39 protein-coding genes, 1 tRNA gene and 4 pseudogenes (1 of these 44 running past the window's edge) are annotated in these 57,671 nt (G+C 46.1%); 33 read left to right on the top strand and 11 right to left on the bottom strand.

Annotation, left to right across the window (positions count from 1 at the left end; translation table 11 throughout):
* The 7 genes and pseudogenes from DW083_RS08945 to DW083_RS08910 all read left to right on the top strand — a co-directional run.
* A protein-coding gene (locus DW083_RS08945; RefSeq protein ID WP_122332133.1) for a 4-hydroxy-3-methylbut-2-en-1-yl diphosphate synthase crosses the window boundary here: on the top strand, positions 1 to 586 show its end. 1,253 nt of this gene lie to the left of the window's left edge; the window shows 586 of its 1,839 coding nt (coding positions 1,254-1,839); its start codon lies off the left edge, out of view; it ends in the stop codon at positions 584 to 586.
* Positions 587 to 944: 358 nt separating this feature from the next.
* The gene (gene dut, locus DW083_RS08940) at positions 945 to 1,376 is read left to right on the top strand and encodes a dUTP diphosphatase (RefSeq protein ID WP_115498904.1); all 432 of its coding nucleotides are present in this window, start codon (positions 945 to 947) and stop codon (positions 1,374 to 1,376) included.
* 95 nt (positions 1,377 to 1,471) lie between these two features.
* On the top strand, positions 1,472 to 3,169 hold the full coding sequence (locus DW083_RS08935; RefSeq protein WP_370038917.1) for a tetratricopeptide repeat protein: 1,698 nt from the start codon (positions 1,472 to 1,474) through the stop codon (positions 3,167 to 3,169).
* Entirely contained in the window at positions 3,162 to 4,001 is an 840-nt protein-coding gene (locus DW083_RS08930; protein WP_115498906.1) for a DUF4292 domain-containing protein, read from the top strand. Before DW083_RS08935 ends, DW083_RS08930 begins: the two co-directional genes overlap by 8 nt.
* A pseudogene (locus DW083_RS08925) lies at positions 4,002 to 5,332 on the top strand (murein hydrolase activator EnvC). It begins immediately after the preceding gene.
* 12 nt (positions 5,333 to 5,344) lie between these two features.
* Complete coding sequence (locus DW083_RS08920; protein WP_122332131.1) at positions 5,345 to 6,184, top strand: lipopolysaccharide biosynthesis protein; 840 nt, start codon at positions 5,345 to 5,347, stop codon at positions 6,182 to 6,184.
* A gap of 439 nt (positions 6,185 to 6,623) precedes the next feature.
* Complete coding sequence (locus DW083_RS08910) at positions 6,624 to 7,202, top strand: acyltransferase (protein WP_122332129.1); 579 nt, start codon at positions 6,624 to 6,626, stop codon at positions 7,200 to 7,202.
* Here the strand turns inward: DW083_RS08910 and DW083_RS08905 are convergent, their stop codons facing one another.
* Positions 7,203 to 8,252, bottom strand: a complete 1,050-nt coding sequence (locus DW083_RS08905) for a M20 family metallo-hydrolase (protein ID WP_122332128.1) — start codon at positions 8,250 to 8,252, stop codon at positions 7,203 to 7,205.
* A gap of 263 nt (positions 8,253 to 8,515) precedes the next feature.
* On the opposite strand from DW083_RS08905, the gene DW083_RS08900 reads away from it, so the two are divergent.
* Positions 8,516 to 10,378 carry a TlpA disulfide reductase family protein gene (locus DW083_RS08900; protein ID WP_122332127.1) on the top strand — a complete coding sequence of 621 codons (1,863 nt, stop codon included), beginning with the start codon at positions 8,516 to 8,518 and terminating at the stop codon, positions 10,376 to 10,378.
* Positions 10,379 to 10,435: 57 nt separating this feature from the next.
* Here the strand turns inward: DW083_RS08900 and ribF are convergent, their stop codons facing one another.
* On the bottom strand, positions 10,436 to 11,362 hold the full coding sequence (ribF, locus tag DW083_RS08895; RefSeq protein ID WP_122332126.1) for a riboflavin biosynthesis protein RibF: 927 nt from the start codon (positions 11,360 to 11,362) through the stop codon (positions 10,436 to 10,438).
* Positions 11,363 to 11,489: 127 nt separating this feature from the next.
* Between ribF and DW083_RS08890 the strand changes: the two genes are divergently transcribed.
* The 5 genes from DW083_RS08890 (at position 11,490) to DW083_RS08870 (ending at position 19,321) form a co-directional block, all read left to right on the top strand.
* Positions 11,490 to 14,639 carry a hypothetical protein gene (locus DW083_RS08890; protein WP_122332125.1) on the top strand — a complete coding sequence of 1,050 codons (3,150 nt, stop codon included), beginning with the start codon at positions 11,490 to 11,492 and terminating at the stop codon, positions 14,637 to 14,639.
* 28 nt (positions 14,640 to 14,667) lie between these two features.
* A complete protein-coding gene (locus DW083_RS08885; protein ID WP_122332124.1) occupies positions 14,668 to 15,210 on the top strand; it encodes an RNA polymerase sigma-70 factor in 543 nt (180 codons plus the stop codon).
* 226 nt (positions 15,211 to 15,436) lie between these two features.
* Positions 15,437 to 16,657 carry a DcaP family trimeric outer membrane transporter gene (locus DW083_RS08880; protein ID WP_122332123.1) on the top strand — a complete coding sequence of 407 codons (1,221 nt, stop codon included), beginning with the start codon at positions 15,437 to 15,439 and terminating at the stop codon, positions 16,655 to 16,657.
* Complete coding sequence (rfbD, locus tag DW083_RS08875) at positions 16,657 to 17,544, top strand: dTDP-4-dehydrorhamnose reductase (protein WP_122332122.1); 888 nt, start codon at positions 16,657 to 16,659, stop codon at positions 17,542 to 17,544. Before DW083_RS08880 ends, rfbD begins: the two co-directional genes overlap by 1 nt.
* 25 nt (positions 17,545 to 17,569) lie before the next feature.
* The gene (locus DW083_RS08870) at positions 17,570 to 19,321 is read left to right on the top strand and encodes a helix-turn-helix domain-containing protein (protein WP_122332121.1); all 1,752 of its coding nucleotides are present in this window, start codon (positions 17,570 to 17,572) and stop codon (positions 19,319 to 19,321) included.
* A gap of 204 nt (positions 19,322 to 19,525) precedes the next feature.
* Here DW083_RS08870 and DW083_RS08865 read toward each other — a convergent pair whose 3' ends face one another.
* Positions 19,526 to 20,536: an aspartate-semialdehyde dehydrogenase gene (locus DW083_RS08865; RefSeq protein WP_122332120.1), complete on the bottom strand. Its 1,011-nt coding sequence runs from the start codon at positions 20,534 to 20,536 to the stop codon at positions 19,526 to 19,528.
* Positions 20,537 to 20,667: 131 nt separating this feature from the next.
* Between DW083_RS08865 and DW083_RS08860 the strand changes: the two genes are divergently transcribed.
* Positions 20,668 to 23,058, top strand: coding sequence for a lamin tail domain-containing protein (locus DW083_RS08860; RefSeq protein WP_122332119.1), 2,391 nt, complete (start codon positions 20,668 to 20,670; stop codon positions 23,056 to 23,058).
* 12 nt (positions 23,059 to 23,070) lie between these two features.
* Here the strand turns inward: DW083_RS08860 and DW083_RS08855 are convergent, their stop codons facing one another.
* Complete coding sequence (locus DW083_RS08855) at positions 23,071 to 24,210, bottom strand: clostripain-related cysteine peptidase (RefSeq protein ID WP_122332118.1); 1,140 nt, start codon at positions 24,208 to 24,210, stop codon at positions 23,071 to 23,073.
* Positions 24,211 to 24,360: 150 nt separating this feature from the next.
* On the opposite strand from DW083_RS08855, the gene DW083_RS08850 reads away from it, so the two are divergent.
* From DW083_RS08850 to DW083_RS08840, 3 genes are all read left to right on the top strand, one after another.
* Positions 24,361 to 24,918 (top strand): DUF3575 domain-containing protein, encoded by a 558-nt coding sequence (locus DW083_RS08850; RefSeq protein WP_115498937.1) that lies wholly within the window; start codon positions 24,361 to 24,363, stop codon positions 24,916 to 24,918.
* Positions 24,919 to 24,925: 7 nt separating this feature from the next.
* On the top strand, positions 24,926 to 25,426 hold the full coding sequence (locus DW083_RS08845; RefSeq protein ID WP_122332117.1) for a DUF3868 domain-containing protein: 501 nt from the start codon (positions 24,926 to 24,928) through the stop codon (positions 25,424 to 25,426).
* A gap of 174 nt (positions 25,427 to 25,600) precedes the next feature.
* Positions 25,601 to 27,241 (top strand): fumarate hydratase, encoded by a 1,641-nt coding sequence (locus DW083_RS08840; RefSeq protein ID WP_122332116.1) that lies wholly within the window; start codon positions 25,601 to 25,603, stop codon positions 27,239 to 27,241.
* A gap of 73 nt (positions 27,242 to 27,314) precedes the next feature.
* Here DW083_RS08840 and pnp read toward each other — a convergent pair whose 3' ends face one another.
* Positions 27,315 to 29,567 (bottom strand): polyribonucleotide nucleotidyltransferase, encoded by a 2,253-nt coding sequence (pnp, locus tag DW083_RS08835; protein WP_122332115.1) that lies wholly within the window; start codon positions 29,565 to 29,567, stop codon positions 27,315 to 27,317.
* 196 nt (positions 29,568 to 29,763) lie between these two features.
* On the opposite strand from pnp, the pseudogene DW083_RS08830 reads away from it, so the two are divergent.
* The 3 genes and pseudogenes from DW083_RS08830 (at position 29,764) to DW083_RS08820 (ending at position 31,994) form a co-directional block, all read left to right on the top strand.
* Positions 29,764 to 30,923: pseudogene (locus DW083_RS08830) on the top strand (DUF4369 domain-containing protein).
* Between the two features lie 193 nt (positions 30,924 to 31,116).
* Positions 31,117 to 31,586, top strand: a pseudogene (greA, locus tag DW083_RS08825) (transcription elongation factor GreA).
* 12 nt (positions 31,587 to 31,598) lie between these two features.
* A complete protein-coding gene (locus DW083_RS08820; RefSeq protein ID WP_115498925.1) occupies positions 31,599 to 31,994 on the top strand; it encodes an HIT family protein in 396 nt (131 codons plus the stop codon).
* Positions 31,995 to 32,193: 199 nt separating this feature from the next.
* Here DW083_RS08820 and DW083_RS08810 read toward each other — a convergent pair whose 3' ends face one another.
* From DW083_RS08810 to DW083_RS08800, 3 genes are all read right to left on the bottom strand, one after another.
* Positions 32,194 to 32,859, bottom strand: a complete 666-nt coding sequence (locus DW083_RS08810; protein WP_233551999.1) for a head GIN domain-containing protein — start codon at positions 32,857 to 32,859, stop codon at positions 32,194 to 32,196.
* A gap of 88 nt (positions 32,860 to 32,947) precedes the next feature.
* Positions 32,948 to 34,042, bottom strand: coding sequence for a PspC domain-containing protein (locus DW083_RS08805; RefSeq protein ID WP_122332113.1), 1,095 nt, complete (start codon positions 34,040 to 34,042; stop codon positions 32,948 to 32,950).
* A 12-nt stretch (positions 34,043 to 34,054) separates the two neighbouring features.
* Positions 34,055 to 34,381 carry a PadR family transcriptional regulator gene (locus DW083_RS08800; RefSeq protein ID WP_122332112.1) on the bottom strand — a complete coding sequence of 109 codons (327 nt, stop codon included), beginning with the start codon at positions 34,379 to 34,381 and terminating at the stop codon, positions 34,055 to 34,057.
* A gap of 186 nt (positions 34,382 to 34,567) precedes the next feature.
* Here DW083_RS08800 and DW083_RS08795 point away from each other — a divergent pair, with 186 nt between their 5' ends.
* From DW083_RS08795 to DW083_RS08785, 3 genes are all read left to right on the top strand, one after another.
* Positions 34,568 to 36,373: a long-chain fatty acid--CoA ligase gene (locus DW083_RS08795; protein WP_115498929.1), complete on the top strand. Its 1,806-nt coding sequence runs from the start codon at positions 34,568 to 34,570 to the stop codon at positions 36,371 to 36,373.
* A gap of 44 nt (positions 36,374 to 36,417) precedes the next feature.
* Positions 36,418 to 37,543, top strand: a protein-coding gene (gene prfB / locus DW083_RS08790; RefSeq protein WP_115498930.1) for a peptide chain release factor 2 whose coding sequence is annotated in 2 segments (ribosomal slippage) — positions 36,418 to 36,480 and positions 36,482 to 37,543 — 1,125 coding nt in all. Because the reading frame shifts where the segments join, the coding sequence is not laid out codon by codon here.
* Positions 37,544 to 37,620: 77 nt separating this feature from the next.
* Positions 37,621 to 37,694 (top strand) — tRNA-Ile (locus DW083_RS08785).
* Positions 37,695 to 38,017: 323 nt separating this feature from the next.
* On the opposite strand, the gene DW083_RS08780 is transcribed toward DW083_RS08785, so the two are convergent.
* Positions 38,018 to 38,845 (bottom strand): hypothetical protein, encoded by an 828-nt coding sequence (locus tag DW083_RS08780; protein WP_122332111.1) that lies wholly within the window; start codon positions 38,843 to 38,845, stop codon positions 38,018 to 38,020.
* Between the two features lie 161 nt (positions 38,846 to 39,006).
* Between DW083_RS08780 and DW083_RS08775 the strand changes: the two genes are divergently transcribed.
* The 8 genes from DW083_RS08775 to DW083_RS08745 all read left to right on the top strand — a co-directional run bounded on the left by DW083_RS08775 (position 39,007) and on the right by DW083_RS08745 (position 49,797).
* On the top strand, positions 39,007 to 39,576 hold the full coding sequence (locus tag DW083_RS08775) for an RNA polymerase sigma-70 factor (protein WP_122332110.1): 570 nt from the start codon (positions 39,007 to 39,009) through the stop codon (positions 39,574 to 39,576).
* 69 nt (positions 39,577 to 39,645) lie between these two features.
* Positions 39,646 to 40,626 carry a FecR family protein gene (locus DW083_RS08770; RefSeq protein ID WP_122332109.1) on the top strand — a complete coding sequence of 327 codons (981 nt, stop codon included), beginning with the start codon at positions 39,646 to 39,648 and terminating at the stop codon, positions 40,624 to 40,626.
* Positions 40,627 to 40,850: 224 nt separating this feature from the next.
* Complete coding sequence (locus DW083_RS08765) at positions 40,851 to 44,261, top strand: TonB-dependent receptor (RefSeq protein ID WP_233551996.1); 3,411 nt, start codon at positions 40,851 to 40,853, stop codon at positions 44,259 to 44,261.
* A 21-nt stretch (positions 44,262 to 44,282) separates the two neighbouring features.
* Positions 44,283 to 46,151, top strand: a complete 1,869-nt coding sequence (locus tag DW083_RS08760; protein WP_122332108.1) for a RagB/SusD family nutrient uptake outer membrane protein — start codon at positions 44,283 to 44,285, stop codon at positions 46,149 to 46,151.
* Between the two features lie 33 nt (positions 46,152 to 46,184).
* Positions 46,185 to 46,679, top strand: a complete 495-nt coding sequence (locus DW083_RS22660) for a hypothetical protein (protein ID WP_233551993.1) — start codon at positions 46,185 to 46,187, stop codon at positions 46,677 to 46,679.
* 29 nt (positions 46,680 to 46,708) lie between these two features.
* Complete coding sequence (locus DW083_RS22655; protein ID WP_233551992.1) at positions 46,709 to 47,146, top strand: hypothetical protein; 438 nt, start codon at positions 46,709 to 46,711, stop codon at positions 47,144 to 47,146.
* A 2-nt stretch (positions 47,147 to 47,148) separates the two neighbouring features.
* Positions 47,149 to 48,741 carry a glycosyl hydrolase family 65 protein gene (locus DW083_RS08750; protein WP_122332107.1) on the top strand — a complete coding sequence of 531 codons (1,593 nt, stop codon included), beginning with the start codon at positions 47,149 to 47,151 and terminating at the stop codon, positions 48,739 to 48,741.
* A gap of 81 nt (positions 48,742 to 48,822) precedes the next feature.
* Positions 48,823 to 49,797 (top strand): nucleoside hydrolase, encoded by a 975-nt coding sequence (locus tag DW083_RS08745; protein WP_122332106.1) that lies wholly within the window; start codon positions 48,823 to 48,825, stop codon positions 49,795 to 49,797.
* Here the strand turns inward: DW083_RS08745 and DW083_RS08740 are convergent.
* Positions 49,791 to 51,692: an alpha/beta fold hydrolase gene (locus DW083_RS08740; RefSeq protein WP_233551979.1), complete on the bottom strand. Its 1,902-nt coding sequence runs from the start codon at positions 51,690 to 51,692 to the stop codon at positions 49,791 to 49,793. The genes DW083_RS08745 and DW083_RS08740 overlap by 7 nt on opposite strands.
* Positions 51,693 to 51,895: 203 nt before the next feature.
* Here DW083_RS08740 and DW083_RS08735 point away from each other — a divergent pair.
* Positions 51,896 to 53,337: pseudogene (locus tag DW083_RS08735) on the top strand (MFS transporter).
* A 101-nt stretch (positions 53,338 to 53,438) separates the two neighbouring features.
* Here DW083_RS08735 and DW083_RS08730 read toward each other — a convergent pair.
* Positions 53,439 to 55,493: an alpha-L-fucosidase gene (locus DW083_RS08730; RefSeq protein WP_122332104.1), complete on the bottom strand. Its 2,055-nt coding sequence runs from the start codon at positions 55,491 to 55,493 to the stop codon at positions 53,439 to 53,441.
* A 283-nt stretch (positions 55,494 to 55,776) separates the two neighbouring features.
* Here DW083_RS08730 and DW083_RS08725 point away from each other — a divergent pair, with 283 nt between their 5' ends.
* Positions 55,777 to 57,147: a Gfo/Idh/MocA family protein gene (locus DW083_RS08725; RefSeq protein ID WP_233551971.1), complete on the top strand. Its 1,371-nt coding sequence runs from the start codon at positions 55,777 to 55,779 to the stop codon at positions 57,145 to 57,147.
* Positions 57,148 to 57,671 lie beyond the last annotated feature (524 nt).

The following is a 57,671-nucleotide window of genomic DNA, read 5'->3' as shown; positions in this document are numbered from 1 at the left end:
TAAATCCGTAATTGTAGTTTTGAGTACCTATCACCGGAACGGTGTCGGTGCGCAGCGTGCCGCCATGCACCGTTTGCTGGCAGCCGGCTGTGATGTGCCCGTCATCCTTCATCGCGATTACAGGGAGACGGATGTCGAAGCGTTGCAACTGAAGTCGGCGGCCGATTTCGGAACGCTGCTTCTGGATGGTTTCGGCGACGGTATCATGTTGCACAACGAAGGCTGCGAAGCCATGACGACGGACAGCTGTATGTTCGGCATCCTGCAAGCAACACGTACCCGTATCAGCAAGACTGAGTATATCTCCTGTCCGAGTTGCGGCCGTACGCTGTACGACTTGCAAACGACAATCGCCCGCATCAAAGAGGCTACTTCCCACCTGAAAGGCCTGAAGATCGGTATTATGGGCTGCATCGTGAACGGTCCCGGCGAGATGGCGGATGCCGATTACGGCTATGTCGGTGCCGGCAAGAACCGCATCAGCCTCTACAAAGGCAAAGAATGTGTCCTGAAAAATATCCCGGAAGAGGAAGCGGTGGAACGCCTGATCCAGTTGATTAAGGAGAATGGGGATTGGGTAAATTAATTTGCCTCCCGAATCTTTCAATCTTTTCTCCGGTCTTCTATTGCATGTCACAACCGTATTCTTTTCATGTCACAACTGTCCTCCTTCTGTGTTACAGCTGGATTTCTTTTGTTTCACAGTTGTGACATGAATAGCGTGCAGGTGTTGAGGAACCACGCATTCCGCATGATTCATTCTATCTGCCGGGTTGTTCCTTCTTGTACGGCACTACACCCCCATGAAGTGCTGCAAAGCCATTTTACAGGCGATCTTGACTAACCCGGTAACGAACGATAAGCATTATTTAAAGAATAATGAAAGCCGTTAGGAATGGTAATCAGGGATATTTGTGTAAATTTGCCCGGAAATAAAAGAGTTTATGGAAGTAAAAATTATAAATAAGTCACACCATCCGTTGCCACAGTATGCAACTCCGCTCTCGGCCGGAATGGATATCCGTGCAAACCTGACAGAACCGGTTGTGTTGAAACCGCTTGAACGTAAATTGATCCCGACCGGATTGTATATCGCACTGCCGGAAGGATACGAAGCCCAGATGCGCCCCCGCAGCGGCCTGGCATTGAAACATGGTATTACACTGCTGAACACGCCGGGCACAATCGATGCCGACTATCGCGGCGAGATCGGTATTATCCTGATTAATCTCTCCTCCGACCCATTCACCATCAATGACGGCGAACGTATCTGCCAGATGGTTATCACAACCCATAGCCAGGTGGCTTGGCAACCCGTCGAAGCGCTGGATGACACCGAACGGGGAGCGGGTGGATTCGGACATACGGGGAAATAATTGAGAATTGAGAATTAAAAATTAAAGATGCGATGCTAAGACGGCTGATTACGATATCTCTTTTTATCTTGCTGGCAGTAGGCATCCGGCCGCTGATGGCGCAGGACTCCGCGACGGAGGCACCGCAGAAGGCAGCCCGGATCAGTGCGGCTGACCAGCGGAAATTCGACTACTTCTTTTATGAAGGACTAAACTTGAAGACGGCAGGAAAGTTCGATGCCGCCTACGATGCTTTTAACCATTGTCTGGCAATCGATTCGACCGCTTCGGCCGTGTTATACGAACTATCTTCCTTTTATGCCCAGTTGAACCGTCCGGAGAAGTCGTTGGATATGCTGCGGAAGGCGGTCGCCTACAGTTCCGATAACTTCACTTACCGCCTGGCGCTGGCAACAATGAGCCGTAACCTCGGCATGTTCGGTGAAGCAGCCGAAGAGTATAAGAAGCTGGTAAAGGATTATCCCGGGAAGCCGGAACTGAACTACTACTTAGCGGATGCACTCACGCAGGAAGGCGAGTTGGGCGAGGCGATCGAGGCCTATGATGCGCTCGAGTCGTCGATCGGTATGAGTGAAGCGCTTTCGATGCAGAAATACAAGCTCTATAATGCTTTGGAGCAAACCGGCAACGCCTTCAAAGAAGTGGAAAAGCTGGCCGCCAAGTTCCCGATGGAATCCCGCTACCAGATCATTTTGGGGGATTTGCACCTGGAAAAGAACGACACCATTAAGGCGTTGGAATATTACAGAAAGGCGCATGCTATCGATCCGGAAAGTCCCTATTACATCGTCTCGATGGCAAACTACTACGAGGTGGTGGGCGATAAGGACGCTGCCGAGACACAGATACGCAATGCGCTGGTAAACGATAAGTTGGACGTCGAAACGAAAGTCGGCATCCTTTCCCGCTATATCCTCAAACTGCAACAGACCAAGAAAGGGACGGAAAGTGCGAACGCCCTCTTCCAGACCTTGTTAGAACAGCATCCCGAAGATATCGACCTGAAACAGATGTACGGCAGCTTGCTTATCGCACAGGGGAAGAACGACGAAGCCCGTTTCCAGTTCCAGCTGATTACCGAGATGGAGCCGTCGGATGCCACAGCTTGGCAGCAGCTCCTGAATCTGGCGTTGAAATCGGAGGATATTCCCGAAGTGATCCGTATCTGCACCCGCTGCCAGGAACTCTTCCCGGATGCTCCGGAATATTACTTTTACCTCGGAATCGCTTATTTCCAACAGGAGAAATACCAGGATGCGCTCGACACTTACAGGGCGGGACTGGATATTATCCCGGAAACAAACGTGGGTTTGAAGTCTGATTTCTACGGACAGATCGGCGATATCTACTATCAGATCAAGAATATGCCGGAAGCTTATAAAGCCTATGATGACGCTCTGAAATACAATGATAAGAATGTAGTCGTCCTCAACAACTACGCCTATTTCCTCTCTTTGGAAAAGAAAGACTTGAAAAAGGCGGAACGGATGAGTGCGCTGGCGGTGAAACTGGAACCGAACAACTCGACTTATCTCGATACTTATGCCTGGATATTCTTTGTTCAGGGCAATTATACGCTGGCGAAAATCTATATCGAGAATGCGCTGGCTAACGATACGACTAAAAGTACGGAACTGATAGACCACTACGGCGACATCCTCTTTATGAGCGGCGATAAGGAAAAGGCCCTCGAGCAGTGGAAGAAAGCCAAAGAGATGGGAAAAGTAAGCGACGTGCTGGACCGCAAGATTGCGGAAGAAACTTATATAGAAGAGGAGGTTCCGAATGAATAAGACTCACCTTGCCCTTGCATTCGTCCTTTTTACAGCTCTGCTTCTGACGGGTTGTAAGACGACTAAAAAAGTAGGGACCGTCGAAGCCGGCGGGGCGAAAGCGCACAACGAATTTTTCGAGCTGGTGCAGGAACAGGCGTTCCGCTATGAGACGTTGACTGCCCGCTTGAATGTGGACTTAAACTTGCCGGGAAACAGCATGAGCTCGCGTGTCGACCTGAAGATGGTGAAAGACAGTGCTTTCCAACTCTCCGTACAGCCGTTTTTAGGGATCGAAGTCTTTCGTGCCGAGATCAGTGTGGACAGTGTGAAGGTGATCGACCGGATGAACAAGCGTTATGTAGCCGACAACTATGCCAACCTGAAAGGACAGATGCCGATCGATTTCAACTTCTATAATCTCCAGGCTCTTTTCACCAACCAGTTATTCCTGCCCGGACAACAGACGATCAGTCCGAAACAGTATAGCCGCTTCAAATTGAAGCAGGACGGTCCGGCAGCCGAGATACAGGTCAAGGATGTCATGGGATTGCTGTACACCTTTATGGCGGACGGGGAAGAAAAGATACTTTCCACCGGTATTTCCGATCCTTCCGACCGTTACGCCCTGCAATGGAATTATACCGATTTCCGGATGGCGGACGGCCAACCGTTCCCGATGAAGATGGATGTGCAGGTGCTGAAGGAAGGCGCTTCACAAGGCGGCATTACCATGCATTTCTCGCGTGTGCAGACAAATGTCCCGGTAAAGATGGACTTCTCCATACCGGCCAAATATAACCGGATTACGTTGGCGCAGATTATCAAGTCATTGAGTAATACTAAAATGTAAATGAGATTTCTCTGGTTCGTCATATTCGTCTTGTCGGTAAGCGCTGCTTGTGCACAGAACTCCGCAAGGGTTCGTGAACTTGAAAAGCAACGTAAGCTGCGCTTGCCGAGATCGAGATGACCAACCAGCTTTTAGACGAGGCGCGGCAGACGGCGCGCAACTCGTTGAACCGCCTGAACCTGCTCTCCAAACAAATCCTTTCCCGCAAACAGGTGATCAGCCTGCTGAACCAGGAGATCGGCGAGATAGACAAACAGATTGCCGCTTCACGCCGCGAGATCTCGCAGTTGGAAAAGGAGTTGGGCGGTAAACGGCAAAATTACGGGAAATCGGTGCAAAGCATGTATAAACGGCGCAGTTCGCAAGATAAGCTGCTGTTTATCCTTTCGGCCGACAATTTTGCGCAATCCCTCCGCCGTATGCGTTACCTGCGTGAGTATGCCGACTGGCAGAAGAGGCAGGCTTCCGAGATAATCGACAAACAGAAGGAAATCGCTTATAAGCAGAAGGAACTGGAAAAGACCCGTTCCGAAAAGAATGCTTTGTTGAGCGCACGTGAAGACGAAAGCCGCAAGTTGCAGACGGAAGAGTCCAGCCAGAAGGCCGAAGTGCAGCAACTCAACAAGAAACAAAAGCAATTGCAAGCCGACCTGAAGAAGAAGAAACAACAGGCCGATGCCCTGAACCGCCAGATCGAAAAGCAGATTGCCGCCGAAATAGCCCGTGCCGAGGCCGAAGCCAAAGCTGCCCGCGAACGTGCCGCCCGTGCCGAACGGGATCGGCTGGCGCGTGAAAAAGCAGCCGCTTCAGGTAAGAAAGTCCCGGATACAAAACCCGAAACAGAGCCGGTGCGCGAAGAGCGTGTTGCCGATACGAAGGGCGGATATGCCATGACGAAAGCCGAGAAACAACTGTCCGACAACTTTGCCGGCAACAAAGGGCGCCTGCCTTATCCCGTCTCCGGTCGCCATACGATTGTGGCTACCTTTGGTGAACAGCAGCACCAGGAATTGAAATATGTCCGTACGAATAACAGCGGTATCGACATCCAGACCTCTCCGGGCGCAGATGCCCGTGCGGTGTTTAATGGTGAAGTGACGCGTGTATTCGTGGTGCCGGGCTACAATAATTCGGTCATTATCCGGCATGGTAACTACCTGACTGTTTATAGCAACCTGAGCCAGGTGTATGTAAAGGCAGGCGATAAGGTCAGCACCCGGCAGGCCATCGGCAAGATCTTTACCGATACCGAAGACGGCAACGCAACGATCCTCCATTTCCAGCTTTGGAAGGAAAAAACGAAACTCAATCCTGCTCCTTGGCTGGATTAACAGACGATTCCTATGAATCCGCTCATAAAATATATGGAACGATGGACCGATAATCCGGTTTTCCGGAATATCCTGCTCTTATTTTCAGGTACAGGTATCGCTCAGCTTATACCTGTCGTTATCCAACTTTTTTTGGCACGTATTTATACAAAAGCTGAGTTTGGAGAATTATCTGTCTTTATGTCTGTGATAGGTATTGGAGGTGTGGTAGCTACTCTTAATTATGATTATGTAGTTGTCATGTCCCGCAGGCAAGGCGAGGCGCGTACCATGTTATTCCTCTCTCTCTTATCCTCTGTTGTGATAGGGATAATAAGTTTTGTTGTCTTGTTTTTATTCAGGCCATTCTTTTCCGGAATATTGAGTGTGCCGGATTATAATATATTTTGGCTGGTCCCTCCGGTGATTTTGATAATGGGATGGATAAACGGATTAACCAGTTGGTATAACCGTATGAGGGCATATAAAAAGATGGTAGCAGGACAGCTTACGCAAGGGTTGTCTATTCCCGTATGGAAACTTATGTTCGGTTATATAGGTATTTCTTCGGGATTGATCTGGGGAACTTTTATAGGTTATGTTATTGCCGTTGCTTATTTTGTCTACCTTTATTTGTCGGAAAACCTAAAATGTGGTTTATTCCGTAGTCTCTCATGGTCAAAAATGAAGGCGTTTGCTTGGGAATATCGCGATTTTGCCATATATGCAAGCATTGGAAATCTGTTTAATGCTTTTGCATTGTTGGGATTGCCTTTGCTTATTACCTTCTTTTATCCGTTGGAAGTTGCAGGACTTTATTTTTTCGCGAATTCGGTCATACGGTTACCCATCAACTTATTATCCTTGCAATAGGGAAAGTGTATAAAAAAGAAGCGAGTGAGATGTATCAGCGCCGGCCTTATGAATTATATCCGTTTACATTGCGTATCCAGAAGATGATATTGACATTTGTTTTTCCTTTGTTGATTATCTTTTTTGTATTCGGCCCACAATTGTTTTCCTTTTTGTTCGGGGTAAAATGGGCGGAATCGGGAGATATGGTTCGGTATTTTGCTATCTTTGTATTGTTTAACGCATTATATTCACCGATAAGTTCTATTGCGGATATACTGCGTCGGCAAAAACTAATGCTCTTCTTTAATGTTTCGCTTGTTGTAAGCCAGGTATTGGTTTTTCTGTTAGGAGCCGGTTTTGAGTTTAAGTATGTATTATTAGCAACATCGGTTATAGGAGCTTTGCATTATGTTTTGTTAGACTTGTACATGAAGAACAGGATTAAAAAATATCAAGCATGAAGAAATTACTCAAAATAATCTTGGAACCTTTTTTCCGGATGTTGATACATTGGGCATACCCTCGCTTTCAACGTCAGGATGGATATGTTACATATACATATATTTTTGTTCACTATTTCTTGATGCAGAAAATTGTCGGTATAAACAGAAGTGTGCCGTGGCCTGTACATTTCACCAGCCAGATTATTGAATGGCAAAAAATAGAAAAAGGAATCTGTTGTGATCCCGGAGACTGCAAAGGAGTTTATATCAATGCACATGGCGGATTAAAGATCGGAAATAATGTAGAAATTGCTCCTAATACGGTAATTTCTACGGTTAATCATTATAAGCGGGACTTCAGAAAGGTAGGATATAAGCGGGGAATTGTTATTGGTAATAATGTGTGGATAGGTGCTAACTGTGCTATATTGGCAGGCGTTCACATCGGAGATAATGTTGTAATCGGCGCAGGTTGTACTATACGGGAAGATGTCCCATCCAATATGGTAGTCAGCCAAGCCTCGGAGGGGCTGGTTTATAAGCCCCAATCCGGTCCTCACGAATGGGACTGTACAACCGCAAAATTCATGTGATTATAATTGCAAACCATCCAATAGCCGGATATAGGTATCAATAGCCTCTCTTATTTCCATTAATTCGATATATTCATCAGCAGTGTGAGAACGAGCGGAATTTCCCGGACCGATTTTTACCGACGGGAATGGCATCAATGCCTGATCGCTTAAAGTAGGCGAACCGAACGGTTCTTTCCCCATTAATATCGCTCTCTGTACAAAAGGATGATCCAGTGGCGTACGTGTAGAGTTGAGACGGAAACTGCGTGCATTTACCGTACATGATACCTGTTCCTTGATAAGCTCGAACAGTTTCTCGTTCGGGTAGAACTCATTCGTGCGGATGTCGACGGTAAATTCGCAGCGGTCGGGAACGACGTTGTGCTGCGTGCCGGCATGGATAATTGTCACACTCATCTTTACCGGGCCGAGGAAGTCGCTTTTTTCCGGGAATTGGTATGTGTTGAACCATTCGATGTCTTTCATGGCGAGTGTGATGGCGTTGATACCTTCGTTGCGGGCGGCATGTCCGGACTTGCCGGTACTGACACAGTCCAGCACCATCAGCCCTTTTTCCGCCACAGCCGGCTGCATCCCTGTCGGTTCGCCGACAATGGCAAAAGAGATAGGAGGCAGGTTCGCAAGTGCACTCTCCAGCCCGTTCTTTCCCGAAACTTCTTCCTCGCAGGAAGCTAAGAAGATCAGGTTGTAAGGCTGTTCCTTTTCCGACAATGCCCCGAACGCTTCATACAGTGATACGACGCTTGCCCCGGCATCGTTACTGCCAAGTCCGTACAGGCGGTCGTCCTCCGTTTCTTCTGGCGTGAACGGGTCTTTTGTCCATCCGGAAGCCGGTTTGACGGTATCGATATGGGAATTAAGCAGCAAAGTCGGTTTGTCCAGATCGAATCCGGGAGCAGTCAGCCACAGGTTATTCCCTTTGCGGTTCACCTTATGCCCTGCCTTTTCCCAGGTCTGTTGCAAGAAATCGGCAACATCCGTCTCTTCCCTGCTGAAAGAAGGCCGGGCAATCATCCCTTTCAATATGTCAATTGCATCGTAGTACATAATTTTCAGCACAACATAAATTTAGCTACGCAAAGATGGTATAATATCATAGACTATCCAAAAAAACATTCGCTTTTTATCATCCGTCCAATGACTTTTTGTTTTATATTTGTAAAAAACGAAAGAAGAAGAACTCATGGGCTTTTCTGGGAAAAAGGGCTATTGTGAGCGAAGAAGATATCTCGTTGGATGAGTTGAAGCAGTTGATAGAAAAGATGGAAAAGGGAAAAAACTGAAAGTAGAATATTTGATAACTTGTGCTTATGAAAAACATCGGATTAACCTGTTTGCTACTGATTAGCATCTGTTGCGGATTACAGGCAAAGAAAACGGTGAAGACGCCTTACTTCACGGCAACCAGCACACGTTTCCTTGAGATAGAAAAGGTGACGCTCGGAAAAGACACTACCTGGCTGGAGGTAAAGATTTATGGTATGGTGGGCGATAAGGTTATGGTAGCACCGTCCACCGTATTGCGCGCATCGGGCAAGGACTATGCTTATTGGGGATGCACCGGTCTTGCCGGAGGAGACTCCTGGACTGTGATTCCTACTTCGGGCGAACTGTCTGCAACCTTGAAGTTCATGCCTGTGCCGGAAGATACCGAAAGTTTCGATTATATAGAAACACCTGCCGAAGGGGAGGGCTGGAACATTTATGGTGTCCGCTTGGATGGTAAGAACCCCCAGCCGGATATACCGGAAAGACTGCTGAACCTGCACTTGGATTATTCATTGCCGTTGCCAGCCCCGGAGCTGAATTGTGGAAAGGCTATCGTGAAAGGGCAGTTGCTGGGTTATAAGCCTGAATATGGCGTGAAGCTGAATTTCAGTAATTCTCATTGGTTCTTCTACAGTTTTCTTGGTGAACCGATTCCCATAGCCGACGATGGTACATTTCGCTACGAAGCGGATGTGCTGATGCCTTGTGGCGGCAGGCTGCGGGTGGGGAGTTGGGAGTTGAGCCTGTTTCTGGTGCCGGGGGGTGAGTTGAATATCACTTTGAATATGCCGGAGATATTTATGTCACAAAGCCATTTGTTCAGAAATAAACTGAAAGGCGCTGCAGAAAGGCGCGTGTGGTTTGAAGGAGATTATGCCGCGCTGAATACGGAACTGCTGGATGCAGGAGGCTGGATGAACCTTTCGGGAGGCGAGGATTTCTTTTCGGATATTTGCGGCATGACGCCCTCTGCCTACAAGAAATATATCTTTAAAATCTATGGCAGCTATCGGAAACGGCTGGATGAAAAGAAAGGGCTGAGCCAGGCGTGCCGCACGTATGTAAAGGCCAATATGGATATGTCTCTGTTCAGTTGCATAAACAGTTTTAAGCACAACCTCAGCTATGCACCGCTGTTCTCTGGTAAGAAAGGTGTGAAGCGGGCGGATATGACGGTGGACAGTACTACCTATTTCAAAGAAATTCTCGATCTGGATATTCTGCATTCTCCTTATCTGAAGTATTATGGTTTCTATACCGACTTTGTCAGGTTGGCAACCAGTGGCTGGCTACATGGGCGGTTTGAGGTGGAGCCAATCTGGAACGATATCCTGTTGGGCAAGCGTGCTTCGCGAAGCCTGAACAACCAGATGCCGCTGACGGCTGAAGAGCGGCTCACGGTGGACAGTATTGCCGCGCCGCAGCTCAGGCAGGTATTCTATGACAAGAGCCGGCAGGTTGAAGACCGGCTGGAAGCAGTGAAGAACAAGGCAGGCTATACCGTTGTCGAAGTAGACAAGGAGATTGGAGCGGATAGCTTGTTGCAGGTCGTCACCCGCCCTTACCGTGGCAAGGTGGTACTGATTGATATGTGGAATACCTGGTGCGGCCCCTGCATACGGGCAATGAAGAGTTTGCAACCTTTGAAGGAGGAATTGAAAGATATCGTGTATTTGTATATCGCCGATGAAACCTCTCCCGAAGGAAAATGGAAACTGATGATACCTGACATACATGGCATTCATCATCGGATTACCAATCAGCAAAGTGCGGCATTGAGCACATTATACGAATATCCCGGTATCCCGACTTACTTCATAGTGAACCGTGAAGGAGAAATCTCTTATAAAGTGACAGGCTTCCCCGGAGTGGAAAAGCTAAGGGAAGAGCTGACACAGGAGTAACTGCTGCTGATCTTTATTCGTTGGGGCGGAGAGAGTAGATAGACAGCTCTCCTTTGTTTAATGAGTTAATATTTTATCCACCGTCTCCCGGTCCTTTCCTAACTGAGCGATCAGTTCGTCGAGGGAGTTGAATTTGATGTCGCCTCGTACGTGGTTGATGAACTGGACGGTTATTTCGTTATTGTAGATGTCGCCGGAGAAGTTCAGGATGTTTACTTCTAACGTGATATTGTCTCCGTTGTCCAATGTCGGGCGGTTGCCGATGTAGAGCATGCCTTTGTAACGCAGTCCGTTCAGGTAGACCCAGACAGCATAGACACCGATCCCCGGAATGATCTTGAACGGCTCGTCCACTTGTATATTGGCAGTCGGAAAGCCTAATTTGCGGCCTACTTTGTAACCGCTGACGATACGCCCCTTCAACTGGTACGGATAACCAAGCAGGCGGGCGGCCTCTTCCACCTTGCATTCCGTAAGAAGCCGGCGTATTTCGGAAGAGCTGACAGCCGCTTCCCCTTCGCTGTATTGTGAGGCTTTTATGACCCGGATGCCGCAAGATTCCCCGTAAGCGACATATTGCTCGAAGCCATCTTCCCGGTTATGTCCGAAGCGGTGGTCGTAGCCGATCAGCAACGTGCCGACCTGCAGTTGGTTTGCCAGCACGGACATTATAAACTCTTTGGCACTCAGGCGCGACAGCTCGGGGGTGAAATCCAGTACGATGCAGTAGTCGATCCCCGTGGAATCAAGGTGTTTCAGCTTCTCTTCGAATGAATTGAGCAGCTTCGGCTGATAGTCCGAATGCAAGACTGCACGCGGATGTTCGGGGAACGTGATGACGGCGGAAGGCAATCCGGCGGCTTCAGCCACCTGCTTCAGTTCATGAATCAGAAAACAGTGTCCCAAATGAACCCCATCGAAAAAACCGATAGTCGCTACCAGTCTTTTACCTTTCAATATCTCCGTGTCTCTAACAACTATCATCTCTGCTGCCTTAATACTTCTAATTAGGATGCACAAAAGTACATAAAAACTATGAGTTATAATAATACGGAAATAAATCGTACTTTTGGGAAGTAGTTTAAACGAAAAACATCACCATTAAGTCAGTATGAAAAAAACATGTATCCTTTTATGCCTGATGGCCCTTTCCGCGCTTCAGGTGTATGCTGTTTCTTCCTGGAAAGAGACAAGAACGATCATTTTCACCCCTTCCGGAGGAGAAAAAGCATACCTTCTTCAACCCGGGCAAAGCCTCTCCGAGCCTGTATCTTTCGGTCAATCCGGAATCCCTGTGCGGAAGTTCCTGCGCGTGATTGGCGGTGTTCGGATGCCTGCACCCTTTCAAAGCAGAGGGGAAGAGATGTTCCGCAGGTCCGAGTTCTATATCGATGATAATCTCGATTCCATTATCCGGAAGAAAGACCGCTATTCACTCTACTTCAAAGGTGAAAACGATCCTTTCGAGCGTCATGCCTATTACCGTATTTCCGGTGAGCTGTTGCAACCGGGCGAGCTGACAGTTACGCTTCCGGTTGTAAAGAAACAAGACCTGGCCCTTTCTCCGGACGGTGATTTCGGCGTCGCGATCGAATTGTTCTACCGGAAGCCGGGACGGGCTGCCGACGATATTTATGACAAGCCGGACTCTTTGCTTTATATGCCGGTTCCGGTCGGTACGGGAAAATATCAGGCGGTGTCGCAGACCTTCTCCTTGCCGGAGAATGTAGCCTGTGCTTTCCTCCGTGTTGGCGGCACCCGTTTCAGCGGTGAATGCTGGGTGGAAGCTCCCCGTCTGACGCAAAACAAGAAGGCGGTTTGCTCGATTCCTTTTACCAAGTTCGCCCGGAAGACGGACAATTATAATTACTGGATCGGTTGCAACCTGGCAACCCGAAGCTGGCCGATGTGGAAGCTTGAATTTAATGGCAAGACTGTTTTTCAAGGAAATATCTTCGACCGCGCCTCCGATGTCGCAGACTTCTATATTCCGCTGCCCGCCTCTGTGCAAGGGAATGGCGAGATCAGGCTGACGCTCCTGAAAGAACCTCACCGTGCCGCCTATGCGTATGAACTGCGCGGGTTGGAGCTTATCGAAGAGACTGCCCGCGACTACGAAGTGATTTCCGTGCCCGAATATGTGACGAAGAATGCCTCTTTCGGTGTTTTGGTGGAAACCAACAAACCGAATGTCTGCCTGAAAGTAAAAGCCGCCGGTGCGGTTACGCCGGCCGAACAGGAATGTATGTTTGAAGAGCCCGGCTTGCATGTCGTCGAATTGCGTGCCGGTGAAGCCGGCCATGCCGTCCCGTTAGTGTTTGACGACGGTAGCCGTACGGAGCAGGCGGAAGTGCGCCAGGTGATCGATAAGGAGGCGGAGCAGATTTATCTCTCGTCCGGCGATGAAATCTATATCGACAAGCAATATACGCCGTACGATTATTTCTTTAAATGGTATATCTCCAACCGGATCGGCAACTGGTACCAGTTCCGCCCGTCCTACCAATGGAGTGGTTTCCGGATTGCGGACCCTGTTGTGATCGGGCATTATACCAAGCTGCTGGATCAACTGAAAATACCATATGCCTGGCAAGTGGAAGGCCGTACACTCGCAGGCAGCCGGATCAACCCGTCGTTGGAAACCCTCGCCTCTCCGATGTTTCGCGGCAAACAGGCGCATGAGAATGACGGCGGATATTATTACTGGCAACATTTCCTCTATCAGGGAGTGTTCTCCGACATGGCAGCCCGCAACCGCCCTTACGGCGGGATCTTTGCCAAGCATCGCCCGATTTATACCGATCACGGAATCTTTATCCATTATGATCCGGAAGGCGTGACGGATATGGCCGACGGCGCCCGCAAACTCGTTTCCAATTTCCGCTATTCGAAAGGAGAAAGCACCCGCCATACAGGGCCGTCCACCTTGTTCCGCTATCTGTATCAGGCCGGCTATAACTGGTTGGGAGCCGAGCAGATGTACGGGCCGGAAGAAATCATCCTCTCTTCGTTGCGCGGAGCGTCGCGTGCATACAGCCGTCCGCTTTACGGCACGCTTCACGCCATGCAATGGGGTTCGGGGCCGTTTACCGATCCGAAGCATTCCCTGCGTTTGTACATGTCGCTGGCTGTTGCCTATATGCATGGCTCTTCCCACATGAATACGGAAGAGGCGCTGTGGACGGATGAATACATGAACGACCGCTATTCGGTTTCCGGCAAGGAGCATCTGTTCGCCCAGCATCAGATGCTGAACTTCGTGGAAACGCATTCCCGTCGCGGCGATCTGAAAAGTAACATAGCCGTGATCCAGGGGCGCAATGACGCCTGGAAATCTTTCGGGCGCGGTAGTTTGTGGTCGCAGAAAGGCGACAAATGGAAGTTCGATAAGGCCTGTGAAAGCTTCGACCTGCTCCGTGTCTTTTATCCGGATAATATCGTGGACGGATGCGGCCCGGAAGGTTGGTTCACTTCTACGCCTTACGGAACGGTCGACCTGTTGCCCGTCGAGGCTCCGCAGGATGTGATGAACCGGTATAAGGCGCTGGTATTCTTAGGATGGAACAGTTATGACGCGGGCGATTTCCTGCGTATCCGGGACTTTGTCTTCAATGGCGGGACACTTCTGCTGTCGGCTGCCCATCTGAATGCCGAACTGCAACCGGACCAGCCTGTCCGCTTCCCGGCCGATGATGCCGTTATCCGCGAGATGTTGGGTGACAACTATCAGCAGTTGACCGCAAAAACAGAAATCGCTTACGGTCTGGGCAAGATTGTCTATTTTCCGCAGAAAGCCTATCCGGCCGAAACGAACCTGCAAGCCGGTTATGTCGCAGCCATGAAAGAGATTGCAGGAAAAACCGCCGGCGAAGAGACGGACAAAGGCTGGATGGAAGCATCTCCTTCCGTCGGTTTTACCGCTTGGGACAGTCCCGGCCGCCGTACTATTTATTTGCTGAATGCCGATTGGTCGAGCGACCGGGAGCAGCGTCCGGCTACCTTTGTCTATAATGGCAGGAAATTCCCTGTTTCCGTCCGCCGTTATCATATTGAGACAATCCACTGTTCTGAAGGATTGGCAGTCATGCCGGCATCCAACACGACCGATGTCTTGTCTGTCGAAAGAAATGGCAACGGCTGGACTGTAAAAGTGCAGAATACAGAAGGGGATGTGATTCAATGCATGAATGCGATTACCGGAAAGGTGGAATCTGTAAAATTCGATCAGCCAGGCATACACGAGGTGTCTGTTAACGAATAATTAAAGATTTTTGTCTATATTTGCAAGTATGGGTGACGCGTCTCAGAACATGGATCAGTATCAGCACATCTATATGGAGTATGCTCCGATGTTGATGCGTTTTGCAGAAAAGTTTGTTTCCGGCTTTTTTGCAGAGGATGTTGTTCATGACGTGTTCCTGAAGTTGTGGGACAAGCAGGTATTCCGTCTGCCGGAGAACGATTTGAAGCGCGTGCTTTATGTCTCCGTCCGGAATGCCTGCCTGGATCATCTCCGCCGTGTGAGTCTGGAGCAGGATATCATCGACCATCGCGCCCTCCAGCTCAAACTGGAAGAACTCGATTTCTTTGAGGCTTCCGACGAACTTTTCATGCGGCAGGACCTCTTGGACTTGTTGATGAAAAAGGTTGCCGAGTTGCCCGAAAGAAGCCGGGAAGTTTTCCGGATGTCTTATCTCGAGGGGCTGAAAGCGGCTGAGATAGCGGAACGCCTGGACCTGTCTGTCCGCACAGTCGAGAATCTGCTGTACCGTTCCCTGCTCTATCTGCGTAAAAACTGTTCAAATCTGTTCTTGCTCATTTTCCTGTTATAAAAGTTTCAGATGCTATGATGTGCTGAAACTTTAGTTTCAAACAGCTCTTCCCTTTGAAACTAAAGTTTCATGCCTATGGAACAAAAGTTTCACGGGACGAAAATTTAGTTTCCTGCCTTGAAACTTTAGTTTCGACCGCAGACACTTTAGTTTCGAATAGAGTGATTTTATTTTTGTGAAAAGACCGAATCTTCCTTACCTTTGTAGGCGATTCGAACAAAAAGAAATGAAAAGATATTTACTACTTTTTGCGGCCTTGTGCGTGACGGTGGCCGGATATGCTCAGAAGAAGGATTTCTCTTATAAGTTTTACGGGCAAGTGCGCGGAGATTTGTTTTATAATTCGCGTGCTAACAGTGAAATCGTGGATGGATTGTTCCATCTGTATCCGAAGGACAAGAATCCGGATGCGGATGGGAAGGACTTGAATGCTACGGCAAACGGCAGTTTCTATTTGCTGTATTCCCGTTTGGGTGTGGACTTGAAAGGGCCGAATATAGGAAAGGCTGTGGCTACGGCCAAGTTAGAGGCGGATTTTCGCGGTTCGGGTAGTAACTGGGCGGTTCTGCGTATCCGGCATGCTTACGTCAACCTGGATTGGGGGAAGTCGGCAGTTTTGATCGGGCAGACCTGGCATCCGCTGTTCGGAGATGTCTTTCCGCAGATGCTGAATCTGTCGACCGGGGCGCCTTTCCAACCGTTTAACCGTAGCCCGATGATTCGTTACCGGTACACGTCCGGTAAAGGGTTACAGCTGACCGGGGCAGCGATATGGCAGTTGCAATATCTCTCTGCCGGTCCGAACGGGAAGAGTGAGGAATATATAAAGAACAGCTGCATTCCGGAAGTCTATGTTTCGGCCGATTATAAAGCGGACGGACTGATCGCCGGTGTCGGTATGGAAGTGCTGTCTCTGAAACCGCGTCAGCAGACAACGGTAGACGACCATATATATAAGGTAAGCGAGCGGGTGACCGCCTTGTCTTTTGAAGCCCATGCCAAATATACGACGCAGGACTGGCTGGTTTCCGGTAAGACTTTGTTGGCGTCGAACCTGACACAGGCCTGTATGTTAGGTGGCTATGCCGTGACATCGATAGACCCGCGGACGGGTGAACAGGAATATACGCCTTACCGCCATTCCATGACCTGGCTGAATGTGGTGTACGGCAAGAAGTGGAAGCCGGGACTTTTTGTCGGCTATCTGAAGAACTTGGGAACGGGGAAGACGATCGCCGGGCCGACTTACGGTGTGGGACTGGATGTAGACCAGGTGTTTACAACCAATCTGCAACTCTCATACAATCTGCCTCACTGGAAGTTAGGGCTGGAATACAGCCCGTCGCTTGCCTGGTATGGCGATATGAATGCGAAGAACGGTAAAATAGAGAATACCCATTCGGTGACGAACCACCGTGTCTTGGGTGTTATGATTTATACATTCTGATGAAAAAGATATTGGTTGTCGGAGCAAACGGCTTTACCGGGCGGAGAATCCTGGATTGCTTTTCCGGGAATGAAGCCTATGAGGTGGTTGGCTGTTCCTTTCATCCGGATATCCGGCCCGAAGGAAAGCATACGTTTGTCCGGGTGGATATAAACGACTATCCCGCCGTCGAGGCTTTGCTCGACCATGTCTGTCCGGATGTGGTGGTCAACTGTTCAGCCCTTTCCGTCCCCGATTACTGCGAGCAACATCGCGAAGAGGCTTATGCGACCAATGTTTCGGCGGTCGGGAACCTGGCGCATTGTTGCGAGCATCTGGGAAGCCGCTTGATCCACCTGTCGACCGATTTCGTGTTCGACGGGAAAAGCGACCGGCTTTATACGGAGGAAGATATTCCTGCTCCGGTCAACTATTATGGCTTGACCAAGTATCAGGGAGAACAGGCGGTTGCCGGGATAAGCAGTAATTATGCAGTCGTCCGTGTGGTTGTCGTCTATGGAAAGGCGTTGCCCGGACAGCATGGGAATATCCTGCAACTGGTCAAGAACCGCTTGGAGGCAGGGCAGGAGATACGGGTCGTTTCCGACCAATACCGTACGCCGACTTGGGTGGCGGACATCGCAGACGGCGTGGAACGGCTGATGCATACCGGCAATAACGGCATTTATCATATCTGTGGCGGAGAACGGCTCTCGATTGCTGAAATGGCTTATCGTGTAGCCGATTACTTCGGATTGGACCGCACTCTGATCCGTCCGGTTACGACGGAAGAGATGAACGAGGCGACACCGCGTCCGCGCAATAGCGGATTAAGTATCGAAAAAGCCATACGCGAACTGGCATATGCTCCGCATACGCTGGAGGAAGGATTGGGAGAACTTAAATAAATCCTATACATAACACTAACCTAAGATGAAGATGAAACAATGTATTTTATTCGTATTCTTTTCTCTTATTCAAATGAGCAGCCTTGGCGCTTCGAACAGCCCGGACAGTCTGTTTTCAGATGAATATATCGAGAGTATCTGTCTCAATGAACCCAAACGGGCACTCGCTTTGCTGGATGAGGCCGAGCAGCTGAAAAAGATGCCGCTTTACCGGATTGACTATCTGCGTTGCCTGGTCTATCACAACGGTATGGAGCAATACCGGATTGCGCTCGATTATGCCAATAAAGCATACCACAGCGATTTCATCCAGAATGACCCTATGTGGAAATATAGCCTGCTCGATATGATGTCTAATGCCTGCTTGCAGCTTAGTGATTATGAGGCTTGCATCCGGTATGTTGTAGAGGGGACAAAGTCGGCACGGGAGATCGGCGACAAAAGCGGAGAGGCCAATATGATGCTTATGCATGGAGAGGCTAAAAGGAAAATGGGATTGAAGGCGGAGGCCGAAACCTATTTTCTGCAGGCGATCGAGATACAGAAGAAAGTCGTTGCTTCCACCCGCGACTGGCACGATGTAGACGATCTTCTTTATTCATACGGGACGTTGATTTCGGCTTACCAGGAAGATGGGAAGTATGAGGCCGCGATCGGTCTGCTTCCGGAATATGAACGGCTGATGGATAAGCTGAAGAAAATGCCGGACTTACCGGATGGGCTTTGCGATCTGCGCTATGCCAGTGAGTATGCCGCGTTTGCCTGTATTTATGCACAGAATGGGGAACAGGAAACAGCCCGGAAGTATTATTTGAAATATCTCGAAACAAATTATGCTTCTTCAATCGAAGGAGAACCCATCCGGATTGAATATTTGCTTAATAGCGGACAGTATAAGGAAGCGCTTCAGTATATCGGAAAGGAGAAGCAACGCTATGCCGATAATGGTGAAACGATCAGCTTCGAATATTTGCGTTATGCCCTTGAATATGAGGAAAGGGCACTGGCCGGACTGGGAGACTATAAGGCGCTGGCCGAAACCCGTAAGCAGATGCTTGCCGTGACCGATAGCCTGAACAGCAGGGACAAAGCCAATGCGGCTCTGGAGCTGTCAACCCTCTATGAAACAAATGAAAAGAATGAGCAGATACGGATACAGGCTGATAAGCTGTACCGGGAACGCATCTTCCTGATTGCTTCCTTGGTTGTACTTTTCCTGTCGCTGGCCGTCATCTCTTTTATTGTCCATAGTCTGCGTGCTACGCGAAGGAAGAACCGGATATTGGTGCAGCAGATTGACGAAATGCTGGATTACCAGGAAGAATTGCACCGGGCAAAGAAGGCTATGCTGGATTCGGCAGCCACGCTAACATCCGAAGAGTTGCCCGCCGGCGCATCTGATTCTGAGGAGCTGCCCGCCGGCACGTCTGAATCCGAGCGGAAACTTTTCGAGTTGATGGATATGACGATCGATAGTGAGAAAATGTTCTTGGATCCGGATATTAACCGGGATGCGCTGATTAAGCGTTTCGGCATTCTCAAGAACTCGTTTGCGCAATTTATACAAACGTATGCTGGCACAAACTTCAACGGGTATATCAATAATAAGCGGATCGATTATTCCGTTCTCTTGTTGCGGGATGAGGCGAATTATACAATCCAGGCTGTTTCCGATGATTCCGGTTTTAGTAATGTCCGGACTTTCCATCGTGTTTTCCGTGATCGATACGGGATTACGCCTGCTGAATATAGGAAGAACATGACCCGGAAGGCATAAGGGCCGCATCAGCTGGCGTGCAATAAAGGGATGTGTCAAAAGTTCTATTTATAGCGTCTGTGTCCTGGCGGGCTTGACCCGCCATCTCATCCTAATTGCTGTAAATCAGTTTAGTATGAGGTTGCGGGTCAAGCCCGCAATGACACGCTAAAGCGTTAGAACTTGCTTTTGACACATCCCCTTTTTATTATAAAGCGGATTATCTTATCCGATATTCTTCACCTTCAACAGGTATTCAGCGATCTGTACGGCGTTCAAAGCGGCGCCTTTCTTGATCTGGTCGCTTACCGTCCAGAATGTCAGACCGTTCGGATTCGTAATGTCTTTGCGGATGCGGCCAACGTAAACAGGGTCTTTTCCGGCGATGAACAACGGCATCGGATAGTCTTTCTTTGCCGGTTCGTCCTGCAGGATGACACCTTCGGCTTCGGCAAAAGCTTTGCGGGCTTCTTCCACGTTTACGGGACGTTCTGTTTCTACCCAGGTTGCTTCGCTGTGGGCACGCATAACCGGGACGCGGACACAAGTAGCGCTCACTTCGATGTCGGAGTGCATGATCTTGCGTGTTTCGTTGTACATCTTCATTTCTTCCTTGGTGTAGCCGTTATCCGTAAATACGTCTACGTGAGGAATCACGTTGTAAGCCAGTTGGTAAGCGAACTTTTCCACTGTCGGTTCTTCGCCTTTCAACAGCTGTTCATATTGTTTTACCAGTTCAGCCATAGCTGTCGCGCCGGCACCGCTGGCTGCCTGATAGGTCGATACGTGTACACGCTTAATGTGCGACAGGCCCTCGATTGCCTTCAATGCAACGACCATCTGGATGGTAGTACAGTTCGGATTGGCAATGATACCGCGCGGACGATTCAGTGCATCTTCCGGGTTTACTTCGGGAACTACCAAAGGTACGTCGTTTTCCATGCGGAATGCGCTGGAATTATCGATCATCACAGTTCCATGTTTTGTAATGGTTTCTGCGAACTCGACAGAAGTACCGCCACCGGCCGAAACAAAAGCAACATCGATTCCCTTAAAGTCGTCGTTATGCTTAAGCTCCTTGACGGTAATCTGTTTACCACGGAAGGTATAAACACGTCCGGCACTGCGAGATGAGCCAAAAAGCACCAGCTCATCCATCGGGAAGTTTCTCTCGTCGAGTACACGCAGGAATTCTTGTCCTACGGCTCCACTTACTCCTACAATTGCTACTTTCATTTTGAGCACTAATTAATTTGTTTATCGAAAAAATAGTATAACTTTACAGCGTGTATGAAAGCACAGTGCTTCCAATGCTACAACGCTTTGGGGTGCAAAGATATACAAATTATAAACAAAACTGTAAGACTATGAAACAATTTATTCTTTTTCTCTTCGTATTACTTCCTTTTTGTGTAAGTTCACAGGTAAATGAGATGTTTGACGGGCCGGAGATTGATTCGGCTAATCCTTGGTATGTAGACTCTGCCGGATTCTTTGTAAAAGACGGACGTTTAGTGTTCGACGCAAGCCGGAGGGCTAAGGGTGTTCATACGGCCATGCTGGATATTCCGTATGCGGATAATATGGAATGGATGTTTGATGTCTATTTTTCTTATAAACCGACGAGTAATAATAATGTAAGGGTCTTTGCATATGCGACGGGAGCGCCTACGGATATTGCCTATTTCGTACAAGTGGGTCATAATGATGGGAATGTTTCTTTGTACTCATGGCCTCTTTCTGCCAAAACTCCACAAAGGAAAATAAAAGGCAGGATGTATCTGTTAAAGAAAGGAACTAACTCGGTCCGGGTAAAATTGACTTTGGAGAACAACTCTAAATTAACGTTATATACGCGTTTGGAGGATGAAGATTGCTTTTATAAAGAGGGGGAATACAAAATCATTTCATCGGGGATTCGGAAGGCTGGGACTTTAAACCTGCAATGCCGATATCAGGCTGCTTCAGCCGACAATATGATCACTTCTTTTGATAATATCATCGTTTCCGACCAAATAACTCCGACTCCTCTCGAGCCGGAAGAACCTGATGATCCTGCCCCTTCTCCGGCTGAACTGCCGAAGCTACTTGAAGTACAGCCTGTCACCGCCTCTTCTCTGCAGTTTATATTTGACAAATCTGTTGAAATAAAGAATGCTGTTTTCTCTATTTCCGATATTGGGGATGCTTCTCCGGTAGCATATGCAGATAGGGAAACGCGGACAATTGTAAACGCCCAGTTCGATAAAGAGATGGAAGTGGGTAAGCAATATACGATCTCTTATTGGGGAGTAACCGATTTGTCGGGAAATCGTCTTCCCGATTATTCGAAGGAGCTGATACTCGAAGTAGAAGAGGAACCGGAGCCTGAACCCGAACCTGAACCCGGTGGCGATGTGTCCGATGAGGTTCCGGCCGGTTCGATTCTGATAAATGAGGTGATGGCAAAACCGGGTGATGCGGCAGGAATGGTTGAATATATAGAATTGTATAATGCAACTACTGTTTCTATCCCTTTAAATAAGTGGGAGTATAAGAATGTAACCGGAAAGAAGACGAAAGTATTGCCGGATGCTATATTGGAGGCTGGAGGTTATGCGGTTTTGTTTGATAGCAGAAAAGAATTGGAAATAGACAAAGATGCTTTACGTATTCCGATTGAGACATTTCCGGCGTTAAATGATCAGGGTGCTTTGTTACATTTATATAATGCTTCTGGTTCTTTGATGGATTCGGTAACTTATGCCAAAGCCACTGCCGGTAAATCCTGGGAACGTTCTGCCTCCGGTTGGCATCTGTCTACTGATCCTCGCGGCGGAACGCCCGGTTCTGTCAATTCCTCCCCGTCTTCGGACGAAGAGGAACCGCCTGTGGACCCGGATAAACCGGAAGAACCTGAGAATCCGGATACTCCGGCAGTCACAGATCCTATCCTGCCCGGTGAGATTGTCTTTAATGAACTGCTGCCGGATCCTTATGCCGGAGGCAGCGAATACCTGGAATTGTATAACCGTTCCGGCAAGCCCCTGTCTGTGTCAACTCTTTCCCTTGCCGTCCGTAAATCGGACGGAACGCTTAGTACCCGTTATCCTTTGGCCGCTATTGTCCGGAAGCTGGAAGCTAAAAGTTATATTTTGCTGACAAAAGATGTGGAAAGTGTTTCCTCTTTTTACGAGATCGCCGAACCGTCTGCACTTCATCAGCTATCCAAATTGCCGATTCTTGCCAATACGGCTTCTACTTTAGTGCTGTTTCGTACCGCAGATGGAGAAGTGATAGACGAAGTTTCTTATTCCTCCAAATGGCATGCTTCTTCTGTTAAGAACCGGAAGGGTGTTGCTTTGGAACGCATCGATCCGGATGCCGCCACACAAAATCCGTCCAACTGGACCTCTGCTTCCGAAACGGCCGGCTTCGGCACTCCCGGCTATCAGAACTCCCAATATGGGAATCCTTCTTCCGAAGGTTCAACCGGGATAGAACCGCCTGTCTGGATAGAGGAATCCGGCAGCTACCGCATATCCTACCTGCTCGATCGGCCGGGTTATAACTGTCGTGCATTTGTCTTCAACACATCTGGCATACGTGTTGCCGAGATTGCCAACCATCAACTGTTAGGCACGTCCGGCGAACTGACTTGGAGCGGCATTGCCAACAGTGGCAGCGCACTACCACCAGGCATCTATATCTTTTATGCCGAAATCTATCACCCGGAAGGAGTCGTGAAACGCTATAAGAAAGCGTTCCTTATACGGTGATAATGGGGCGGTTTATTCATAAACCGCCTTATACCAACTTACCCGTTCCTTGTACCAGTCGAATATCTTAGAGAAGGACTGTTTGGGTTGCGGGACGAAAACGGTCAGGCCGCAATAGCTGTTTACCGGTAAGGCATTAGAGGGATAGCCGTAGGCATAATATGCCTTTGGAGTATGGGCTTTATATAAAACGGCTTTTTCCAGACAATCGGTGAAATTGCTGTATTGCTCGGCTGTTGCCAATTGTTTTATATAATCAGCCATATCATATAACATTCCCGGACTGCGGTACAAATATTCCAACTGTTGCATCTCGGAAAGGTTAATGCCATAGATGTCGCTTTCCGTCTTGTCGGCTAATATGTCGTGCACGGCGTTTTTCAGATTCTCCAGTTCGCTTGTCTTTGTCAGAGACACGGTTGCGTATGGATAAGAGTCATTGAGATAGTAGTTGTAGAATGTCTCGCCGACCTTTTCCAGTTGCAGATCCGTGGCAAACAATTGCGGCATCATCTGGGTATAAGGCCATCCGTCTGCCATCGTTTCGGTAGGCGAAGCCAAAATATAATCCGCTTTATTTCTAAGCTCATAGGTGCACTCTACGCTTGCCATATAGCAGGCATCGAACAGAATGAAGTCGAATACATGATCCGGCAAACCTTTTGCCAGATCGTCTATCTCCAACCAGTTGCTGCCGTCCTGGCCAAATGCTTTCAGCATATTCTGATAGTCGGAAGGAAGCCAGGCTGTCCCGTGGCTCCATAAATCCAAGCCATAGCTGTCTGCCGGATATAGGGATATCACTTCTTTGATCACGCTTAGCATCACGGACGGATCCGCCGAGTTTTGCTTTTCGTAGTCTTTGATGTGGAATTTATTTACAATGCCGTTCTCTTCCTTGATTTGAAGAAGTTCCGGATTCGATCCCTTCGGGGCATAGTAAACGATCAGATTACCTCCGTTGAGGTTTTTAGCAGTTGCTCCCTCTACCATGCTTGCAATGTTTTTAGCGGCATAACTGTCGAGGCTGTTGTTTGCCATCATATAAACTAAAATGGTACGTGTTGGACGGGGTTCCGGAGTTTCGTCATCCGAACAACCGGTAAATCCCAGACAAAGGGTGATAAATAGTGCGATAAGTTTAAATTTCATATGCCCCCAATACTGAATAAATTATTTTCGACAAAGATATACAATTAATCCGTTTGGTATGTGTATTTAATATCAAATGTGTTTATATACAAATAGATTTTACATATCTTTGTTTCTTAATACGATTGGTAAATCAACGAGAATATGTCTATGAAGAGGCTATACTTTGTTTTTCTTTGTTTGTGTTGCGCTCTCTGTGCCCGGTCGCAGGTGGTCGCTGTTAAGACAAATTTGCTGTATGATGCGACCACCACTTTCAATTTGGGGGCAGAGGTTGCATTCAATAAACATTTTTCACTGGATATATCGGGCAATTATAATCCTTGGACTTTTTCGGAGGATAAATCCATTAAGCACTGGCTGGTGCAGCCGGAGGTGCGTTATTGGTTGCACGAACGGTTTAACGGGCATTTCTTTGGTGTTCATGGGCTGTATGCCGATTATGATGTGGCCGGCAAAACACTCTTGAATGTGATGAAATCCGGCTATGCTTATGATGGTAATGCCTACGGAGGCGGCCTTTCGTATGGTTACCAGTTGTATCTTTCTCCTCATTGGAATATCGAATTTACAGCCGGCGTCGGATATGTCCGGTTCAAATATGACAAAACACCTTTCCCTTCAAACCAGGAGTCGGAAGGAAGTTATCGTAACAACTATTTCGGACCGACCAAGTTGGGGGTAAGTATTATCTATATTATTAAATAAGAGCCTTATGAAAACTACTCTATATATATTGATTTCCCTTTTTGCTGTCTTGTTCTGCCGGGCGCAGGAGTTGTCTTCCGATTATCGGGGAATGATCTATGTAAAAGAAAATTGCGTCGAGCAGCAGGGGGATAACCTTTTGTTGGATTTGCAAATCGACTTGTCGGGACTGCCCGTTGGACGTTATCAGAGCTTGGCCTTGGTGCCGATGTTTCGGGATGGACGCGATTCGTTGATGCTCCAACCGATAGTGGTGAACGGTGCCAACAAGCAGAAAATGTATGAGAGGACGCTTGCCTTTAAAGGAAAAACAGTTGCCGATGACGGCGCTTATCTGGTCATTAAAAACAAACCGACCCAGCTTCGTGAGATTGCCTACCGGAAAGAGATCCCTTTCCAGCCCTGGATGAAAGGCGCAGAACTGGTCTTGGTCGGACAGCTTAAAGACTATGACGGCATAACGCAGCAGGTTTACATGAATGTCCTGACGGATAACCTGATTTTTTAGATTCGTTTCTTGGCATATTGTGCTCTTCGATATGCAAAGTATATTAAAATAAACCGGATATGCTGATTTTATAAAGGTAAACGACTGCCGAATCTCGTGATTTTTAATTAAGTTTGCCAGTCCGTTCAAGGATATGATTCTAAAACCAATATTATAAATTAAAATACAAACGCTATGGCAACAACTCCTTTCAAGTATCAGGCTCCATTCCCATTGGGCCCGGATACAACAGAGTATTATCTGCTTACAAAAGATTATGTTTCGGTTTCCGAATTTGAAGGAACGCCGGTTCTGAAAGTAGCTAAAGAAGGTCTTACGGCAATGGCTAACGCTGCTTTCCGTGATGTCTCTTTCATGCTTCGCCGTTCACACAACGAACAGGTTGCAAAGATTCTGAGCGATCCGGAAGCAAGTGATAACGATAAGTATGTAGCGTTGACTTTCCTGCGTAACGCTGAAGTTTCTGCTAAAGGTGTACTTCCTTTCTGCCAGGATACCGGTACGGCTATTATTCATGGTGAAAAAGGACAACAGGTATGGACCGGTTATTGCGATGAAGAGGCGCTGTCATTGGGCGTTTATAAAACATATACGGAAGAGAATCTGCGCTACTCGCAGAATGCTCCGCTGAATATGTACGACGAAGTGAACACGAAGTGTAACCTGCCGGCCCAGATCGATATCGAGGCTACCGAAGGCATGGAATATAATTTCCTGTGCGTAACGAAAGGCGGTGGTTCCGCTAACAAGACGTATCTGTATCAGGAAACAAAAGCGATCCTGAATCCGGGTACTTTGGTCCCGTTCATCATCGAAAAGATTAAGACGTTGGGTACGGCTGCCTGTCCTCCTTATCATATTGCAGTGGTTATCGGCGGTACTTCTGCCGAAAAGAACCTGTTGACCGTGAAATTGGCTTCTACTCATTATTATGACAGCCTGCCGACTACGGGTAACGAATATGGACGCGCTTTCCGCGATATCGAACTGGAAAAAGAGGTTTTGGCGGAAGTTCACAAGATTGGTTTGGGTGCACAGTTCGGTGGTAAATATCTGGCACACGATATCCGTATCGTCCGCCTGCCCCGTCACGGCGCTTCCTGTCCGGTTGGTCTGGGTGTAAGCTGTTCGGCAGACCGTAATGTGAAATGTAAGATCAACAAAGACGGTATCTGGATTGAAAAGTTAGACAGTCATCCCGGTGAACTGATTCCTGAAGAATTGCGCCAGGCAGGTGAAGGCGATGCTGTTAAGATCAATCTGAACCAGCCGATGGCAGATATCCTGAAAGAATTGGATAAATATCCGGTTGCAACCCGCCTGTCGTTGAACGGTACGATCATTGTAGGCCGCGATATTGCCCATGCCAAGCTGAAAGAACGTTTGGATCGTGGTGAAGACCTGCCACAGTATATCAAGGATCATCCTATCTATTACGCTGGTCCGGCTAAGACTCCGGCTGGTATGGCTTGCGGCTCGATGGGCCCGACGACTGCCGGTCGTATGGACTCGTATGTCGGTCTGTTCCAGAGTCACGGTGGTAGCATGGTTATGTTGGCAAAGGGTAACCGTAGCCAGCAGGTGACGGATGCTTGCCAGAAATATGGCGGTTTCTATTTAGGAAGTATCGGTGGTCCTGCTGCTATCCTGGCACAGAACAATATCAAGAGCATCGAATGTGTGGAATATCCTGAATTGGGTATGGAAGCCATCTGGAAGATCGAAGTGGAAGACTTCCCTGCATTTATCCTGGTCGATAACAAGGGCAATGATTTCTTCAAACAGATCAAGCCGCGTTGCACTTGCGGAAAGTAAGAATCTATTATAGATGCATAAAAAAGCCTGTCGCTCATAAGAGGACAGGCTTTTATTTTATCGGAAAACTATCTTAGTCTCTGTATTCCCGGCGCGGTCCGCGATCTCCGCGATCCTGGCGGGGGCCACGGTCACCACCACGGTCACCACGATCCTGGCGCGGTCCGCGATCGCCTCTTTCCGGTCTCGGCGGACGTTCTTCGTAACCTTCCGGCTTCGGCAGCAATACCTTGCGGGAAAGTTTGAATTTTCCGGTCTTCTGGTCGATATCTACCAACTTAACGGAAATTGTATCGCCTTCTTTCAAGCCAGCCTGTTCAACTGTTTCCAGACGTTTCCAGTCGATTTCGGAAATATGCAGCAAACCGTCTTTGCCCGGCATGAATTCAACGAATGCACCGTAAGGCATAACTGATGAGATCTTGCCTTCGTAGACTTCGCCTACTTCCGGTACTGCTACGATACCTTTGATTGCGCGGATTGCAGCATCGATCGTATCTTTATTTGTTCCGGAGATTTCAATTTTGCCAACTCCGTCTTCTTCTTCAATCGTGATTGTAGCACCAGTCTTTTCCTGGATACCCTGGATGATCTTTCCGCCCGGGCCGATAACAGCACCGATAAATTCTTTACCGATAACCATTGTTTCGATTCTCGGAGCATGCGGTTTCAATTCTTCGCGAGCTTCAGGCTGTGCTTCCATAATCTTGCCCAAGATGTGCATACGGCCTTCTTTTGCCTGGGCCAATGCGTTTTCAAGGATTTCGTATGACAGGCCGTCTACCTTGATATCCATCTGGGTAGCCGTGATACCGTCTTTTGTTCCCGTTACCTTGAAGTCCATGTCACCCAAGTGGTCTTCGTCGCCCAGGATGTCGGACAGGATCGCGTAGTTCTGACCTTTGTTTTCGGAAATCAGACCCATTGCGATACCGGATACCGGTTTCTTCATCGGAACACCTGCATCTCTCAATGCGAGAGTACCGGCGCATACGGTTGCCATTGAAGAAGAACCGTTAGACTCCAGGATATCGGAGATTACACGTACTACGTAAGGATAGTCTGTCGGGATCATGCGTTTCAGAGCGCGGTGAGCCAGGTTTCCGTGACCGATTTCACGACGGCCAACACCACGGGATGCTTTTGCTTCGCCAGTGGAGAACGGAGGGAAGTTGTAGTGCAACAGGAAACGTTCTTTGCCGTGATTCAGAACATCGTCGATCATCTTTTCGTCAGACTTCGTTCCTAATGTAACGGTAGACAATGATTGTGTTTCACCACGTGTAAAGATGGCAGAACCATGAGGGCCGGGCAGGCAGTCTGTCTCGATCCAGATCGGACGGATTTCAGTTGTCTTACGACCATCCAGGCGCTTTCCTTCGTCGAGGATGGCACGGCGCATGGCTTCTTTTTCTACATCGTGATAGTAACGGCCGATCATTTCAGCCTTTTCGTCAGTCAGCTCTTCTTCAGAGAACTGGGCTTTATATTCTTCAACAACTGCTTCGAATGCTTCGGCACGCTGATGTTTGTCTGTTCCGGAAGTGGCAACAGCATAAGCTTTTGCATAGCATTTTTCGTGTACATCCTTGCGCAGTTCGTCATCGTTTACTTCGTGGCAGTATTCGCGTTTTACCATCTTGCCGCAAGCTTCAGACAGTTCAAGCTGTGCCTGGCACTGTACTTTGATAGCTTCGTGTGCGACTTTGATAGCTTCCAGCATTTCGGATTCCTGAACTTCGTCCATTTCGCCTTCCACCATCATGATGTTGTCAATAGTAGCGCCCACCATGATATCGATATCTGCTTTTTCCAATTCAGAGAACGTGGGGTTAACTACATATTTACCATCGATACGGGCAACGCGACATTCGGAAATCGGTCCGTTGAAAGGAATATCCGATACGGCTAATGCAGCAGATGCTGCCAAACCGGCCAGTGCATCCGGCATATCTTCACCGTCTGTAGAGAATAATATAACGTTTACGTATACTTCTGCGTGGTAATTGTCAGGGAAAAGAGGGCGGAGGGCACGGTCAACCAAACGAGAGGTCAGGATTTCGTAGTCAGAAGCTTTACCTTCTCTTTTTGTAAAGCCTCCCGGAAAACGGCCAAATGCCGAGAATTTTTCTTTGTACTCTACTTGTAACGGCATGAAGTCAACACCCGGGTTTGCATCTTTAGCGGCGCAAACAGTAGCCAGCAACACTGTGTTGCCCATACGCACGGTAACAGAACCGTCCGCCTGTTTTGCCAATTTCCCGGTTTCGATGGTGATGGTTCTTCCATCAGCCAATTCGATCGTCTTGTTAATTGGATTAAGCATAATCTTTTTCTTATTTTTCTATCTGTAAAAATTGGTGCAAATGTAATGAAAGTTTATCTGTAAACGTGTGAAAATGAAAATAAAAAACATGAGAAAAGTTCTTTTTTTGAAAAATAGCGGGAAGATTTAGCGAATAATAGTGTCACAATTGTAAATTAATGTATATTTGCAGCGGATTAAAACAAGAAGTAAAGAAATGAAGAAACAAATATCCACACGATTGTTGGCTACATTAGGACTGTGTATGTTCTTATTCTCGGCTTGTAACAACTCTTCCGAATTTACGGTGAAGGGCGTTGTTTCAGGAGCGGACGGTCAGCTTATGTATTTAGAAAACGTAGGAATTTCGAATGTCGTGACACTCGACTCCATCAAGTTGGCTTCCGGAGGGAAGTTCAAGTTTACGGAGAAACGTCCTGAATATCCGGATTTTTATCGTCTACGCTTGAATAACCAGAAGATAAATTTCTCTATAGATTCGACGGAGACGGTTTCTATTCTTGCAGATGCCGGTGCTTTTGCAACCTCTTATTCCGTGGAAGGTTCTGAAAATTCAAAAGCCATTAAGCGATTACGCTGGCGCAATTGGATGCGAACCAGGCTATCAGCCGTTTGCGTAAGGACTATGAAGATAAGATGATTTCGGATACGACTTACCGTTCCAAAGTGTTGGCTGCTGCCGATGCTTATAAGGAGATTGCCCGTAAGTATATCTATTCGGCGCCGATGTCTACGGCCGCTTATTTTGCCTTGTTCCAGCAGATCGATGGCCTGTTGTTCTTTGACTTGTATGATCGAAACGATGTGAAAGCATATGGCGCTGTTGCCACCAGCTACGATCATTATTATCCGGAAAGTCCGCGTTCCAAACATTTGTATAACCTGACTTTGCAGTCGATGAAGGTGCTTCGCGCCCAGCGTCCGGTCGATTATAGTAATGTGGAAACCAAAGAAATATCATTCTTGGATATCGAATTGCCCGATGTTCGGGGTGAAGTGGTGAAACTCTCCGACGTTGCTCCCGGCAAGGTTGTCCTGATAAACTTTACGGCTTATCAGACGGAATGGTCACCGGCTTTGAATATGGCATTGGGTGAATTATATACAAAATATCATGGTCAGGGACTTGAGATTTACCAGGTATCCCTGGATAGCGATTCTCATTTCTGGAGGAACGGAGCGTCTAATTTGCCCTGGATTTCTGTTCGTGATCCGCAGTCTGTTTATTCTCAGGTGGCAGGTTTGTACAATGTGAAGCAGTTGCCTGCTCTCTTCATCCTTGACCGTAAAGGAAACCTGGTTAAGCGTGTTGAAGACGTGAAAAAACTGGAAGCGGATGTGAAAGCTGTACTTTAATGTATGACAGCTAACATTCAGATTTATATGTTATAAAGCATTTTGCAAAGATTGCCGATCTTAAAAAGATCTTTTATCTTTGCAAAGTCTGAAAATAAGAGAAAGAGGAGTTCCGGCCAAGCAGTTGGTCGGGATTCTTTTTTTATTGTGCGGTAATCAATAATAACATTTTAAAGTAATAGGAGGATTTAGTATGGCAGTAAGCTATATGACGAAAGATGGTTATGATAAGATTTTAGCTGAAATCAATTATCTGGAAACCGTGAAGCGTCCGGAAATATCTGCCCAGATTGCAGAAGCCCGTGACAAAGGCGATTTGTCTGAAAATGCAGAATATGACGCTGCAAAAGAAGCGCAAGGTATCATGGAGGCGAAACTTGCTCAGTTGAAAGGACTGATCTCTAATGCCCGCCTGATAGACGAAACCCGTGTGCAGACAGACGAAGTCAGATTCTGAACAAGGTCAAGATTAAGAATATCAAGAATAACGCAGTTATGACATATACATTGGTCTCTGATTCGGAAGCGAACCTGAAAGAGGGAAAGATCGCAGTCAGTACTCCGATTGCACAGGGACTGATGGGTAAGAAGGTTGGTGACATTGTGGAGATCAAGGTGCCGTCCGGTGTGATGAGTTTTGAGATTATGGATATATCTATTTAATATCATAATAGTATGGCATCAATATTCAGTAGAATTGTGGCAGGCGAGATTCCCTGCCATAAGGTAGCGGAAGACGAAGAGTTTTTCGCTTTCCTGGACATCAATCCGGTGGCTACAGGCCATACGCTGGTGATCCCGAAGAAAGAGGTCGATTATATTTTCGACATAGATGATCCTATGCTCGGGCGTATGATGGCATTTGCTAAACGTGTGGCTCGTGCACAAGAAGCGGCTATCCCCTGCAAGCGGGTCGGTTTGGCTGTGATGGGATTGGAAGTGCCTCATGCGCATATTCACTTAATTCCAATTCAAAAAGAGTCTGATATGTATTTTGGCGGAAAGAAAATGGAGGTTACGCAGGACGTGCTCGCAGACACCGCCACACGGATAAGAAATGCCTTTAAATAAATAGGACGAAGTCTTTTACAATAGAAAACTTTATGTATATTTGTGACCGCTTCTCCCTCATAATGACAATATTGTGAAGGAGGAAGCGGTCTTTTTATAAAGATTCATTAGTGGTTTTTACTCATAAATTTGTTAACCTTAGAAGAAAGGCCATCCTTGTGAAAGGACGGCCTTCTTTTTTAAACACACAATCATTCTTCTATTCAACTTGGGTTATGGAACCACTTCCGACAATACTTTTCCCTCTTATGTTCGGGCTACCTTTGTATCGGATCTCTCCACTTCCGGCTATTTTAGCGGAAATTTCCTTATTGGCTGTTATCTCTATCTCGCAACTTCCGGCTGTTTTACAAGTCAAGTTGTCTGTATGTAAGTCGAACGCCTTGATTCTGCAACTTCCGGCACTTTTTATGTCCATATTTTCAGCTTCTCCACTCAGGCTGATTTTCCCGCTCCCGGCGATTTCACATTTCAAACGGTTGACGGTGATAGAATCTGCTTTAATAGTTCCCCCTCCGGCTAAACTAATTCCTAACCGGTCGTTAGTGAGACCTTTACCCAGATCACATTTGCCTCCGCCTGCCATCTTGATATCCCTTAGGGCGGTTGAGTTAGTTGTTACGACAAACCGGGTTGGGTTGATCCATGTATGTTTTTTTCTGGGGCGTATAACTAATACATTGTCGTCCACCTCTGCTTTCAGAATGTCCATGATGTTCCGGTCCGTTTCTATTTTTAGATAGGGAGCGTCATTGGATTGTATATAAGTGAGATCGATATTCTCTCCTCCGATGTGAAGTCCTATATAGTCCTTGATCGAAATCTCCTGGCTTACGATGTTGCCGTCCCCATGAACTTTGTTCATATGGCAAGAGCATAAAAGTCCCGCCATTGCGATATAGGTTACTATGTATATGATAAATAAATATGCTTTTTTCATATCAGTTGTTTTATTAGATGTTGAAGAAATTGTACCAAGGTAATGTGCTCCATCCGTTTATTCCGGTCTGATAGAAATAAATGACACTAAGTGCGACAGATATTATCCACAGGATCAGAAGCGTCCATTTAGCCGTGTTAGGCAATGGCTTGGCTTTGAACAATTGCATACAGATTGCATATACCAAAGCAAAGATCGGAATGCCAATGAGTAAGATGAATCCGATGCACCCCATAATTGCCAATGGAATAGGCGTCCCTGCCAGCAGATCTGCCCCGAACGGAGAGAGGTGGTAAAGAACACCGGTTCCTCCCGCAATAAGAGCAAATGTAACGACTACCAGTATAAAGGCAACAAGTAACAAAGGCGGTAAGAGGATAATTCCGATCAATATGGCGAAGAATTTAAGGGTAAAGCCTACTACATTGACAAACAGGTCTGCCAATTGTTGCAAAAAGCTTCTTGGCTTGTCCGAACTCATATAATCGTTCACATTACTGGATACTTTCTCAAATCCGTCGGTCACTGTTTTGCCTATATTTTCGAGAGTCACGCTTTTCCCGCGCATCATCAGTTTATCGGCTGCGGTCCGTGCAAGCGGCATCACCAACCATAATATAAGGTAGAGGATGACAATCGGTGCATATGGGATAAAGAGCAAGACGATCATAATCAGACGTATGGCTGTTATATCCCAACCCATATAAGCTGCAATACCGCTGGCGACCCCGCCCAATACACGGTTGTCCGGGTCACGCATCAGCTTTTTCCTTCCTCCGGTTGTTTCTTCTTCCTGGAAGGTATGTGCTTTGGACTCTTCCCGGACGTATTCCTTTTCGTCCTCGCCGCCAAACAGCTCTTCCGGTTTCCCCATGCGCTTGATTACTTCCTCGACGTGTTCGATTGTGATGACTTCATGCCCCAAACGTACCCGTTCGTTGAATAATTCGGATATGCGCATTTCAAAATCGTTCATAATCTCTTCCGATCCTTCTTCTTTGCTGAAATGGATGCGGAGGTTTGCCAGATATTTATCGAGCAGTTGATATGCATCTTCGTCAATGTGGAATACTGTTCCTCCCAAATTAACTGTAAGTGTCTTCTTCATTGTTGTCTGATTTTAATTATTTCTGATGTGGTTTATTGTGTCGTTCAATTCCTGCCACGAAATTTCCAGTTCTCCGAGGAATTCTTCCCCTTTCGATGTGAGCTGGTAATATTTGCGAGGCGGCCCTTGAGTAGATTCTATCCACTGGTAACTTAACAATTCGCTGTTTTTTAATCTCGTCAACAGGGGATATAGAGTACCTTCCACTACAATCAATTTAGCTTCCTGTAACTTCTGGATAATGTCAGAGGTGTACGCCGGCTCTTTTTTGAGGAGCAATAGAATACAGTATTCCAGTGTTCCCTTTCTCATTTGTGATTTTACGTTCTCTGCATTCATGTTATATTGTTTTATGTTGCAAATATATGTATTGCCTATGTACTATGCAATACATACTACTATGTTTATCCTAATTTAACATTGCTATTGCACAAATCAGGCGATTTTGTGTAAAAAACAGCCCTCTCCCATAGTAAATAGAACAGAAAAGAGTACTTTTGCAGGATCAAATCAAAACAAAGAATCATGATTTACTACCACTATGCCGAGTTGATCCATCGTCAAGCGGAGAAATATGGTTCCCGTACAGCATTAAAACATCGTGATAATGCGACCGGGAAATGGTTGAAAATATCTTGGAGGGAGTTTTCAGACAAAGTAATGCTTACGGCCAAGGCCATGGCTGAGTTTGGAATAGAAGTACAGGAAAACATCGGGGTTTATTCGCAGAATATGCCGCAATGCTTATACACTGATTTTGGCGCCTATGCGAACCGGGTGGTTTCGATTCCAATGTATGCGACAAATTCTCCGGGACAAATCGAATACATAATTAATGATGCCGGCATACACACTCTGTTTGTCGGTGAACAATTGCAGTATAACAATGCATTTAAGGTGCAAAAGGATTCGCAATTCCTGAAGCGTCTGATCATATTTGACCCCGCTGTCAAATTGAATCCGGAGGACAAGACTTCCATTTATTTTGATGATTTCCTGCGGTTGGGTGACAATGCACATGTCGAAACAACTGTGAAAATCCGTATGAACGAGGCTGTTCCGGAGGACTTGGCTACCATTATATATACTTCCGGTACGACCGGAGAGTCGAAAGGCGTCATGCTCCATCATTCCAATTACCTGGAAGCGATGCGTATTCACGATATCCGTCTGCCGATGGTTACGGACAAGGATCTTTCGATGTGCTTCCTTCCGTTGACTCATATTTTCGAGAAAGCGTGGTCTTACTATTGCCTGCATAAAGGGGTGGCGATTGCCATTAACCAGGACCCGAAGATGATTCAAAAGACATTGCCGGAGGTGCATCCTACATTGATGTGTAACGTCCCCCGCTTTTGGGAGAAAGTATATGCCGGTGTGCATGACAAGATCAATTCGTCTTCTCCGGCCATGAAAAAGATTTTCCTGGATGCTATCGAGACAGGACGCCGGTATAATCTGGAATATAAGAATAAAGGCATTCCGGCTCCTTGCGGATTAAAATTGAAGTTTGAGTTTTATAACCGGACAGTCTTTATGCTTCTGAAAAAGGTCTTGGGTATCGAACGTGGGCGCCTTTTCCCGGTGGCGGGTGCACCTCTTTCTGATACGATCAATGAATTTCTGCAATCGGTCAATATCCCGATTGCTTACGGTTATGGATTGAGCGAGACAACGGCGACCGTTTGCTTCTATCCGGAGATCGGATTCCAGTTCGGCTCTATCGGCGAGGTAATGCCGGATGTACAGGTGAGGATCGATCCGGAGAACAGTGAGATTTTAGTAAAAGGCAAGACGGTTATGTCCGGCTACTATAATAAACCGGCTGAAAATAAAAAAGCATTTACCGAAGATGGTTTCTTCCGTACCGGAGATGCCGGACGGTTAGAAGGAAATACGCTGTTCTTTACGGAACGTATCAAGGACTTATATAAGACCTCAAACGGTAAATATATTGCTCCGCAGGCAATCGAGATGGCGATGAGCGGAGATAACTTTATCGAGCAGATTGCTGTTATCGGCGACCAGCGTAAGTTTGTCAGCGCTTTGATCGTGCCGGCCTATTCATTGCTGGAAGAGTATGCCGGAGAGAAGGGGCTAACCTTCAATAGCCGTGAAGAGCTGGTAAACCATAAAGAAATTCTCCGTCTGATAGAGACGCATGTGGAGGAACATCAGAAGAACTTAGCCTCCTACGAGAAGATCAAGCGGTTCACCTTGTTGCCTGAACCGTTTATGATGGGCTGCGAACTGACGGACACGCTTAAATTGCGCCGTCCGGTTGTCCTGCAGAAATATGCGGAACAGATCGAAGCGATGTATGCGGAATAATTTAGTATCTTTGTCGCCAATTACAAAATAAAGGATAAAAGATTATGATCACATCAGACCAACTACACAACGTGTTGGAGCGCGAGCAAGCGCTGAGGGGGTATCTTTGACATAGATGGTAAGACCATCCAGTTAGAAGAAGAAGAGTTACGCACCCATGACCCCGGTTTCTGGGAAGACGCCAAACGCGCAGAAGTCCAGATGAAGAAAGTAAAAGAGCTGAAAAAGTGGATTGAGCTTTACAACGAGGTTAATGCTGCAGCGGAAGAGTTGCAGTTGGCTTATGATTATGTAAAAGAAGGGATTGTCAGCGAAGAAGAGGTCGATGAGGCCTACAGCAAAGCAATCCAGTTGGTGGAAAGCCTGGAATTCCGCAATATGTTGCGCCAGGAAGCCGACCAGATGAGCTGCGTTTTGAAGATCAACTCCGGTGCCGGCGGTACGGAAAGCCAGGACTGGGCTTCGATGTTGCTTCGTATGTACACGCGCTGGGCGGAGTCTAACGGCTATAAGATTTCTGTTGCCAACTATCAGGAAGGGGATGAAGCCGGAATCAAAACGGCAACTCTCAATATCGAAGGCGATTATGCTTACGGGTACTTGAAAGGGGAGAACGGCGTGCACCGTCTGGTTCGTGTTTCTCCTTATAACGCGCAGGGTAAACGAATGACCTCGTTTGCATCTGTATTCGTAACTCCGTTGGTCGACGACACGATTGAAGTGAAGATCGATCAGGCTGCTATCTCTTGGGATACATTCCGTTCGGGTGGTGCCGGTGGTCAGAACGTCAACAAGGTGGAGTCCGGTGTACGTCTGCGTTATCAGTTCAAAGACCCCTATACGGGCGAAGAAGAAGAGATTCTGATCGAGAACACAGAGACGCGCGACCAGCCTAAGAACCGCGAGAATGCCATGCGACAGTTGCGTTCAATCTTGTATGACAAAGAATTGCAGCACCGCATGGAAGAGCAGGCGAAGGTGGAAGCCGGCAAGAAGAAGATCGAATGGGGATCGCAGATCCGCAGTTATGTCTTCGACGACCGCCGCGTGAAAGACCATCGTACCAACTACCAGACATCCGATGTCAACGGTGTGATGGATGGTAAAATCGACGATTTCATCAAGGCTTACCTGATGGAATTCGGCGCTGAAGAAGCTGCTGAAAAGTAAGTTTTCCCCGTTAACACTTGCATATCTCGATTATAAGTCGTAATATTGCACCCGATTTCAGAGCACCGCTCTGAACAGGTCCTATAGCTCAGTTGGTTAGAGCACCTGACTCATAATCAGGGAGTCCTTGGTTCAAGCCCAAGTGGGACCACGTTGAAAACTAAGCAATTACATAATTTGTAATTGCTTTTTTTGTTTACAGAGCCGGTCCTTTATTGCATGTCACTTCCGTGTTCCTTTCATGTCACAATTGAGTTCCTTCTATGTTACAACTGTATTCTTTCTGTTTTACAGCTGTGACATGAATAGCGGATGGGTATGGAGAGGGCACACATCCCTCATAAATCATTCTATCTGCCCGGTTGTCCGCTCCTTAACGGCACCTCCGGATGGTTCGCGACCATCTTGCGGAAAATCGGGTAAACCTTCTTCGCACTTATACCAATGGTTTGCCTTGGAACTTACCGATTGTTTTTAGTATCGGATTCCGACCTCCGTTCCTTCCCATTTGTCGCAGAATGCGGTAACGGGGAAATTGTTTTCGTTATATTTATATGTATAAGTGACGGAAGAGATGTCGCCTTCACTGTTTTCAGACGTTATCTTGGTTATGTTGTTCCGGCGGTTCAGGAACTGGATATACTTGAAGTCGTTTTGGTTGGAGTATTGGTAATACCACCAGCCCAGAAACCACATCGGTAATTCCGTATGGCTGATGCTTCCGGAAGCGTTGTCATATTCGTATGTATATTTTACCAGCAGGTTGGATTCTTTGTCGAACACTTCCTGCTTCAGCAGTTGCCGTGTGGCAGGGTCGAAACTTAGAAGAGCATACCGGTCGCCTTCCTCAAGTTGCTCCTTTCCGTTTGCTCCCCACCGGTAAATGCCGGTAAAGGTTATTTTGGCAGGCAAGCCGTTCGTGTCGAGTTCTACTTCTTCCACATAACTTATGTCAAGAGCCGGTTCACCGCCCCTGCTTACTTCGAAGGTATTATCACCGGTCTTTGTGAAGCCTACCCAGCCATGTCCGTCGGCAACATCTTTAGGCGGTGTATAGGAAATACCGGAAAATTCGCCGTTCTCATAATTGAAATGAGTTGCATGCCCGTCCGGGTCCTGGATTCTGGAAAGCTTGTTGCCGTCATAAGTAAAGGAAGCCGTAAGCTGTCCGTTTGAAAGCAGAGCGCTGGGGCATCCGTCTATGCCTGTCAGCTTGATGTCGTCGTTATCACTGCAAGAGAATAAAGCCAGTCCTGCCACTGTGAGTATGCCGGACATGATAGTTGAAAATAACTTGTTCATAATAATATCTGGTATTTGTTTCTAATTAGATGATGAATCAAGGATTGGAATAGTTGCATCATTGGCCGAAGCAATATCTGGTTTGACAGAGGTAACAGTCGGAATGTGGAATAAATTCCTATATTTGTATCTCAATTGATTATTGTAAATGCAAAATAAGGATGTCGAGAGCCTCTGCGGATAAAACGGACCTGAAAGGTTTCGAGCAACTGTTCAATCAGTTGCAGCCTCGACTCTATGCTTATTGTTGTAAATATATAGAGGATAGCGAGCTTGCACGGGATATTGTTCAGGAATGTTTCATTAGTCTGTGGGAGAATTACGAAAGTGTGCAGATTTCTTATGAGTTCTATTTGTTCAAGGCTGTACACAATCGTTGCCTGTCTCATTTCCGTTCCGAACGAGTGCATGCCGAATACGCCAACTCAGTCAAGATGAAGATCAAGGAAATCGAGATTCATCCCGAATTGCCTTATCCTTTGACAGAACTTTATGTGAAAGAAGTCAATGCCTTGCTTCAGGAAAGTATTTCCAAACTTCCGGAAAAATGCCGCCTGATCTTCATGATGAGCCGCTACCAGAATATGAAAAGTCAGGAAATCGCTGATGTCTTGGGTATTAGTGTCCGTACGGTAGATGCCCAGATATATAATGCATTGAAAATATTAAAGATAAAGCTGAAAGATTACCTGCCGGTATTGCTGTTGCTCTTCCCTCATTTCTTCCGTTAATAAAAAAAGTGCATTTTTGTCTAAGTAGTAACTCAGGCTCGTGCGTCATTCTAATAAAGAGCACGAGTTATGAAAGAATCTGTCGATATACTAATTATATCTTACCTGAAAGGAGAAGCTACACCGGAACAGCAGAATGAATTGTTGGCCTGGCTTGAAGCGGATGTGGAAAACAAACTCTATTTTCGGTCTATCAAGGATGTCTATGACCTGGGGCGGATAGAATCTGATCTATTAAATAGCCAGGTAGACCGTCAATGGAAAAAGTTTTTGGATCATGTTCTTCCTTCCCGCCGGAATCATCGTTGGTTGCAATTGGGGAAAAATATGCTTCGCTATGCCGCAGTCTTTATGTTCGGATTGGTTTGTATGCAGCTCATATCCTATTTTGCTGATAAGAGAGAGGTGTCTTCCCGCTTGACTAAAATAGAGACTGGAGTAGGAGAGCGCTCGAAAGTGAGCTTGCCGGACGGTTCGACTGTTTGGGTGAATGCTTGCAGTTCGATTAGTTATGATGGGTCTTTCGGGGAAAAGGACCGTACGGTTCATATGAAGGGAGAAGCCTATTTTGAGGTAAAGAAAGATTCTACCAGGCCCTTTCTTGTTCATGCAGACCAATTTACTTTCCGGGTAACAGGGACTTCTTTTAATGTGTATGCTTTCGATGACGATCATGAAATGAGTCTTGCCTTAATTGAAGGATCAGTGACGGCAGAGAAGGGGACTTATTCGGAGAAAATCCGGCCTGGCGAAGTTTTGGTTTATGACAAAACACATGCGAAAATCAGTCACAAGCAACTTATTACCAGCTCGTACACTGCTTGGCGCTATGGAGAAATGTTTTTTGATAAGATGACATTCGAGGAACTGACTCTCCGGTTGGAACGTAATTTCAATGTAAAGTTTAAGTTTGAGAATCAGAAGATAAAAAAAGAATCATTCGGCGGTTCTTTCCGCAAATATGAATCGCTGGAAACTATTATGAAAGTGATCAGTACCAGTACGCCTGTCAAATACCGAATAGAGAAGGATACTGTGTATATTAAATAATTGAGTCGTTAACATTTGAATCTAATATGGAGGGGATTGCCTATGAAGTAAGGAAAAAGAGAAACAAATAGATAAAAAGCCGGGATAAGGTGGCACTTATCCCGGCTCGAATATCAAACAACTAAATTAATTGTCTAATATCATAATCGTACAACAAAGATATGAAAAAAGAATATTTAATCAAAGGTGTCATGCTTTTGATACCACAAAAAATATGGCTAAAAATGAAGCTGATAACAATCTTCTTGTTCCTTGTTACATTCTGCTTGCAGGCCAATAACACGTATTCTCAAAATGCAACTGTTAACCTGAATTTAGAGAATGTGTCCCTGACGGACGTTTTCAGAGAGATAGAGAAACAGTCGGATTACCGCTTTTTCTTTAACAGCACGGTTTTAAACGCAGTGAAGAAACAAAACGTGAAAACCGGAGAAAAAAGTATCACCGCTATCCTGGACCAACTTTTTGAGGGAACGGATATCGGCTATAAATTGATTGATAGATATATTGTCATAACTTCAAAGAAAGATGAACCTGTTTTTATCCCGGGACAGTCAGACAGAATGATTCCTATCGTGGGGACAGTTGTCGACGATAGAGGTGAACCTGTGATCGGTGCAAATGTTTCCGTTAAGGGTACAACCATTGGTACGATCACGGACGCGAGTGGAAAATTTACATTAGATGTACCGGGCGGCAGTTCGCTTCTGGTTTCTTATATCGGTTATTTGTCTCAGGAAATAGTAGTGGGCAATAAATCGGCTTTTGATATTGTGCTTGTAGAGGACTCCCAAAATCTGGAAGAAGTGGTTGTTGTGGGGTATGGCGTCCAGAAAAAGGCAAATCTGACAGGAGCTGTCGCTACAGTTGGGGCTAAAGAACTGGAAGACCGCCCTGTCACAAATGCAGCCCAGGCACTTCAAGGTAAGATAGCTAACTTGAATATCTATAATTCGAATGGCGGACCCGGAAGTAAAGCCTCTTTTAATATTCGCGGATATGCCGGACTGGGGGAAACTTATAGTCCTCTGGTCATCATAGATGGTGTGACTGGCTATTTTGATGATTTGAATCCGAATGATATAGAAACTCTTACGGTGTTGAAAGATGCTGCCGCAAGTGCTATCTATGGTGCTCAAGCTGCCTACGGAGTCATCCTGATTACGACGAAATCAGGGAAAAAGAATGAAAAGACTGTGATTACTTATAATAACAATTTCTCTTTCAACAGTCCGACGGTGCTGCCTAAAACAGCCGGTTCGCTCGAGTTTGCACGGCTATTCCGGGAATCGTCTATCAATGACGGCGGTGGCGGTGTGATTGATTTGGAAACAATGGAGCGCATAGAGAAATATTATAATAACCCGGGAAGTATTCCTAATAATGTCCCTCAACTGGATAATCCGGATCGTTGGTCTGACTGGGGAGACGGACGTTCCAACGCGAATGAAGATTGGGCAAAAGCAATGTTTAAAAGTAATCAGCTTAACCAGTCTCACAATATATCTATTCAGGGAGGTAGCCAGTCTTCTACCTATATGATGTCGTTGGGCTATCTGAACGACGGGGGTAAACTGAGGTATTATGATGATTACTACCAGCGTTATAATGCAATGGCTAAAATAAATACAGATATAACCAAGTGGCTAACTGTCGGAATGAATGTCCGGTATGCTCGTGAGAAGAGTGTTACGCCGGCTTATTATATGGATCCGGCAGGCGGAGTAAACAGCTTGATTAACTGGATATGGGTAGTGTGGCCAACGATTCCCGTACTCGATCCGAACGGACATTTCTCTCCGGCAGGACGAATGGCTTTTATCAATCAGGCTAATCCGAATACGACTTATACGGATAATTTCTGGGGAACAGTAAATGCCTTGTTTAAAATCTTACCGGGCTGGACAGCCAATGTGGACTTTACATATAATAAATGGGCTACCAAGCAAACTTATTCAAAAGGGCTCATTTATTCTTGGTCGGTGAACAATGAACCTTATTTGGATAGTAGTAGCCAGGAAACTACGCAGGTTTGGCAAAATGCGAACAATGACGATTTTACGTCGATGAATGCTTATACTACTTATGAGAAGGGAATTAGCGGACATAACTTTAAAGTAATGGTCGGTATGCAACAGGAATATAAGAAGAATTGGGGTGAATATTCCAATAAGATGGGATTGGTCTTGCCGGATCAGCCTTCAATTTCTACTGCAACGGGCAAAATAGAGGCAAGCGACCGGATGGACCACTATACGACGATGGGATTCTTCGGACGTTTGAACTATGACTATGAGGGCCGCTATTTGTTTGAATTTGACCTTCGCCGAGACGGTTCTTCCCGTTATGCGGAAGGGCATAAGTGGGGGACATTCCCTGCCTTTTCTGCTGGTTGGAACATTGCAAAGGAAAAGTTCTTCCAGCCTTATACCTCTTTATTCTCCGAATTGAGACTAAGAGGTTCATGGGGTGAATTGGGGAATATGCGTGGGAAGGAATATCAGTATATTTCGACTATTCCATATAATTCTTCTACGCGTTATATTATGGATACGCAACTCATCGGTTCTTTCGGTTCTCCATCCATGATTGCTTATAATACCTGGGAAAAGAACAAGACACTGGATTTCGGTATCGATATATCTTCTCTAAATAATCGGTTGAATGTATCCTTCGACTGGTACAGACGCGATGTTATCGGATTGATCACAAAAGGTCAGACTGTTCCTGCGGTATTGGGAGCGGAATCTCCGAGTACAAATAATGCGGATATCAGAAATAAAGGTTGGGAGTTGACAATCGGCTGGAAACATTCTGTGATGGTTGCTGCTAAATCGTTGAACTATGGCCTCTCATTCAATTTGTCTGATTACCAGGGTACGGTTATGCGTTATTCTAATCCGAAAGGACTGATTGATGATTGGTATGTTGGGAAAAAAATGGGTGAGATTTGGGGATATACCACAGATCATATCATGGTTGATCCGGCTGAGGCTGAGGCGATGAATGCGTCGGGTGCTCAAAAGCTATTCGGTTCAAACTGGGCCCCCGGAGATATGAAGTATAAGGATTTGGATAAATCCGGTTCGATTGATTATGGAAATAAAACGTTGGATGATCATGGTGATTTATCGATCATAGGTAATAATACACCTCGTTTTAATTTCGGTTTCGGTGTTAATGCCGAATGGAACGGTTTTGATTTCTCCGCCTTTTTGCAAGGAACAGCCAAACGCGATTTATGGTTAAGCGGACGTTTGGCATGGGGACTTGGTGGAGGCCAATGGGGCTCTAATGTTTGGGAAAATACATTGGATTGCTGGCGTGAAGACGGGAGTAATCAAAATCCTTACTGGCCAAGATTCTACTTGGGCAACACTGGTAAGAATCTTCAGACACAAACTAAATATTTGAATAGCGGAGCTTATTGCCGTCTGAAGAATCTTCAGTTCGGGTATTCGTTACCGAAACAGATCATTAGCCATATCGGCTTGCAGAGAGCTCGTTTCTACTTTAGCGGAGACAATCTGTTGACGATATCGGGGATCAATGAAAACTTTGACCCGGAATCTCCTGCCGATAATATATACCCGCTTTCCAAGTCTGTCTCTTTTGGTATTAACTTAACGTTTTAATTCGTTTAAAAATTAACAATCATGAAAAGAATAATAAGTATATTCGGTTTATTTATTTACATCGCTATATTTTCATGTTGCGATGATTTTCTGACGAAAGAACCGTTGGATAAGATTACGGATGTGAATTTGACATATACGGCTGAAGAATGTAAATTGTATGTGAATCAGTATTACCCCTCATTCTGGGGGTCCCCTAATTCCTATATTTATCATATAGATAGGGGCTCGGATAATTTATTAAGCTATAATTATAGTGATAATAAAGATTTGATAAAGGATCTGCGGGTTGTTCCGGCTACTGGTGAAGGTTGGGGCACAGGTGAATGGGGAAAAATCCGGAGTGTGAATTTCTTATTGAACAATTATCAGAAATCGCAAGAACTCGAAAAAGCAGAGAAATATGTAGGGGAAGCCCGTTTCTTCAGGGCGATGTTTTATTTTGAACAATTTCTCAAGAAGTTCGGAGGTGCTCCCTGGATTGAAACGGAACTGAGTTTGGAATCGGAGGAATTATATTTGCCTCGTTTAAAGAGAAATGAGTTGGCAGATAAGATATTGGCGGATTTAGATTGGGCAATTGAGAAAATACCTTCTAAAAACGCGCAGGAAACAGGTCGTATTTCCAAAGAAGTAGTCATGCTTTATAAAGCGAGGGTCGCATTATATGAAGGCACTTGGGAAAAATATCATGCAAACACGGTATTTGCAGGTGAGGGCGACGCCAGGAAGTATATGGAAGAAGCGGCAAAGATGTCATTGGCTGTCATAAATAGTGGCTTATTTGATTTGGATAATGTGAATGAAAAGGATGGCTATCATACTTTGTTCAATCGTTGGGATTATTCGGATAGTAAGGAGATTATGCTTTGGAAAAAGTTTGACCGTTCGCAGGGGTTCTGGCATGACGATAATCGAAATCCGGGAAGAAATGGTTCCGGAGTCGGCCTGACTCGTTCACTGGTCGAGAGCTATTTGTGTATTGATTCGGATGGAAAGGCTAAACCGATTCATTTGTCATCAAATTATCAAGGAGATGAGAATCTGCTGACGGTTATTGCGAATCGTGATCCGCGTTTAAGCCAGACAATGTTTATTCCGGGACGGGCCCGCACAATAGAAGGGCGGGACACTACGATTATTTTTACTAAACCGAATATCAATTACTCAGATACGGAAAAATGTGCGACAGGTTATGAATTGGCCAAAGGTGCAGATCCGGATGCGGATGAGCAGGTAACCGTCACTGGAAGTATTAAGGCAAGTATCCTGTTCCGTTATGCAGAGGCATTACTTATTTATGCGGAAGCAAGAGCCGAATTGGATCAGATTACTCAGGCGGATCTGGATATGACGATAAACAGACTTCGGGATCGGGTAAATATGCCTCATCTGACGATAGATGTGGGATATGTTGATCCGAACGGGGAATTTACTGCCGCAAGAGGATATGAAGGTGTTCCTGTTTCAAATCTACTTCAGGAAATAAGGCGGGAACGGCGTGTGGAATTTGCCTGTGAAGGTTATCGTCATGACGACCTGAAACGTTGGCGTGCTCATCATCTTTGGAATTTCGGTAAAATACAAGGTGCAAAAACCGCTCAGTTCAAGGATTTATCTTGGCTGGTTTCTTATTTCGAAAACTATCCGATTCCTGCTACGATAAGCGGTGGCCGGGATGAATTTTTGAGAAATGTGGCTAAATGGACCCCCGAATGTACGGAAGGTGATAATTTCTGGACGGATGACGAAGGTTATTTTGCTCCTTACCAGCGATATATTCCGGATGGACATTTCCAATTCGACCCCAATAAGTCGTATCTTTTACCTCTTCCGACAGAACAGTTGGTACTTAATCCGAATCTGAAACAAAATCCGGGTTGGGAATAGTGATGATGTATAAATAAAAAAAAGAAGAAGAATATGAATAAAAATATTGTAAAAGCTTTCTGGGCTTTAGCTGTTGTTGTCTTGATTTGTTCCTTTACAAGTATAAAAGAAAAGGCTTCCGCGAAATGGGTGAAATATGAGAATAACCCGGTGTTAGGAGGTGGTGATTTGGGAACGGTTTTCGATATTTGTGTCTTAAAGAATAAAGATACTTATAAAATGTATTCTTCCTGGCGTCCGAAGAAGAGCATTGCTTTATCTACAAGCAAGGATGGAAAAAACTGGACTACGCCTCAGATTGTTCTGGCACCGGTAGACGGCAGCTACTGGGAAAGCGATATGAATCGCCCTGTCGTTGTTTTTAAAGATGGCTTGTATCATATGTGGTACACCGGACAGAATAATGGCAAATCATGGATTGGTTATGCAATAAGTAAAGACGGGATCAATTTTGAGCGCCAAAGTAAAGAACCGGTTTTGAGTGCTGATGAACCATGGGAGAAAGTGGCTGTTATGTGCCTCATGTGATTTGGGATAAACATCAACAGCTTTTTAAGATGTGGTATTCCGGAGGTGAACAATATGAACCGGATGCGATTGGTTATGCGACAAGCAAAGATGGATTACATTGGACCAAATTGAAAAATAATCCTATCTTTAAGGCTGATCCGAGTAAAAGTTGGGAACAGTATAAGGTGACCGCCTGTCAGGTGATAGAACGTGAGAATGATTATCTGATGTTTTATATCGGTTTTTATGATATCAATTTTGCTCAAATAGGCATGGCGCGTTCCAAAGATGGTATCAGCGGTTGGGAAAGGTATTCGGGTAATCCGATTATTTCACCAACGGAAAATTCGTGGGATGCCAGTGCAACTTATAAGCCTTTTGCAATTCAGGAGAAGGATCGTTGGATGCTTTGGTACAATGGGCGGAATGAACATCTGGAACAGATTGGATTGGCTATTCATAATGGACATGATCTAAGTTTTTAAGTATGTTGATTAAAAAGTTATTTATAGTCATAGGTATAATTTTGCCCTTGCATATGCAGGGGCAAAATTCACTGACGGAAAATGCGGATGTGATGATCGCAGCCTATGTTGAAGAGTTCAATCGTACAGATAACGAACTGTATAAACAGTATATCCCGAACAGTGACGCTTCCCTTTTCCTGAAGCAGAATATCCCGTTTTTTGAATGCCCGGACAAGTCATTAGAGAAGACTTATTATTTCCGGTGGTGGACGTTTAGGAAGCATATAAAGAAAACACCTGAAGGATTTGTTATTTCGGAGTTTTTGCCTGATGTGCCCTGGGCTGGCAAGTATAACACGATTAGCTGTGCTGCTGCCCATCATTTTTACGAAGGGCGATGGTTAAAGAATGATAGTATCCTGCCGGATTATGCCCGTTTCTGGTTCGGAGGTGGTGGAAATCCAAGACTCTATAGTTTTGGAGCAGCCGATGCGATTTATAATTATTACTTGGTACATAAGGACCGGGAACTGTTAGCCGGGCTGTATCCGGAGCTGAAGGATAATTTCATTGAGTGGGAGGAGGAAAAGAGAGATTCGACAAAGATGTTCTGGCAAACAGACGATAGAGATGGAATGGAGATGTCTGTTTCCGGCCGCTTATCTGAATCCGGCCGGGGATATCGTCCTACCATCAATAGTTATATGTATGGAGAAGCTGTAGCATTGGCTAAAATCGCTTATATATTGGGAAAAGAGGATGAATCTCGTTTTTATCAGAAAAAGGCGGATGATATAAAAGAGTTGGTAAACACTCGCTTATGGGATAAGGAGGCGGAGTTTTATAAGGTTATTCCCCGGAATGGTAAAATGGAGTTTTCGTATGCCCGTGAACTCCTTGGATATACACCCTGGTTCTATAATATCCCATTAGAGGAATATGCTGTCGCATGGAAGCAGCTTTTTGACAGTACAGGCTTTGCTGCTCCTTATGGCCCTACAACGGTAGAACAAAGATGTCCTGGTTTTGAGATATCCTATGAAGGACATGAGTGTCAGTGGAATGGTCCGAGTTGGCCATATTCTACGTCATTGACTTTGACTGCAATGGCTAATTTCTTAAATAATTATGATTCTCCCTATGTGACTAAAAAGGATTATATCGATTTGTTGAATATCTATAGTAACAGCCATCGTCTTCCGGTTGATGAAAAGGATACTATTTGCTGGATTGATGAAAATATAAATCCTTATACCGGCGATTGGATATCCCGAACCCGCCTGAAAACATGGAAGAATGGGACATGGGATGTTTCAAAGGGCGGCGTGGAAAGAGGTAAGGATTATAATCATTCTTCTTTTTGTAATCTGATTATTTCGGGGTTAATAGGTATTCGTCCGCAGGAAGACGGGAGTATTGTCGTAAATCCGCTTATACCGGATGGTTATTGGGATTATTTCTGTTTGTCGGATGTATGTTGCCAAGGTAAGACTGTTACTGTTATTTTTGATAAAGAGGGAACGAAATACCAAAGAGGAAAAGGTTTTATGATTTATGTCGATGATAAATGTGTCCTGCATACTCCCAAAATAGAGAATGCAATAATTCGATAGGCCTTATGGCAAATCTCATGCGTTGAATATGCTACTATTATCAATATTAAATTGTATTTTTGTCATAAACAACAACAAGTTATGAAAAAACAATTGATATTAATCGTAATCGCATCTTTGTTTCCTCTGTTTCTTATCGCACAACAGCGGGTGATCGTTGATACGGATATAGATTCGGATGTGGATGACGCCGGGACGTTGGCAATGCTTTATACTTTGCATAAGCAGCATAAGATAAACTTGTTGGGGACTATCGTGACGAGTGACGATCCGTTCGCAGCCACTTGTGTGAGTGCATTTAATGCGTTTTATGGGATGGGCCGGCTGCCGCTTGGCTTTTTGGAGGGGCAATCTTTCCTTAAAAATTATTCCCGTTATACAAGGCAGATTTCCGAGGAGTTTCCACACGATCTGGCATCTTGGAGAGATGCGGAAACAGCAACCCGTACATACCGGAAATTATTGGCGGAGAGTCCGGATCATTCTGTTGTGATTCTTACAATCGGCCATTTGAGCAGCTTGCAAAAGTTACTTCAGTCATCGGCTGACCAATATTCACCACTTAACGGAAAGCAGCTGGTCGAGGCGAAAGTCCTGAAATGGTATTGTATGGGCGGCTTCTATCCGGAAGGAATAGAAGCGAACTTTTCACGGCCGGATCCGGCTTCGACTGTCTATTGTCTGGATAACTGGACGAAAGAAGTTGTGTTTTGTGGTTGGGAGGTCGGGCAACAGGTAGTTACAGGTGACGCGGCATTGAAAGCCCGGTTACATCCTAAGCATCCGGTCTACAGGGCTTATGAGTTGTATAATGACTTTAAAGGACGCGCCAGTTGGGACCAGGTAACCGCTTTTCTGCTGACAGACGAGGCTTCCTGTTATTTTGAACTGGATAACGCCGGTTATTACCAACTCAAAACAGACGGTAGTAACCGGTGGATACCGGGTAAGAAAAGCAACCAGTCCGTTGTGAAACTGAAACCGGATGCCGATGTCAAGGAATTAGCCGAAAAGGTAACGGAACTCATGTTGGGCGGAAATATCCCCGCTCATTGATTTACCACGAAATTCCGTATCTGGCATTCCGTGCCGAGCGAATCCTTATTTTTCTTTTTCGACATGCGGAGAACCAGTTTGTGATCGGTATTTTTTAATTCTGTTTCCAGCATATATACCCAAGGGATATATAGGTTATGGCTCCATTCTGTGAAAGTATCCAATTGTTTGAATGGGGCGCCGTCTACGCTGTATTCCAAGATACCGGCAGAAGGACCGCTGACACAGAAAATACCGATTGCTTTTCCCTTAAACTCAAGGGTTAATTGGTCGCCGGGGCGTGTGGCTTCCAGCATTGGGACATCTACGAAGCCTTTTCGTTTGCCCGCTTTATTGTCGGGATGCCAGTTGTCGACCAGCTTCCAACCTTTGTCTGAATGTGCTTTTTGGATATCGATGAAATCTCCGTTGTCGTAACAGTAGGCATCCAAAGGCTTGGAGGGGATTTCATGAGGCACAACAGCCTTTTCCGGAGAAAGGCCTTTCCACAAATCATCAAAAAGGTGCCCGATAGCCGCAGCATAAAATTTATGCCCGAACGGTTTGGGGTGCGTTCCTCCGAATTCATCCCAGGTAAATTCGCCATCTTGCATCCGTTCGCCTATCTCCTGACAGAGATTTATGGAAGGTATGAGATAGTGATTGGCCACCCGTTCGTGGTTCAGGATCACGTCCGGTGTCTGCTTGCGGGCAACCATCGGAATGAAAGGATCATAGATGAAATGGAGCATCACGATGTCCATCTCCGGGTTGCTTTTCAGTGCATGGCGCACTTCGCCCTCCATTCCGCGTACTTGTTCGAGCGCGCTGAATCCGTTGGTATCGTCGTTTACGGCTGCTTCCACAAAAAGAAGGTCCACTTTCCCTTTCGACAAGATGTCGTGTTGCAGGCGGAAAGCGCCCGGAGTTGTTCCGGTCGAACCGATACCGGCCTCGATCCATTCAAATTCAGTATAGGGGAAACGTTGCTGTAACTGTTGTTCGACCCTGTTGCGCCATCCGCCCATTTCTGTGATGGAGCCACCTAAGAAGGCAACCCGTGCACGGCGTTCTTTCTCGAATTTGTGGAACGAGTTTTGCAGGCTGCCACGCACATTATAGTGCAGATACTTCTCATATTCCGGCTGTTGGCGGAGAATGAAGTCTACTACCGGTTCCGGATTATCCAGGCTATGCGGGTGGTGGTCGCATCCCTTCTTGATGATTACTTCAACCGGGCCTCCCGCTGCGAGGTAACGGGAGCGTACGATATCCATATTCTCTTTAAAGGGAACGGTCTGGTCGCTGTCACCACATACGCTGATAATAGGAATACCGGCAGAAGCTATTGGTGCCAGATTATCGATCGGGTTTCCTTTGAAACTGTTCATATCTACATCTGTCAGGTTCCATTCTTTTAACAGGTCATTCCATAAAGAGGCGTTTTTCCTTCCCGGCCAGCTGAACACGTCGCATACAGGCGCATCTACATATATGCAAGCTACTTTGTCCGTGTTTTGGGCAGCCCAATTGAATGCGAATAACCCACCCCGGCTGAATCCCTCTAATGTGACTTTGTCGGAGAGGCCGTAGCGTGCGACCATTTCATGATAGAAATCTGTGCCCAAAGCAACAGCTCGCGGACTTCCGTATAAATGGGTTACGTCATAATAAACAATATGGAATCCTTTTTCCAGTAAAGCCTTGTCTACACTTGGAAAAGCATCGAAGAAAGCGGGCCGCCATATCCAGGGATTTCCTTTTGCAGCCTGTTTCGGGACGACGACAATCGCCTGCCGGTCTTTGAAGGTAAAATCGTAGCGGTCACATCCGTTCCATTCGCCGGTTTTTTCCTGGGCGTGGATGGCCAAATTGGCTATCAGGGAGAAAAGTATCAGATAAATAACCTTTTTCATAATAATTAGAGTATGCATAGTGTTTATATTACAGCTGGCAAACATACATAAAATGCTTTTTTTATGCAAATCAATTGTCTCATAATCCCGAACAGGATGTGAAAGAAATAAAATAGTAGATGTATTCGCACACACAAACTTGTATATAACGAAAAAAATAGCTTATATTTGCCGGCGTATTATGAAAAACGAATATTAATATCATGAACACATTTCAAAAAGTAAATGAGAAGATGACTAATTACAGATGGACAATCTGTGCCATGTTATTTTTCGCAACAACAGTGAATTACCTCGATCGCAGGTTCTTTCTTTGACCTGGGATGAGTTTATCAAACCTGAATTTCACTGGGATGAATCCCATTACGGTACGATAACATCAGTTTTTTCAATTGTATATGCCCTCTGCATGCTGTTTGCCGGTCGCTTTATCGACTGGATGGGAACAAAGAAAGGCTATCTCTGGGCTATCGGTGTCTGGTCGTTCGGCGCATGTCTTCATGCTGTTTGCGGTGTTGCAACCGAACATTACGTAGGGATGCACAATGCTGCAGAAATGATCGCTGCAACCGGTGATGTTGTGGTTGTATTAGCGACGGTGAGTATGTATTTCTTCCTGGCTGCCCGCTGTATTTTGGCATTGGGTGAAGCCGGTAACTTCCCGGCAGCCATTAAGGTGACAGCTGAGTATTTCCCCAAGAAAGACCGTGCTTATGCCACTTCGATCTTTAATGCTGGTGCTTCTATCGGTGCTCTGATCGCTCCTATATCCATCCCTCTGCTGGCAAAGGCTTGGGGCTGGGAAATGGCGTTTATCGTAATCGGTGCGCTTGGTTTCGTTTGGATGGGTCTGTGGGTCTTCATGTACACGGCACCGAGTAAGAGCAAGCATGTCAATAAAGCGGAATTGGATTATATTGAACAGGATAAGCACGAAGAAGGCGTTGTCTTTGTAGAAGAAAAGGATGAGAAGAAGATCGGCTTCTGGCAGTGCTTTACTTTTAAACAGACTTGGGCTTTCATTGCCGGTAAATTTATGACCGACGGTGTTTGGTGGTTCTTCCTTTTCTGGACTCCTTCCTATCTGAATACACAGTTTGGTATCAAGACTTCCGACCCGTTGGGTATGGCGTTGATCTTTACCCTGTATGCTGTGACCATGCTTTCTATCTATGGTGGTAAACTCCCGACTATTTTTATTAACCGCAGTGGCATGAACCCATATGCAGCGCGTATGAAAGCAATGTTGATTTTTGCATTCTTCCCGTTGTTGGTTTTGCTGGCGCAGCCGTTAGGTACGGTTTCTCCCTGGTTCCCGGTTATTCTGATCGGTATCGGTGGAGCTGCCCACCAGTCCTGGTCTGCTAATATTTTCTCAACTGTTGGTGATATGTTCCCGAAATCAGCGATTGCCAGTATCACGGGTATCGGCGGTATGGCAGGTGGTGTCGGTTCCATGATCTTGCAGAAAGTAGCAGGAAACCTGTTTGTTTATGCCGATGCTACCCAAATGACATTTATGGGCTTCTCCGGTAAACCGGCCGGCTATTTTGTGATATTCTGTGTCTGTGCTGTCGCTTATCTGATCGGATGGGTGATCATGAAGATGCTGGTTCCGAAATATAAAGTCATTGTTCTGGAATAATCTGAATATAAAATTATATAAGGTATAAAAAGAAGGAGGATGCGTTTGTCGTATCCTCCTTTTTTGTAGGAATTTTCTGATATTCCGATTTAGTAGCCGTTTTATTCTGTGATAACGGAGAATTCCCCGATTCCTGCTTGAGGCAGGCTGTCGACAATCCGGGTTGCTACAATCCGGATGGTGTTTCCTTTCACAGCCGGAAAATGAATAACTTGCTCAATCGGATTTGCCTTGATATTTGAAAACTCTCCCTCTGCTACTTTCTTTCCGTCGATAAATAACTGATAGTTGGCAATGTGTCCGCCGGCGTCCCTTCCTTGGTTCGGGGTGTACCGGAAACCTGAGATTAGCCTGTCTTTATCCAGCCGGACAGTCAGTTCCGGCTTGCCTTTAGGCAAATAGAAAGCCGTGTAGCCGTTCCCGTCGAAAATGTTATTTGCCTTTTCGTCTTTGGGAGATATAATCGTATAGCAGCTTGCCGGAATATCCAGTTCCGATACGAATACCGGGCTGCTCTTATCAAATGTCGGGTCGTAAGAGATCGCTTTGACCACACCTTTTTGGGCAAATGTGAAAGGTCCCGTGTAGACCGTTGCCTCTTTTGTCGGGTCGCTGCCGTCAGTAGTATAATGGAGCTCTGAATTGGCATCACCTGCCTGGATGGAAACTTCGTTGTTCCGGTTGCGGCTGATGACAGGCTCCGTCATTAGTGCCGGTGCCAAGAATGCTTCTACATTATTAATACACAACGGGCCTCTTGCATCGGTAAAATTGATCCGTATTTTGTCAGCCTTGAATGTTTGGAGGCGGACAATACGTTTGTAGCCGACTGTCGTTGTCGAATCGACTGCCTGAACCGGATACCACTTGCCTTCTTTTTCGGCTTCAATATTGAACGATTTGACTCGTTGTCCCAATGGGATATATTCCTGAATAACCAGACGGTTTATCTCTTTGGCAGTGCTGAGGGTGAAGGTCAGTGTCCCTTGGGTTATACCGTCATCGGTTGCCCAATAAGTATCCCAGTTCCCGTCGTTCACTTTGTTTGCGCTGAATTTGTGTCCACGTGTGTTGCTGGCCTCCACATAGGCCCCCTCTAACAGGTTATCTTTCATGTCGTTTTGGATCGTCTGATACCATTCTATGGCCCGGATGGAATCGGAAGGGCTGATCTTTCCGTTGAGGGCAACCGGGAAATTCAGCAGGAAATTGGCATTGTGTCCGACACTGCGGTAATACAGGTCGACCAGCTTGGCCAACGATTTTACCTGGTGGTCTTCCCGGGCATGGTAGAACCATCCCGGACGGATGGATACGTCGCATTCGCCGCCCAGCCATTTGTCGCCGTTTTCCATTCCCCACTGGCTTTGACGGTAATTTGTTTCTTTATCGTATGAATAAGGAGACCATTGCGTGTCACCCGCCCATCCTTCTTCGTTTCCGATCCAACGGATATCGGGAACTGTCCCGCCGAATATCATGGCTGAAGGATGCAATTCTTTGATCGCTTTTCGTGCCTCTTCGTATTTGTAATAGGTCTTAGCGTCGATAGAACGGCTTTCGTCAGCCCCTCCGTACCAACCGCTACCGCCATTTGCCCCGTCGAACCAATACTCGAATAGCGGTCCGTAGTTACTGATCAGTTCATGCATCTGGGCATGGAATTTCTCGACATATCCCGGAGTCCCGTAGTTGGCGCTGTTACGGTCCCAGGGAGAAAGATATAAACCGAATTTAAGTCCGTGTCTCCGGCAAGCATCCGATAAATCTCTTACCATATCGCCTTCCCCGTTTTTCCAGGGAGAGCTTTTTACGCTGTAATCCGTCGTAGCAGTCGGCCACAGGCAAAAACCGTCATGGTGTTTCGCTGTCAGGATTACACCTTTCAGACCGGCCGCCTTGATGGTGCGTACCCATTGGTCGCAATCCAGGTCTGTCGGGTTAAAAGTAGATGCGGGTGTATTCCCGTATCCCCATTCCAGGTCGTTGAATGTGTTCAGTCCGAAATGGACAAAGGCATAAGTTTCCAATTTATGCCATTCCACCTGCTCAGGTGTCGGAACTGGCAAAACAGGAGCTGGCGCCGTAGCTTCTTTACAAGAAAGCAAGAGGCTTAAACCGAGCCCGCATAGAAGTAGTGAATTTGTGTTTTTCATTATTTGTGATGAATTTATGTATGGCTCAAAGATAAGAAAAAAACGAATTTGGAAGGTCGTATTACATTGTTAGCTTTTTTTTAATTATTGTCATTCCTAATGCTTCGGGAATGGCTGTGCTTCGCGTTAATACTACAATATGTAATGACTTATTGTTTAAAATACAATTTGCAGGAACTTATATTCTTAATAATATGTATGATAAAACAAAGAAAATATTTTCTTGTTTCGGTAAGATTCAGTATGTTTGAGGAATATAGAATCTAAATTATTACTTATTACCATGAAGAGACGAGACTTTTTAACAAACACCGCTCTGTTAGGAGCCGGTATTCCATTAGGCATGACATCGGCAGTAATGACTTCTTGTTCCTCACCGCAGGGTGGCGATGCTCCTGCTCCTAAAACATACACTCCGGAAGAATTGGGGATGTATTCATTTGTAGAAGTTGCTCCTGACGGGAAACCGCTGAAAGCCGCTTTGGTTGGTTGTGGTGATCGTGGAACCGGTGCTGCCACTCAGTTTTTGAGTGCCGGACCGAATGTGTCGATTATTGCGTTGGCGGATTTATTCCCGGATAGAATGAATAGTTGCCGTAAGGTTCTAAAGGAAAAATTCAATAATGAAGTTCCCGATGCCAATTGTTTTTTGGGTTTTGATGCTTATAAGAAAGTACTGGCCATGAACGAAATCGATGTTGTGTTGCTTTGTACTCCTACACATTTCCGCCCTGAACAGTTTAAGGCAGCTGTGGAAGCCGGAAAGAATATCTTTATGGAAAAACCTTGTGCCGTCGATCCGACCGGTATCCGTACCGTGATTGCTGCGGCAAAAGTGGCTACTTCGAAAGGGCTTACCGTTATTACGGGGACGCAGCGCCGCCACCGTAGAGATTATTGGGAGGCATTCGTGCAGGTGAAAAATGGTTTGATTGGTGATATCGTTTCTTCTACGGCCCATTGGGATCAGGGTGCTTGGTGGAATAAGCGGAAACGTCCCGAATGGAGCGATATGGAATATTGTATCCGTAACTGGTTTAATATTAAATGGCTGAGTGGCGATCATCTGCTCGACCAGGCTGTCCATAATATCGATATTGTGACTTGGTTTATGGAGGATCGCCCTGTCCGTGCAGTAGGCTTCGGGGGACGGGCACAACGTTTGACGGGCGATATCTTCGACTTTTTCAGCGTAGACTATTATTACAACAATAATAAACGTATGTTGGCAACTGCCCGCCAGATTGACGGGTGTGATGGAAACGTGTCGGAACAGGTTTACGGAACAAAAGGCATGGCTCAACTGAATGACCGGGGTGAAATAAAGATCGTTGATTATAATGGAAATGTGCTTTGGGAATACGATTATAAGAATAAACCTGTTAAAAACCCGTATGACCAGGAACATGTGCATCTTGTAGAGTCTATCCGTTTGAATAAAAAGATAAATCAGGCTGAGGCTTTGGCTTACTCTACTCAAGTTGCAATTCTGGGACGTGAAGCCGCCTATACGGGTAAGCCGATTTCATGGGATGAGATTATGGCTTCTACCTTGCACTATGGTCCCGAAACATATGAGATGGGTCCGTTGCCATTCTATAAAGAAGGTCAGGCTCCGGTTCCGGGTAAGGCTCCGGATGCTCCGGTAATGTAATTTAGGGGGGCTTATTGTAAAAACCGTATTTTCGCCTCTCGCTCGGCCTCCAAAAGCGAACAAATGTTAATCCGCTTTTTTGCCGTCAAAAAGGGACTTTTTCCTCTTTTTTGAGTGTTTTCCGCCATTACGACCGTCCTCTTTGCCGCCGCGACCGTGCTAATGTGTAGTGCACTCGGCACCTCGCGAAGATTAGGACGGTCGTAATGGCGATTATGACCGTCCTAATTGGAAAGAGGACCGTTTTCATGGCAAAAAAGCCCCTGAATTTCCTTTGGATATTCGGAACGCCGTCCGTTTTGTTTTCAAATATTCGATTCTCCGGGAGTTAAGGTTTTCCACTTTGTCGGCTTATCCGGCATTCGGCAATCAAAAAGAACGCTTTTGGGAACGGTCACGGCACCTCATTTCTCCCGTTGTCAGAAATAAGGTCCAATCCCGTACAAATAGTCAATCCAAAACGGATCAACTTTTCAGGTGAAATAGAAAAACGGCCGAAAAGGGGGTTATTGTATAATTTGATT

It is taken from the genome of Parabacteroides sp. AF48-14, from assembly GCF_003477465.1.
Lineage (GTDB): Bacteria > Bacteroidota > Bacteroidia > Bacteroidales > Tannerellaceae > Parabacteroides > Parabacteroides acidifaciens.
This window is presented reverse-complemented; position numbering and strand designations above follow the sequence as displayed.

Excerpts from the sequence above, each read along its gene's own strand:
- DW083_RS08900 (WP_122332127.1), top strand. The coding sequence starts at position 8,516 with ATGAAAAACATCGGATTAACCTGTTTGCTACTGATTAGCATCTGTTGC.
- dut (WP_115498904.1), top strand. The coding sequence starts at position 945 with ATGGAAGTAAAAATTATAAATAAGTCACACCATCCGTTGCCACAGTAT.
- DW083_RS08780 (WP_122332111.1), bottom strand. The coding sequence starts at position 38,845 with ATGAACAAGTTATTTTCAACTATCATGTCCGGCATACTCACAGTGGCA.
- DW083_RS08750 (WP_122332107.1), top strand. The coding sequence starts at position 47,149 with ATGTTGATTAAAAAGTTATTTATAGTCATAGGTATAATTTTGCCCTTG.
- DW083_RS22660 (WP_233551993.1), top strand. The coding sequence starts at position 46,185 with ATGAATAAAAATATTGTAAAAGCTTTCTGGGCTTTAGCTGTTGTTGTC.
- rfbD (WP_122332122.1), top strand. The coding sequence starts at position 16,657 with ATGAAAAAGATATTGGTTGTCGGAGCAAACGGCTTTACCGGGCGGAGA.
- DW083_RS08795 (WP_115498929.1), top strand. The coding sequence starts at position 34,568 with ATGATTTACTACCACTATGCCGAGTTGATCCATCGTCAAGCGGAGAAA.
- DW083_RS08810 (WP_233551999.1), bottom strand. The coding sequence starts at position 32,859 with ATGAACAAAGTTCATGGGGACGGCAACATCGTAAGCCAGGAGATTTCG.
- DW083_RS08850 (WP_115498937.1), top strand. The coding sequence starts at position 24,361 with ATGAAGAGGCTATACTTTGTTTTTCTTTGTTTGTGTTGCGCTCTCTGT.
- DW083_RS08930 (WP_115498906.1), top strand. The coding sequence starts at position 3,162 with ATGAATAAGACTCACCTTGCCCTTGCATTCGTCCTTTTTACAGCTCTG.
- DW083_RS08890 (WP_122332125.1), top strand. The coding sequence starts at position 11,490 with ATGAAAAAAACATGTATCCTTTTATGCCTGATGGCCCTTTCCGCGCTT.
- DW083_RS08920 (WP_122332131.1), top strand. The coding sequence starts at position 5,345 with ATGAATCCGCTCATAAAATATATGGAACGATGGACCGATAATCCGGTT.
- DW083_RS08805 (WP_122332113.1), bottom strand. The coding sequence starts at position 34,042 with ATGAAGAAGACACTTACAGTTAATTTGGGAGGAACAGTATTCCACATT.
- DW083_RS08870 (WP_122332121.1), top strand. The coding sequence starts at position 17,570 with ATGAAGATGAAACAATGTATTTTATTCGTATTCTTTTCTCTTATTCAA.
- DW083_RS08745 (WP_122332106.1), top strand. The coding sequence starts at position 48,823 with ATGAAAAAACAATTGATATTAATCGTAATCGCATCTTTGTTTCCTCTG.
- DW083_RS08865 (WP_122332120.1), bottom strand. The coding sequence starts at position 20,536 with ATGAAAGTAGCAATTGTAGGAGTAAGTGGAGCCGTAGGACAAGAATTC.
- DW083_RS08820 (WP_115498925.1), top strand. The coding sequence starts at position 31,599 with ATGGCATCAATATTCAGTAGAATTGTGGCAGGCGAGATTCCCTGCCAT.
- DW083_RS08740 (WP_233551979.1), bottom strand. The coding sequence starts at position 51,692 with ATGAAAAAGGTTATTTATCTGATACTTTTCTCCCTGATAGCCAATTTG.
- pnp (WP_122332115.1), bottom strand. The coding sequence starts at position 29,567 with ATGCTTAATCCAATTAACAAGACGATCGAATTGGCTGATGGAAGAACC.
- DW083_RS08840 (WP_122332116.1), top strand. The coding sequence starts at position 25,601 with ATGGCAACAACTCCTTTCAAGTATCAGGCTCCATTCCCATTGGGCCCG.
- DW083_RS08730 (WP_122332104.1), bottom strand. The coding sequence starts at position 55,493 with ATGAAAAACACAAATTCACTACTTCTATGCGGGCTCGGTTTAAGCCTC.
- DW083_RS08845 (WP_122332117.1), top strand. The coding sequence starts at position 24,926 with ATGAAAACTACTCTATATATATTGATTTCCCTTTTTGCTGTCTTGTTC.
- DW083_RS08885 (WP_122332124.1), top strand. The coding sequence starts at position 14,668 with ATGGGTGACGCGTCTCAGAACATGGATCAGTATCAGCACATCTATATG.
- DW083_RS08725 (WP_233551971.1), top strand. The coding sequence starts at position 55,777 with ATGAAGAGACGAGACTTTTTAACAAACACCGCTCTGTTAGGAGCCGGT.
- DW083_RS08760 (WP_122332108.1), top strand. The coding sequence starts at position 44,283 with ATGAAAAGAATAATAAGTATATTCGGTTTATTTATTTACATCGCTATA.
- DW083_RS08765 (WP_233551996.1), top strand. The coding sequence starts at position 40,851 with ATGAAGCTGATAACAATCTTCTTGTTCCTTGTTACATTCTGCTTGCAG.
- DW083_RS08770 (WP_122332109.1), top strand. The coding sequence starts at position 39,646 with ATGAAAGAATCTGTCGATATACTAATTATATCTTACCTGAAAGGAGAA.
- DW083_RS08935 (WP_370038917.1), top strand. The coding sequence starts at position 1,472 with ATGGCGCAGGACTCCGCGACGGAGGCACCGCAGAAGGCAGCCCGGATC.
- DW083_RS08860 (WP_122332119.1), top strand. The coding sequence starts at position 20,668 with ATGAAACAATTTATTCTTTTTCTCTTCGTATTACTTCCTTTTTGTGTA.
- ribF (WP_122332126.1), bottom strand. The coding sequence starts at position 11,362 with ATGATAGTTGTTAGAGACACGGAGATATTGAAAGGTAAAAGACTGGTA.
- DW083_RS08910 (WP_122332129.1), top strand. The coding sequence starts at position 6,624 with ATGAAGAAATTACTCAAAATAATCTTGGAACCTTTTTTCCGGATGTTG.
- DW083_RS08855 (WP_122332118.1), bottom strand. The coding sequence starts at position 24,210 with ATGAAATTTAAACTTATCGCACTATTTATCACCCTTTGTCTGGGATTT.
- DW083_RS08905 (WP_122332128.1), bottom strand. The coding sequence starts at position 8,252 with ATGTACTACGATGCAATTGACATATTGAAAGGGATGATTGCCCGGCCT.
- DW083_RS08880 (WP_122332123.1), top strand. The coding sequence starts at position 15,437 with ATGAAAAGATATTTACTACTTTTTGCGGCCTTGTGCGTGACGGTGGCC.
- DW083_RS22655 (WP_233551992.1), top strand. The coding sequence starts at position 46,709 with ATGTGGTATTCCGGAGGTGAACAATATGAACCGGATGCGATTGGTTAT.
- DW083_RS08800 (WP_122332112.1), bottom strand. The coding sequence starts at position 34,381 with ATGAATGCAGAGAACGTAAAATCACAAATGAGAAAGGGAACACTGGAA.
- DW083_RS08775 (WP_122332110.1), top strand. The coding sequence starts at position 39,007 with ATGTCGAGAGCCTCTGCGGATAAAACGGACCTGAAAGGTTTCGAGCAA.